The following is a 41,090-nucleotide window of genomic DNA, read 5'->3' as shown; positions in this document are numbered from 1 at the left end:
GGCCCCTGGCAGGTGCCGGTGGCGGACTGCGCGGTGACCACGGTCAGTTACGACAGCTACCGGGGCGAAGCCATGAGCATGGGCGAGCGCACGCCGGTGGCGCTGCTGGACGCGCCGGCCTCGGGTCGGCTGGCTATTGCCGAAGCCATTACCAACATTGCCGCGACCCGCATCGAGAAGCTGTCGGACATCAAGCTGTCCGCCAACTGGATGTGCGCGGCGGGCCACAAGGGCGAGGACGAAAAACTCTACCGCACCGTCGAGGCGGTGGGTATGGAGTTGTGCCCGGCTCTGGGCATCACCATTCCGGTTGGCAAGGACTCCATGTCCATGCGCACCGCCTGGCAGGACGAGGGTCAGGAAAAGGCTGTGACCGCGCCGCTGTCGCTGGTGATCTCGGCGTTCTCCCCCGTGCTGGATGTCCGCCAGACGGTCACCCCGCAATTGCATCTGGATAAAGGTGACACCGACCTGATTCTGGTGGATCTGGGTAACGGCAAAAATCGCCTGGGCGGTTCCATTCTGGCACAGGTTTATAACCAGATGGGTGAACAGTCCCCGGACCTGGACAGCGCCGACCAGTTGAAAGGCTTTTTCAACGCGGTTCAGGCCAGTCTGGCCGAGGAGCAGCTGTTGGCCTATCACGACCGCAGTGATGGCGGTCTGTTTGCGACCCTGGTGGAGATGGCCTTTGCCGGCCACTGCGGCCTGGACGCCGACCTGACCGGGCTGGGTGACGACGCTCTGGCGGCGCTGTTCAGTGAAGAGCCGGGTGCGGTATTGCAGGTCCGGCGCGAAGACCGCGATACGGTGCTCGCCCGCTTTGAGCAGGCCGGGGTACCCGCCAGCGTCATCGGCCAGCCTAATGATGAAGATTGGGTGCACCTCAAAGCCGACGGCGAGCTGATCTTTGATCAGTCCCGGGCCATTCTGCAAACCCTCTGGGCGGAAACCAGCTACCGCATGCAGGCCCTGCGGGATAACCCCGAGTGCGCCCGCCAGGAGTTTGAACAACTGCTGAGCGATGATCCGGGCCTGAGCGCCGAGCTGACCTTTGATCCCGCCGAGGACATTGCCGCGCCCTATATTCAGACCGGTGCCCGCCCGGCGATTGCCGTGCTGCGCGAGCAGGGCGTCAACGGTCAGGTGGAAATGGCGGCCGCGTTTGATCGCGCCGGTTTCCAGGCGGTGGACGTGCATATGAGCGATATTCTCTCCGGCCGTCGTTCGCTGGAGGAGTTCAAAGGGCTGGTGGCCTGTGGTGGTTTCTCCTACGGTGATGTGCTGGGTGCCGGTGAGGGCTGGGCTAAAACCATTCTGTTCAATCCCCGCGCCCGGGATCAGTTTGCCGCCTTCTTTGACCGGGCGGACACCTTCAGTCTCGGCGTGTGCAACGGCTGTCAGATGATGTCCAACCTCAAGTCCCTGATACCGGGGACTGAGCACTGGCCGCACTTTGTGCGCAACCGCTCCGAACAGTTCGAGGCCCGTGTCAGCCTGGTCCGTATCGACGAATCGCCGTCGGTGTTGCTCAAGGGCATGGCCGGTTCTCATCTGCCGGTGGCGGTGGCCCACGGCGAGGGTCGGGCGGAATTTTCCGCCGATCAGTTGTCACAGTGTGACACCAGTGGCCTGGTATCCCTGCGTTATCTCGACAATCACCTGGCGGTGACCGAGCGCTACCCGGCCAACCCGAATGGATCGCCGAAAGGCATCACCGGGGTGACCAGTCGCGATGGCCGGGTCACCATCATGATGCCGCACCCGGAGCGGGTTTACCGCTCGGTGACCAATTCCTGGCACCCGGACAGTTGGGGCGATGATGGCCCCTGGTTGCGTATGTTCCGCAATGCCCGGGTCTTTGTAGACTGATCAGAAGAGGCGGGTTATGCAGCGTCGTATTTCCGGTGGTTTTTGCTGGCTTGGCTTACTGGCCGTAAGCCTGCTGATGGCGGGCTGCGCCAGTACGCCGGAATCCGAGGAGCGTGAGCGCGCCGGGTCGACGGGTGACGACGACGCCCTGGTGGCCACCCTGGATGACCCCGCACTGGACGGTGTGTTTGTGGTGCCGGGGGTGGATTTCAGCGGCTACAACTCCCTGCGGGTGCCGGCGCTGAACCTGGATCAGTGGCGCCCGGCCGGCCGGGAGTTACCGCTCAAAGACCTGAATAGCAACGATCGCCAGTTTTTCCGTCAGACCTATACCGAGTCCCTGGTGCATACCCTGGTGATGCGCGGAGATTATGCTCTCGCCATGGATCCCGGGCCGAGTGTGCTGGAGGTGCGAGGGCAGCTGCGCCAGGCGGTTCAGGCGCCGGAGGAAGGTTCCGGGGCGCCGCGTGGCACCATTGTGATGTTGCTGACGCTCGATCTGTACGACAGTGTATCCGGCGATCTGGTGGCCACCATGACCAGCCGGCAGCCGATCGATCGCTCATTGAATGAACGCAACAGTCCCCTGACGGCCATGCAGGTTCAGAGGGCGTTTCTCGAATGGATGGTGTGGTTTCGGGAGGAGTTGGACGCGTTGCGTCGGTAGGGGGATTGTCACGGCGGATGCGCGCTTCGCGCTTATCCGCCCTACGAATAGCACGGAGTTCGCGTAGGGCGGATAAGCGCCGCCAGGCGCGCATCCGCCGTAACTATACGTGGCCTTAAACCTTACTCGTGGTTAATCACCATCACATCGTCATCCAACCCCGCAATCAGACGCTCGGCGGTGTTACCACGACGTGAAGTGGTCATACCGTTCTGCCCCAGGGTACCCATCACCACCAGGTCGGCATTGATCTCATCCGCCACCTCGGCAACCACTTCCGATGTATAGCCGTTGTTCACGTGAATACGATCCTGCTCCAGACCGGTTTCACGCACCAGGCGGCCGCGATCCGGGTAGTTCATGGAATCCAGGTAAGCATTCACAACGTGCAGCTCGGCATTGTAGAGCTGGGCGTAATGACGGGCCTGCTCCAGAATGATTTTGTTCAGCTCGCGCTGTACCTCACGCTGCGCCTGGAAGTTGACCGCTGCCAGAATGACCTTGCGGGCTTCTTTGGCGCCCGGACGGATCAGGACCACAGGGCAGGGCGCCCCTTTGAGCAGCTCCCACTTGGATTCGGTAAAGGTGAAGCGGGTGTAGTTCACCTTGGCGTGTACCGGCAGGTAAATCAGGTCGGCACTGAAGCGCTTGGCGGACTGCATGATGGAGGCCTGCCACTCGCTGGACCAGGACACTTCGATCAGGTACTCAATGCCGGCATCTTCCAGAGGCTTCTTGATCATGGCATCGAACCAGCGCTGGTCGCGGAACAGCTTGTCGTTACTGGCCCGGGTATCCACCGCGTCACCGTCAACGGCGACGAACACATAGACGTAGGGTTTTACATCAAGCAGCTTGGCGGTTACCGCCACGCGCTCCAGGGCGATGTGCTGCTCGTCGTTGGGATCGACAACGACAAAAATTTTCTGCTGAGGGGTCGTCATAGTGGCTCCTGCTGTGGTTCGAATTCGATACCTTGATTGTTTTTAGTGTTAAACGCTAAGCATAGCAATCGGAGAAACGTTTTTACAGAGATAATTTTTCCCCCGGGGTCATGGGGTTAGCGACGAATTTGGATTACCATGGGGGCAAAAGTTCCCCACTATGACAGGAGATGAACACCATGCCGAATGACAAGCAGTGGCAGAGACGGTCGGATGAATGGGTCAAGGCGAGCCATGAGTCCCGCAAGCGCAAGGAAGAGGAGCGCCGTCAGCGCAATAGTGGCCACCCGAAGCGGTCAGCACAGGAGAAATAAGCGGCCCTGGGGCCGCCTACACTGGTTCAGAATCCTCGGTCTCGCCCGGCATGGGCGGGGTCCAGCCCCCCAATTGCTTCCACTGGTTGACGATATAGCAGAACAGCTCGGCGGTCTTCTCGGCGTCGTAACCGGCGCTGTGTGCCGCGCTGTTGCTGAACTCTATACCGGCTACCCGGCAGGCCTTGGCGAGCACGGTCTGTCCGCAGGCCAGCCCGGCCAGGGTCGCGGTATCAAAGCAGGAAAAGGGGTGGAAGGGGTTGCGCTTGATGTTGCAGCGCGCCACAGCGGCATTGACAAACCCCAGGTCGAAATGGGCGTTATGCGCCACCATCACCGCCCGGGTGCAGCCATGGGCGCGTACCGCGCGGCGTATCGCCTTCATCAGGTCCGGCATCACCATGGATTCCGGTTCGGCGGGGCGGTCCGGGCTCTCCAGGTCGATGCCGGTGAAATCCAGGGCCGATTGCTCGATATTCGCGCCTTCAAAGGGGTCGACGTGGAAGTCGAAGGTCTCGTCCGGGCGCAGCGTGCCGTCCTCGTCCATAGTGAGGGTGACGGCGGCAATTTCCAGCAGAGCGTCGGTGGCGGCGTTGAAGCCCCCGGTCTCGACGTCAATGACGACCGGCAGATAGCCGCGAAAGCGGCTCGCCATGGGTGAATTCGGGTCTTTGGCGGCTTCCGGTTGATTCACGCCGCCCCCTCAGTCCCAGTGGTCGTCAGTTTCCAGCGCAGCGCGTCGCCGGCACCCAGTGGCACCACTTCGGTGTCCGCCATGGGCAGCGATGGTGGCAGTTGCCACTCGGTCCGGGTCAGGGTGACGGTGTCGGTATTCCGGGGCAGACCGTAGAAATCCGGCCCGAAATGGCTGGCAAATGCTTCGAGTTTGTCCAGCGCTCCGGCGTCTTCAAACACCTCGGCGTAGAGCTCAATCGCCGAATAGGCGGTGTAGCAACCCGCACAGCCGCAGTCGGCTTCCTTGCGGCCCTTGGCGTGAGGTGCCGAGTCGGTGCCCAGAAAGAACTTGGGGCTGCCGCTGGTGGCCGCTTCAATCAGCGCCTGCTGGTGGCGGTTGCGCTTGAGAATCGGCAGGCAATAATAGTGTGGCCGAATGCCGCCCACCAACATATGGTTGCGGTTGTAGCGCAGGTGGTGGGCGGTAATCGTGGCGGCGACGCGATCGCCGGCCTGGCGGACAAAATCGACCGAGTCGGCCGTGGTGATGTGCTCCAGCACCGTGTGCAGCGCCGGAAAGTCGGCGACCAGGCGGCTGAAGGTGCGCTCCAGAAAGATCCGCTCACGATCAAAAATATCGATGTCGGAGTCGGTCACTTCACCGTGTAACAGAAACCGCAGCCCCTCTTTCTCCATGGTCTCCAGCACCGGGTAGAGCCCGTCAATGTCGGTCACACCGGAGTCGGAGTTGGTGGTGGCGCCCGCCGGGTAGAGCTTGCACGCGACCACGCCGGCGGCCTTGGCAGCGCGAATGTCTTCCGGGGTCGTGTTGTCGGTGAGGTACAGCACCATCAGGGGCTCAAATTGGCTGCCGGCCGGTCGGGCGGCCAGGATGCGATCCCGATACGCCACGGCGGCTTCGGCCGTGGTGACCGGCGGCACCAGATTGGGCATGACAATGGCGCGCTGGAACTGCGCAGCCGCATCACCCACGGTTCGCGGCAGGGCATCGCCATCGCGCAGGTGGATGTGCCAGTCGTCGGGGCGGGTAAGGGTCAGTTGCTGAGTCATGGACACCGTCGTTGGGCTGGAATCGGGCTAAAGAGCGGGCATGCTACCAAAATTGCCGTTAAAGCGCAGCCATCCGGTGCCGATAGAGACGGTATGAGTGTGAGACAGCCGATGAGCGATAACCCATGATGACGCCTTCAGGGCCCCGTGTTGTGCCGCAGTACCGCAATAACGTCCGGTGGGTACCGCTATGGTGTCTGCTGTCGGCATGCGTGCTGGTGGTTGGGGCGCGAGCCGAGCAGTTTCGCGGTCCGGTTGCCGACGCAAGCTGGCACTTGGACGCGTCCGTGTTCGAGTGTCGTCTGGTTCAGCCTATTCCCCGGTTTGGCAGCGCGGTATTTACCCGTCGGGCGGGCGAGGCGCAGCGGTTTGTGTTGCAGCAGGCCAACCGGCATCTGGCAAACGGTGAGGCTCAGATCCGCTCCGAGCACCCCGAGTGGCGCGAGACCGCTCAGCCCGAGGCGTTGGATGCGGTATCGGTGCAGTCCGGCGCCCAGCCTCTGGTTGTGGACTGGCAGCGCTCCCAGCGGCTGGCGGCGGAGTTGCGCACCGGGCGACGCCTGATCATTTCTTATGCCCCCTGGGATGGACGCGAGCAAATGGCGGAAATTGTGCTCGAGCCGGTGGGATTCCGCGCGGGTATGGATGGATTTAACGACTGTCTGTCCGGATTGTTACCGGTCAACTTTGATCAGGTGCAGCGCAATGCCCTGTACTTTCCCGCCGGTTATGTCGACCTTCCCGAGTCCGAGCTGGAAAAGCTGGACCGCATCGCGCTGTACGCCTCGGCGGATGATCGGGTAACCCATTTCTACGTGGATGGTCATACGGATGGCCTCGGACTCAGAGCCGAAAATCTCGAGCTGTCCCGGGAACGGGCGGAAATGGTTACCCAGTATCTGGTTGAGCGAGGCGTTCCCGAGCAAAAAATCATCACCCGCTGGCACGGAGAGCGCTATCCGGTTGGTTCGAATCGCGACCCGGAAGGTCGGGCCGAAAACCGGCGGGTTACGGTCCGTCTCGAGCGCCGGGACGAGCGCCTGTCTGCCCGGACAGATTGACCCCTCTCAGTTGCCCTTGACCTTTCGATATCCGCCCTCATTGTCGATCCTGACAAATCAATTTAACGACCCATGGAATTTATGATGCCAGCTTCAGTCAAAGCTGGCGCTATCCATTGAACTTACCGTTATTGACTTGAGAGGAATGGTTCATGCCCCATACGAAGGTGTCCCGTTCGCCGCTGGCGGTTTATCTGATGAGTCTGTTCTGCCTGTTCGCGCTGGCATTGCCGGCACAGGCGCGCGACCTGCCGGATTTCACCGAGCTGGTGGAAGCGCATTCTCCCGCCGTGGTCAAAATTACGACTCAGGGCCGCGTAGAAACCGGGAACCGGATTCCCTATCAGGAAGACATTCCGGATATGTTCCGGGAATTTTTTGAACGGCGCATGCCCCAGGAGCGGGATGTGCGTTCCATGGGATCCGGGTTTGTGATCTCTGAAGATGGTTACATTCTGACCAACTATCACGTCATCGAAAACGCTGACAATATCTACGTGCGCCTGATCGACCGGCGAGAGTATACCGCCGAGGTGATCGGTACGGACGCCCGGTCTGATCTCGCCCTGTTGAAGGTGGATGCCGACGATTTGCCGTATCTGCGCTTTGCGGACTCCGATAGTGTCAAGGTCGGGGAATGGGTGCTGGCCATCGGCTCGCCCTTTGGTCTGGATTACTCGGTCAGCTCCGGGATCATCAGTGCCATTGGTCGCAGCATACCCGGCCCGAACAACGATACCTATGTACCGTTCATTCAGACGGACGTGGCGATCAATCCGGGTAACTCCGGCGGTCCGCTGTTCAACCTCGACGGCGAAGTGGTGGGTATCAACTCCCAGATTTACACCCGCTCCGGTGGCTCCATCGGCCTGTCGTTCGCCATTCCGGCGGGGCTGGCCAAAGAAGTGGTGGCTCAGTTGAAAGACAAAGGCCGGGTGGAACGCGGTTGGCTCGGCGTGGTAATCCAGGGCGTGAATCGGGACCTGGCCCAGTCCTTTGGCCTGCGCCGGGCCACCGGGGCCCTGATTTCCAATATGGATCCCGAGGGTCCGGCGGCCCGCTCCGGCCTGGAAGTGGGCGATATCATTCTCAAATTTGACGGTCGCACCATCGGTGAGTCCGGAGATCTGCCCCCGCTGGTGGGGCGTACCGAGCCCGGCTCGGAAGTGCCCGTGGTGGTGATGAGACGGGGCGATGAGCGCACCATTGATGTGGAAATCGGCCTGTTGCCGGACCGGGACGGTCAGGTGGCCGACAGCGGCCCGGATGCCGCCCCCACGGGAGACCCCCTCGGCCTGATGGTGGAGGCGTTACCCTCCGATGCCCAGGAGACCGGGGTGCTGGTGACCCGCGTAACTCGCGGTAGTGCCGCCGCCGGTGCCGGCTTGCGTCCCGGCGATATTATTACGCAGCTGGGTTATGACAGTGTGGACTCGGTGAGCCGCTATCGGGCTCTGGTCAGCGATCTGCCCAAAGACAAGCCGGTCGCCGTGCGCTTCCTGCGCGATGGGCAGCCGGCGTTTACCACCCTGCGGATTGAGTAGCCCTGTACAAACCGGCCCAGGGACGGGCTGGCTGGCCGGGCTCCCCATAGCCGGGGTCAGCCAAATACGCTAAACTGGCCGCCTTTGTCCGGCGGCTCCATCGGGCTCCGGTAGTGCCCCCAACGGGCACCCGGCCCCTCCCGCCGTTTTGCCAACCGCACCAACCTAAGAATTTGACGCCCAGTGACTGATCTCAGCCATATCCGCAACTTTTCCATCATCGCCCACATTGACCACGGTAAATCCACCATCGCCGACCGCTTCATCCAGGTCTGCGGCGGTCTGACCGATCGGGAGATGGCCGAGCAGGTGCTCGACTCCATGGACCTGGAGCGCGAGCGGGGCATCACCATCAAGGCTCAGAGCGTGACCCTGAGCTATAAAGCCCGTGATGGCAAAACCTACCAGCTCAACTTTATTGACACCCCGGGGCATGTGGACTTTTCCTACGAAGTCTCCCGCTCCCTGTTTGCCTGTGAAGGGGCGCTGCTGGTGGTGGATGCCGGTCAGGGGGTGGAAGCCCAGTCCGTGGCCAACTGCTACACCGCCATCGAGCAGGGGCTGGAAGTGATTCCGGTATTGAACAAGATGGATCTGCCCCAGGCCGAGCCCGAGCGCGTGGCCCAGGAAATTGAAGACATCATCGGGATCGAGGCCACCGAAGCGGTGCGCTGCAGCGCCAAGTCCGGCGTGGGCATCGAGGATGTTCTGGAAGAACTGGTGCGGCTGGTACCGCCGCCGGAAGGGGATGTGGACGCCCCGCTGCAGGCGCTGATCATTGACTCCTGGTTCGACAAATACATGGGCGTGGTCTCGCTGGTGCGGGTCAAGCAGGGCACCCTCAAGGTCAAAGACAAAATCATCACCAAGTCCATCGGCAAGTCCCACGTGGTGGACAGCGTCGGCGTGTTCAATCCCAAGCTGACCAAGCTCAAGGAACTCAAGGCCGGCGAAGTGGGATTTGTGATTGCCGGTATCAAGGACATTCTGGGCGCGCCGGTGGGGGACACCCTGACCCACGCCAATACGCCGGAAACGCCCGCGTTGCCGGGTTTCAAGAAGGTCAAGCCGCAAGTGTATGCGGGCATGTTCCCGGTCGATGCCGATGACTTTGAGGATTTCCGCGAGGCCCTGTCCAAACTGACGCTGAACGATGCCTCCCTGTTTTTCGAACCGGAAAGCTCCGATGCCCTGGGTTTTGGTTTCCGCTGCGGCTTCCTCGGGATGCTGCACATGGAAATCATCCAGGAGCGACTGGAACGGGAATACGACCTGGACCTGATCACCACCGCGCCGACCGTGGTGTATGAAGTGATCACCACCAAGGGCGAGACGCTGTATGTGTCCAGCCCCTCGAACCTGCCCGATCCGGGCGAGATCGAAGAAATGCGCGAGCCGATTGTCGAGGCCAACATTCTGGTGCCCCAGGAGTATCTCGGCAATGTGATCACCCTGTGCAGTGAAAAACGCGGCATGCAGAAAGACATGCAGTACACCGGCACTCAGGTCACGCTGCGCTACGACATGCCGATGAACGAAGTGGTGATGGATTTCTTCGATCGGCTGAAGTCCGCCAGTCGCGGCTTCGCCTCGCTGGACTACAGCTTCGACCGGTTTGAACCGGCCAACCTGGTGCGCCTGGATGTGCTGATCAACGGTGATAAGGTCGATGCCCTGGCGTTGATCGTGCACCGGGATCACTCCCAGAGCATTGGTCGCTCGCTGGTTGAGAAAATGAAAGAACTGATTCCCCGGCAGATGTTTGATGTCGCCATTCAGGCGGCCATCGGTGGCAATGTGATTGCCCGCTCCACGGTCAAAGCCCTGCGCAAGAACGTGACCGCGAAGTGTTACGGCGGCGACGCCTCGCGCAAGAAAAAGCTGCTGGAAAAGCAGAAAGCCGGTAAAAAGCGGATGAAGCAGGTCGGCCGGGTGGAGATTCCCCAGGACGCCTTCCTCGCCGTACTGAAGGTTGATAACTGATAACCATAATCATGGAACGCTTATGAGCAGCATTAACTTACCCCTGATTCTGACCCTGGCAGTGTTCGTTACGGGGTTGGTCTGGTTGTATGACTCCCTGGTTCTGGCCAAGCCGCGCAAGCAGAAACTTGACGCGGTGGACAAACAGTTTGAGCGCGCCAACCTGGCGGACAAACATCAGAAAGAGGCCTATCAGCAAGCGCTGGAGGCGGCGGGCAAGGAGCCGGTGTGGGTCGAATACTCCAAATCCTTCTTCCCGGTGTTGGCCCTGGTGTTTGTGTTGCGCTCATTTATTGCAGAGCCGTTTCAGATTCCCTCGGGTTCTATGGAGCCCACCCTGGAAGTGGGTGATTTTATCGTGGTGAACAAGTTCACCTACGGTATCCGGTTGCCGGTGCTGAACAACGAAGTGATTCCGGTCAATAAACCCGAGCGTGGTGAAGTGATGGTGTTTTTCCCGCCCCACCAGCCCGAGACTTATTTCATCAAGCGGGTCATCGGGTTGCCCGGGGATACGGTGACCTATATTGACCACCAGCTGACCATCAACGGAGAGCCGGTGGAAGAAGATGTCGTTGAAGTCAATCGCTCCGCCCGTCCGGCCTATCGAGTGGTCCGGGAAACTCTGGGTGATAACACCTATACTGTGCGCAAGCACCTGGAGCCCAGCCGCTACAGTCGGTACGGTTCCTGGGTCGTGCCCGAGGGGCACTACTTCATGATGGGCGATAACCGCGATGGCAGTCACGACAGTCGGGGCTGGAACGAACTCAACCCCGGGAATGGCCCGGACCTGAGTTTTGTATCGGAGGATGCCATTGTGGGTAAGGCGTTCGCCATCTGGATGCACTGGGATTCCCTGTTCAGTGTGCCGAGCTTCGAGCGCGCCGGCGCCATCCATTAACCGTTAGGCGTTCATCAAAGAGGGCGTACGCATGCAATTTCGACAATCTCAACGCGGCATTTCTACCCTTGGGTTCGTATTTGTGGTGCTGGTCGCTGTGGCCGTGCTGTTCACCGCTTTCAAGGTGGTGCCGGTTTACGCCGAGAACCGATACATTACCTCGGCCCTCAAGTCGTTGGCCAGGAATAACAATGACCTGTTCAGCATGAGCCCGTCGGACATTCGCGCCCAGCTCACCAAATTCTATACGGTCAACAATGTCCGTACCGAAGGCCGGCGCAATATTGATATTGATAAGCGCGCCAGTAAGGTGTTGATCACCATCGCCTACGAAGAGCGGATTCCCTTCATCCATAACATTGAGCTGGTATTCACCTTCAATAATCAGCTCGACAGCTCCGCCCCCGAGCGGTGCTGTAAACCCCTAGAAAGCAACAGTGGTAATTAGTGTCCGACCTTCTCAAACAACGCTTGCAGGCCCGCCTGGGTTACGAGTTTCGTGACCCCGCCCAGCTTGACCTGGCACTGACCCATCGCAGTCACGGTGCCCGCAATAACGAGCGCCTGGAATTTCTGGGCGACTCCATCCTCAACTTCATCATCGGTGAGGCGCTTTACCAGCAGTTTCCTGAGGCAAGGGAAGGGCAGTTGAGCCGTCTGCGCTCCCAGATGGTCAAAGGGGAAACCCTGGCCATGTTGGCGCGCGAGTTTGAGCTCGGCGAATGCCTGCGTTTGGGCGAGGGGGAAATGAAAAGCGGTGGTCACCGCCGCGAGTCGATTCTCGCCGATACGGTGGAAGCCTTGATCGGGGCCATCTATCTGGAGTCCGGTTTTCAGGTCTGTGCCGAGCGGGTCAATGCCTGGTACCAGTCCCGCCTTCAGGCACTTTCCCTGGCTCAGCCTGCCAAAGACGCCAAAACCCGCCTGCAGGAATTTCTCCAGGCGCACAAGCTGCCGCTGCCGGAGTATGACGTGGTCGAGGTGGAAGGCGAGGCCCATGCGCACCAGTTTACGATCGAGTGCCGGGTGACGCCCATCAAGGAAACCGTCCGGGCCCAGGCCAGCAGTCGGCGAGTGGCCGAAAAACAGGCGGCGGCGGAAATGCTGGAAAAACTGCAGAAAATCACCCTCAAACCGAAGCGCAAGGGTTAGGCCATGACAGATTCAAAACAACGTTGCGGCTATGTGGCCATTGTGGGTCGCCCCAATGTGGGCAAATCCACACTGCTCAACCATATGCTCGGCCAGAAGGTCAGCATCACCTCCCGCAAGCCCCAGACGACCCGGAACAATGTTCAGGGCATCAAGACGGAAGGCGACACCCAGATCGTCTTTGTCGACACGCCGGGGCTGCATCGGGCGGAAACCAAAGCCATCAACCGCTACATGAACCAGGCGGCAACCACCGCCATCAAGGATGTGGATGTGGTGATTTTCCTGGTGGACCGACTGGCCTGGACCGAGGAAGATGAAATGGTGGCGCAGCGGCTGGAAAACCTCTCCTGCCCGCTGATTCTGGCCATCAACAAAGTCGACAAGATTGAACAGAAAGACACGCTGTTGCCGCACCTGCAGAAGCTGAGCGAGCGGTTTCCCAAGGCGGAAATGATCCCGCTGTCCGCGTTGCGCAACACCAATCTGGATCGGCTCGAGGACTTGATTGTCGAGCGGTTGCCGGAGGGGATACATCTGTTTCCGGAAGATCAGCTGACGGACAAAAGCTCGCGCTTCATGGCAGCAGAAATGGTGCGTGAAAAAATCACCCGCCAGCTGGGTGATGAGCTTCCCTATCAGATGGCGGTGGAAATCGAAGAGTTCAAAGACGATGGCCGGATTCTGCACATCTCCGCCGTGGTGCTGGTGGAGCGGGATGGCCAGAAGCGCATTCTGATCGGCGACCGTGGCGAGCGTATCAAGCAGATTGGTCAGCAGGCCCGACTGGATATGGAAAAGCTGTTTGATCAGAAGGTGATGCTCAAGCTCTGGGTCAAAGTGAAATCGGGTTGGTCCGATGACAGCCGCGCCCTGCGCAGTCTGGGTTACGACGACCTGTAACGGCGGGGGCGCGATATGCGCATTGAGTTCCAGCCCGCCTATGTATTGCACACCCGTCCCTACCGGGATACCAGCCTGTTGCTGGATCTTTTGACGCCGGATTTTGGCCGGATTGGCGCCGTCGCCAAGGGGGTGCGCCGGGGTAAAAGCCAGCGTCGCCCCTTGCTCAACCCCTTCATTCCCATACTGGTCTCGCTCGGTGGCCGAAGCAGCCTGAAAACCCTCACGGCGGTGGAGGCGGATGGTATCGGTCATCGGCTGGCCGGCCTGTCGCTCTACAGTGGCTTTTACGTCAATGAGCTGATTGTGCGTCTGCTCGGAGAGCAGGACCCCAACCCGGATCTGTTTGACGATTACCGCTGGACGATGAATGCCCTGTCCACCAACCCGGCGGATGCCTCGCCGGAGCCGGTATTGCGTCAGTTCGAGTGGCGCCTGCTGGATGGGCTGGGCTACGGGATCAGCTTTACCGAGGAAGCGGACACCGGCGAACCGGTGCGCGCCGACGCTCTCTATCGCTTCGACCCCGAAGCCGGCTTCATTCCCACCTACAGTAGCCGTGACCCGCAGGAGACGCCCAAGCTGTTTGTGGGGTCGGACCTGCTGGCCTGCGCCCAGGCCGACTTTTCCGAGCCTCAGACTCTGATGACCGCCAAGCGCCTCAGCCGACTGATGCTGCACCCGCTGTTGGGGAGTAAGCCATTGAAAAGTCGGGACCTGTTCCGCCCGGCCTGATGGTAGCGGCATCGCTTTGGGCTGCTTTGCAACCGGTGCCAAAGCTAATTATTGTATTATAATAGGGCGTTTCGTAGAATGACCGGTACGAATAACGCTGATAACGACAACGATAGAAGGTATGGATTATGACGAGTATCTCTCCTCTGCGACAGCTGTTGGCCGGGGGCGCCCTGGTGGCTGCCGGACTGGGCCTGGTTGCCTGTTCCGAGGCGCCTGAGGAAACCTCCTCCGCCAACGCTAATGTCGACAACGGATTGCCTGAGTATCAGGTCCCCCTGGTCGAGTTCGGGGCCGATCCCTGGATTCATCGCACCGAAGACGGTCAATATTACTTTATTTCCACCGCGCCGGAGTTCGATCGGATCGAACTGGTCACTGCCGACACTCTCAATGGCCTGGCCGACGCCGAGCCCAAGGTGATCTGGCAGCGTCCGGACGAAGGACCCACGGCGGGGAACGTCTGGGCACCGGAGCTGCACCGTATTGATGGCGTCTGGTATGTGCACGTAGCGCTGGGTCACGGCGATCAACCATTCCGCATGCGGATGCATGTTCTGTCGAATCCCAACGAAGACCCGATGACCGGGGAGTGGACCGACGAGGGTGCTATCGAGACTCCCTGGGAGAGCTTCTCCCTTGATGCCACCACCTTTGAGCACAACGGCAAGCGCTATCTGATATGGGCCCAGAGTGATCAGCAGGGGCGCTACAATTCCGCGCTCTACCTGGCCGAAATGGACAGCCCTACGTCCATTACCGGACCGGTGATCGCCATTACCGAGCCCGAGCTCGATTGGGAGCAGGTGGGCTACAAGGTCAATGAAGGCGCGGCGGTGCTCAAGCGCAACGGCCGGATTTTCGTGACCTATTCCGCGGCGGCCACGGATCACAACTATGCGGTGGGTCTGGTATGGGCGGATGACGACGCCGATCTGACCGATCCCGCCTCCTGGAAGAAATCCCCCGAGCCGGTGTTCCACACCAACGAGTCTCTGGAGCGTTTCGGCCCCGGGCACAACAGCTTCACTGTGGCGGAAGACGGCGAGACGGACCTGATGGTCTATCACGCTCGCAGCTACAAGGAACTGAAGGGCAATCCGCTGACCGATCCCAACCGCCACGCCCGGGTGCGGGTGATCGGATGGGATGAGGACGGGTTTCCGGAGTTCTATCAGAACCGTCCGGACAACCACCACCTGAACTCCGAGCAGTACGAAGATTCCAGTGCGGACGCCTCTGAGTATGGCCGCGCCTACATCAGCAAGGAGTCGTTCGGCGAGCTGCCCGACGGCCGCGAAGTGATCCGTTTCACCCTGAACAATGGTGAAGGCATGGAGGTCAAGCTGATGAACTACGGAGGCATCATCACGCACCTGACCGTACCGGATCAGAACGGTGAGCTGGATAACGTGGTACTGGGTTTTGAGACGCTGAACGATTATCTGGAACAGAACCCGCCGTACTTCGGCGCGCTGATTGGTCGCTATGGCAACCGTATTGCCAACGGCCGTTTTGATCTGAACGGTGAGACCATCACGCTGGATCAGAACGACGGCGACAACCACCTGCACGGTGGGGTTGTGGGCTTTGATAAGAAGCTGTGGGACGCCAAGTTTGTCTCCGACGAGCGGGGTCTGGCGGTCGAGCTGTTCCTGCTGAGCGAAGACGGGGATCAGGGTTATCCGGGTAATCTGGAAGTGACCACCCGTTATGTCCTGACCGATGATAACGAGCTGATCACGGAATTCCGCGCGGAAACCGACAAGGCGACGCCGGTGAACCTGACCCAGCATACTTACTTCAATCTGTCGGGTGAAGGCAAGATTCTGGATCACACTCTGCAGATCAATGCCGATCGCTACACCCCCGTGGACAGCGGCCTGATTCCCACCGGCGAGCTGGCACCCGTTGCCGGTACCCCGCTGGATTTCACCGAGCCCAAGCCGATTGGCGAAGACATCAATGCGGATCATCCACAACTGATGCGCGTGGGCGGTGGTTTTGACCACAACTTTATTTTGAACCGCGAGGGTCAGGATGGGTTGATCGTAGCGGCTCGTGCCGAAGATCCGAACACTGGCCGGGTGCTGGAAGTGTTGACCGAGGAGCCGGCGATTCAGTTCTATTCCGGTAATTTCCTGGACGGCTCGCTGTCCGATGGCGAGCGCGAGTTTGTCCTCCACGGCGGCTTCTGCCTGGAGCCCCAGCACTATCCGGATTCACCCAACCAGCCGGAATTCCCGAGCACCATTCTGGAGCCGGGTGAGGTGTATGAAACCAGCATGAGCTTCCGGTTTGATGTGAAGTAAAACGTTCGAAAGAACGGAGCGCATGAACCGCCCTTGGCTGTAGGCCTTGGGCGGTTTTTTTATTAGGAGGTTTTTTTACAGGTGCTTCGTCGCGGAGTGCTGCGGAAGGGTACACCGCTTTGGGACACGCTGTGAATACATCCCTGTACGCTCGATCACCCGCCGTCCAGGCGGGTGACGGTCCCAAAGCGGTGTACCCTTCCTCCGCCAGTGCCGAATTAGGCCGTGTTAGAAATAGATCATTTGGAATGCTTGGCTCCCACCTCCTCATGCTGCGTAGGGCGGGTAAGCGAAGCGCACCCGCCGTTACCCTTGCGTTACGCCACATCAATGTTCTGTATGGGTGTCCAAGTGCGGGAACGGCGGGTGCGCGCTTTGCGCTTACCACGCCCTACGCAGCCTGAGGAGTTTAAAATCGACGACCTCGACCCTCTCTATTTCTAACACGGTCTAATCCGGCACTGGCGGAGGGAGGGTGTCCCCCTTTGAGACCGTCGCCTGCCTGGATGACAGGCGATCGAGCCCCCATGGATGGGTTTACGGCGTGTCTCAAAGGGGGACACCCTCCCGCAGCACTCCACGACGAAGTAACCAAACAAAAAAACGGCCCACCCCAAAAGGTGAGCCGTTTTCGGAATGTTCATCGGCATCCTTGCCGAACGTTCAATGCCTTACCAGAACCGCATGTAAATGAAGGCGGTGATGCCGAGAATGATAACGGTGTGGATGATATCCCACTTATCAATGCCGGCCTTGATTTCGGCACGCTGTTCCTTACTGATCGACCCATAGGTCAGGCCGGCCACCTGCTCATCGCTGGCCTGACGGGTGAAGAAGCTCACCCCGATGACCAGCAGCACAATGGCAATAAACAGGACCGAGCAGAAGTACAGCCAGTTCAGGTCAACCATGCCCAGCCAGATACTGCCCTCGGGCAGGCTGTCTTCGAAGATGGTCAGCACCAGGCGCGTCATGCCGATCACGAAACCGGCGACCAGACCGGTGATACCGGCGGCGGGGGTGATTTTGCGAGAGAACACACCCAGCAGGAATACTGCGGCAATACCCGGGGCAATCAGCGACTGAACCAGCTGCAGATACTCATACAGTACATCGGCGATGGACTGCATGATCGGAATCCACAGAATACCCAGTGCGACCACGGCTACGGTGGCATAACGGCCCACTTTCACCAGGTGCTGTTCGCTCGACTGGGGCTTGTACTTCTTGTAGAAATCGATGGTGAACAGGGTCGCCGAGGAGTTGAACAGCGAGGCCAGGGAGCTCATTAGCGCTGCGATCAGACCACCGATCACAATGCCCTTGATACCCGAGGGCAGCAACTCGGTTACCAGCGTGGCAAAGGCCTGGTCCGCACTGGCCAGGTTGATCTGGCCCTGCTCGTGCAGTGCGTAGGCGATCATGCCCGGGAACAGGAAGATGAATACCGGCAGCAGCTTCAGGTAACCGGCGAAGATGGTACCGCGACGGGCGGCCTGAATGCCTTTGGCGGTCAGCACACGCTGAACAATGTACTGGTCAGTACACCAGTACCACAGACCGATGATGATGGAACCGCCGATCACGCCCAGCCAGGGGAATTCCGGATCGTCCAGTGGCCGCATCAGGCTCATGCGCTCAGCGTTGATGCGCTCCAGCTCTTCCATGCCGCCGACTTTATCCATGCCCACAAACAGGATGACCAGAGAACCCAGGATCAGGATCGGCGTCTGAATGACCGAGGTGACCAGAATGGCCTTCATGCCCCCGGCGACGGTGTACAGACCGGTAATCAATACCAGGCCCATGGCCGCGATCCAGAAGAAGTCGATGCCCCAGAGGGAATCGATACCCAGTACGGTTTTCAGTACCACGCCACCGGCGTAGACCGTGACCGACACTTTGGTCAGAACGTAACTGACCAGTGAGATGAACGAGAGGAAGGTGCGTGAGCTACTGGAGTAACGGCGCTCCAGGTACTCGGGCATGGTGTAGACCTTGGCGCTCCAGTAGAAGGGCGCAAACACCCAGCCGAGAAGGATGATAATCCACGACTGCAGTTCCCAGTGGGCCATGGCCATGCCTGTCTGGGCACCGGCGCCGGAGAGGCCGACCAGATGCTCGGAGCCGATATTGGAGGCGAAAATGGAGGCCCCGATTACCAGCCAGCCCGCATTGCGGCCCGCCAGGAAGTAATCGGTGGTGTCTTTTTCCTTCTCCATGAAGGACCAGACCACTACCCCAAGAAGAATCAGGAAGAACAGGCCGAGAACGGCCCAGTCCAGACCACTGAATGGAATCATCGTTATCTACCACCCTGGTTTTTTTAGGCTAAGAAATAGCGTTATTGGATGGCTCCCAAGGAAGGAACCTACTTATTAAAGTATTATCATATCATTTAAAGCAGCGGTCTGAGAATCACCGATTGCGCCGGAATCGGTAAATTTACGGGTCGACGTCGAATAAAGCGCTGATATCCCGCTCGTAAGCCCAGCGTAAAATCTCGTCCACCTCATTGTCGAGCGCCCTGATCGGGCTGGCGACTTGATCATACTGACGGGCCTGCAGTATTTTGTCGAGAAGGCCGCTGATCCGTTTCAGGCGGGGCACGCCGCAGTAGCAGCAGCTACCGTACAGTCGGTGCACCAACTCTTCCAGCTGCTCGAAATCCTGGTTGTCGAAGGCCTGGTTGATGGCGTCCCGCTCACCACCCAGGTTCTTGACCAGCATTTCCAGCATGTCCCGGGCCAGGGTCGGCTTGTGGTTGGCGAGCTTGAGGCACAGGGGAATGTCCACCGGGCTGGGCTGTTCATCCTCGGCCAGTTCAATGGCGGGCAGCCTGGGTTGGGTCGGCGTGCCGTGAACCGGGCCCTCCACGGCCTGACGCCCATTGAGCGGTACCCAGCGATTGACGATATGGGCCAACTGGTTTTCGCTGACCGGCTTGCTGACGCAGTCGTCCATACCGGCGATCAACAGTTCCGCTTTTTGTTCGGTCATAGAGTGGGCGGTGAGGGCAATGATCGGGGTGCGCCGCCGGGGGTGATCGATGCGCAGCCGTTTGGTGGTCTCGATGCCGTCCATGCCGGGCATCTGGATGTCCATGAAAATCAGGTCGAATTCCTGTTTCCGACACCATTCCAGTGCTTCCTTGCCGCTGGTGGCCAGTACCACTTCGGTGTTCAGACCGCGCAGCAGCTCTCCGGCCAGTTGCAGGTTGGCGGGATTGTCATCGACCACCAGAATGCGGGCGGCGGGTTTGCCGCCGGCGTTCGGGCCTTTGCTCTGGGCGTCGCCCGGGCGCTTCAGGGGAATGTCCATCTGCCGCGCCAGGGTCTCCAGCAATGCCTCGTAGCTGATCGGTTTATTGATGAAGGTGGTGCTGCAGGTGTCCACGCCCTGGCGGAACAGGCGCTGGTGTGCCGGGGTGCAGCAGGCGATCAGAATGCAGTCGAATTCGCGCCGCAGCTGTTGGGTCAGGCTTTCCAGCAGGGGCGCCTGGAGCTTGCGCTCGCTCGGTGCGATATCCATGAACACCAGGCGAAACGCATCGTCCCGCTCCTGGGCTTTGCGCAGGGCCGGGAAGATATCGTGAATGGAGGAGATGGTGTCCGTGTCGGCCTGCCACAGGTGCAGCAGTTGCTCCAGTTGGTGGCAGGACGGGGGGTTGTCGCTGCAGATCAGGGCCCGTTCTCCCAACAGCAGACGTTCGGCCGGGGTCTCCGGCAGACTCTTGTCGATACCCAGACGGGCGGTGAACCAGAACCGGGCCCCCTGCTCGGGCTGGCTCTCAACGCCGATTTCGCCGCCCATGCGTTCCACCAGTCCCTTACAGATCACCAGGCCGAGACCGGTGCCACCGTATTCCCGGGTGCTGGAGGTGTCCGCCTGGTTGAACGCGCTGAACAGCCGCTCTTTCTGTTCGGCGGTGAGGCCAATGCCGTTGTCACTGACGCTGACCTTGAGGGTGAGCTGGGTTTCCTGGCGGTTGATCAGGGCGGTGTGCACGACAATGTTGCCCTGCTGGCTGAACTTGATCGCGTTGCTCACCAGGTTGGTCAGCACCTGTTTGAAGCGCAGCGGATCACCGAGCAGGTGCAGCGGCAGGTTGTCGTCGAGCAGGGTCACCAGTTGCAGGTTTTTCTCGTGGGCATCCGGCGCCAGAATGTGTACGGCTTCCTCCACAACTTTGCGCAAGGGCAGGGGGACATAGTCCAGCGTCAGTTTGCCGGACTCGATTTTGGAGAAGTCCAGAATGTCGTTGATCACGGTCAGCAGGTTCTGGGAGGAGTCCCGGATGGTCTCCAGGTACTCTTTCTGCTGTTCGTCCAGGTCGGTTTTCAGGGCCAGATTGGTGAACCCGAGAATGCCGTTGAGCGGGGTGCGGATTTCGTGACTGGTGTTGGCCAGAAACTCTGATTTGATCCGGCTGGCTTCCAGGGCCTCCTTGCGGGCCATGTTCAGCTCGATATTCTGGATCTCAATGGTTTCCAGGGTCTCGCGCAGGTCCTCGGTGGACTGGTCGATGTTCACCTGCATATCCCGGTGAGCCTGTTCCAGGGATTCGGCGGTGTCGTTCACCGCTCGGGCCAGCTCGTCCAGCTCACGGCTTCCCATACTCGGTAGGCGGCGGTCCATCTGGCCGCGGGCCATGCCCTGGATTGTTTCCCGGATCTGGTTCAGTGGGCGCGTTAAGTGCTTGTAAAGACGGGTGGAGAACCACGCACACAGCGCCAGGCACACCAGCGTCAGTACCAGGGTAATCAGGATGGTCTGGTAACGCAGCACCAGAAACGGTGAGGCCAGCAGCTCCACCTCGATCCAGCCGGGCGATGGCGCGCCGTCCCGGCCCGGGACCGGATGGGCAAAGCGGATCGATTTGGGGGTTTCCCGCTGTTGGGGCTGGCTCAGGTCCGCCGGTGCGGGATTGACCAGCGGCAGCATGCGAGGCCCGCTGTGAATGGTGGTGCCGCTGTCTTTGAGATACAGCTCGACGGCCCGGATGTAGGGCTCTTCCAGAGAGGCCTGAATGACCGAGCGCATTAGGTCCGGGTCATTCCGGCTCAGGGTTTCGGCGCTGATTTCGGCCAGTTTCTCACTCAACGCGCCTCCGCGCTGGCTGACAAACTTGTTCAATTGCGCCAGATACAGGTAGGTCAGAGTGAAGGCGAGGATCAGGGTGACACCCAGGGCGGGGAAGAGTACCAGGCGCCATATCTGGGTTTTGATGTCGGTCAGTCTCATGGGGCTTGTTATCGTTTCCGTTCCGTGTGCGGCCAAGTCCGCTGGTTTGGTTTCACCTTAGCATATTCAGCGGTAGAATAGCGGGCTTTTGCGGGGTCTGTGAAGCGGTTCCCAGCCCCGTCCCATCGATGGTTATGGCGTTCAGATTATGGCGGTATCCCCTTTTCCGACGATTGTGTCCTGTGTTGGCAATACACCGCTGGTGCGCCTGCAGCGGCTGCCCGGCGACACCAGCAACGAGATTCTGGTCAAGCTCGAAGGCAATAACCCGGCGGGTTCGGTCAAGGACCGGCCGGCCCTGTGGATGATCCAGCAGGCTGAGGCCCAGGGATTGATCCAGCCGGGCGATACCCTGATCGAGGCCACCAGTGGCAACACCGGCATCGCCCTGGCGATGGTGGCGGCGATCAAAGGGTATCGGATGATCCTGATCATGCCCGATAACAGCACTCAGGAGCGCAAGGATGCCATGACGGCCTACGGCGCCGAGCTGATTCAGGTGACCGAGGAGGAGGGCATGGAAGGCGCCCGCGATCTGGCGCTGAGGATGCAGGCCGAGGGGCGTGGTCGGGTACTCGATCAGTTTGGCAACGCCTCCAACCCCCAGGCCCACTACGAGACCACCGGCCCGGAAATCTGGCATCAGACCGACGGGCGGATCACCCACTTCATCAGCTCCATGGGTACCACGGGGACCATCATGGGGTGCTCCCGCTATTTCAAGGAGCAGAATCCGAACATCGAAATCATCGGCCTGCAGCCGGATGAAAACGCCAAAATCCCGGGGATTCGCCGCTGGCCGGAAGCCTATCTGCCGAAAATTTACGACGCGTCCCGGGTCGACCATATCGTCAATATGCCCCAGCAACTGGCGGAGGAGACCATGCGGGCCCTGGCCCGTCAGGAGGGCATTTTTGCCGGGGTCTCTTCCGGCGGTTCGGTGGCGGCGGCGCTGGAGTTGAGCCGACACGTCAGCAACGCAGTGATTGTGGCCATCGTCTGTGATCGGGGCGATCGCTACCTGTCGTCCGGCGTATACCGGGCATGAGCCGCCGGCCACCCGCGCGTCCCGGTCGGCGACCCCGCTCGGGGCGCAAACCCCGGTTCCAACCCCGACACCTGCCCGATGCCCTGACCGTGGAACGCCTGAGCCACGACGGCCGGGGCATTGTCCGCTGGCAGGGCAAGACCCTGTTTGTCGCCGGCGCTCTGCCGGGGGAGTCGGTCCGCGTGCTCCTGGAAGGGGAGCAGAGCCGGTACGCCGAGGGCTCCGCCGCCGAAGTGCTCGCGCCAGCACCGGAGCGGCAAACCCCGCCCTGTCCACATTTTCGGGAGTGTGGCGGCTGTCAGTTGCAGCACGTGCGGCCCGATACGCAGCTCACTTTCAAGCAGAAGGCCCTGCTGGACCAGTTGTCCCGGTGGGGCGGCGTCGTACCGCGCCAGGTCGCCCCCGCCATTGAATCCCCCAGCGAGGGCTATCGCCATCGGGCCCGCCTGGGCGTCTGGACGGACAAGCGCGGCCAGGTCACCCTCGGGTTTCGTCGACGGGGCCAGCGGGAACTGGTGAGTATCGGGCACTGCGATGTGCTGGCACCGGCGCTCAACGCCCTGATTGAACCGCTGAACCGGTGGCTGTCTGGCCTTCAGGCGCGCGGCGCCATCAGTCATATCGAGCTGATTCTGGCGAGTGAAGGGCCAGCGCTGGTTCTCCGGGAAATCAAAACGCTGAAAGACGCTGATTGCGAAGCGCTGGCCACCGCTTTGCCCGCCGTCCCGCCGGAGCGGATCTGGCGCCAAATCAACGACCAGAGCACGCTACTCACGTTGGGCGGAGAGCCCTGTGATCCCCGGCTGAGCTACGAGCTACCTGAGTTCGATCTCAGCCTGGCGTTTCATCCCCAGGACTTCACCCAGGTGAATGCCGAGGTCAACCGCCGCATGGTCCACCAGGCGATGGACTGGTTGGCCCCTCGGCCCGGAGAGCAGGTGCTGGACCTGTTTTGTGGCATCGGCAACTTTACGCTACCCTTGGCCCGCTCCGGCGCCCGGGTACTGGGGCTGGAGGGGGCCGCCAGCATGGTGAGCCGGGGCGAAGAGAACGCCCAGCGCAATCACCTGGAGGCAAGCTTCGCCCAGGCCAACCTGGCCGACCCCAGCCCCGCCATGCGCCGCCGTTGGGGCACGCCGGATGCGGTGCTGATCGACCCGCCGAGAGAAGGCGCGCGCGAGGTTCTGGACACAGTGATAAAACTCCGGCCGGGCCGCCTGGTCTATGTGTCCTGCAATCCCGCCACCCTGGCGAGGGATGCCGCCGAATTGGCCAAGTCGGGTTATGACTTGCAATCCGTCGGCGTGCTGGATATGTTCCCGCACACCGAACATGTGGAATCCATGGCGCTGTTCGAGCGCCGCTAACACCGACAGGACGATCTCCGGGCTTTTTGACGGCCGGGGGTCGAGGGTGAACAAGACCGATGGTAAAAGTTCGAGAAGACCATCCCGTTGCCGACGACGGCACCATTGACATTGACGCCTGGCTTGAGCGATTGCCCGGGGCGGCGGAGCGCTCAGAAGAAAGCCAGGCGCAGCTGCTCCGGGCCTGTGCCCTCAGCGCCGAAGCCGACCGGGTCAACACTCAGGTTGAGTATGACTGGGGCAGCAGTTGTCTGAGTATCGGGCTGGATATGGCCGAGTTGCTGGCGGATCTGCAACTGGATCAGGACACCCTGGTGGCGGCCATTCTCTACCGGGCGGTGCGCGAAGAGCGCCTCACCCTTGAGGCCGTCCAGAAAGCCTTTGGCGAGACGGTGGCCAAGCTGATCAAGGGCGTATTGCGCATGGCCGCGATCAGCTATCAGCGCGGCGATGGCGACGAGCGGGTGTTCGGTCGGCAATCCGAAGAGCAGGCGGAAAATATCCGCAAGATGCTGGTGGCCATGGTCGATGATGTGCGCGTGGCGCTGATCAAGCTGGCCGAGCGCACCTGCGCCATACGCGCGGTCAAGGACTCAGGCCCCCAGCGGCGGCGGCAGGTCGCCCGGGAAGTGGCGGACGTCTACGCCCCCCTGGCGCACCGCCTGGGCATTGGCCACATCAAGTGGGAACTGGAAGACCTGGCCTTCCGCTATCTGGAGCCGGCGGATTACAAGCGCATCGCCACACTGCTGGATGAGCGGCGGCTGGCGCGCCAGGAATACATCGACAACGTCCTGAAGGTGTTGCGCGATGAGTTGAAAGACGCCCATATTGACGGTGAGGTCACCGGCCGGGCCAAGCACATTTACAGCATCTGGCGGAAGATGCAGCGCAAGGGCATCAGCTTCTCCCAGGTGTACGACATTCGGGCCGTGCGCATACTGGTGCCCACCGTGCGCGACTGCTACACCGTGCTGGGTATCGTGCACAGTCAGTGGCGCAACATCCCCCACGAGTTCGATGACTACATCGCCTCGCCCAAGGAAAATGGCTACCGGTCACTGCATACCGCGGTCATTGGTCCGGACAACAAAGTACTGGAAATTCAGATCCGCACCTTCGCCATGCACGATGAGGCGGAGCTGGGGGTGTGTGCCCACTGGCGCTATAAAGGTACCGATACCGATGCCAGTGAAAAAAGCTACGAACAGAAAATTGCCTGGTTGCGTCAGGTGCTCGAGTGGCACGACGAGTTGGGCGGCGACGGCCAGCCGCTCAAGGAAGGCCTGCGCGCGGTAGATCAGGACCGCATCTACGTGTTTACCCCGGAAGGCCACGTGGTGGATTTGCCCAAAACCGCCACCCCGCTGGATTTTGCCTACCGCATTCACACGGATGTGGGTCATCGCTGTCGCGGTGCCAAGGTCAACAACCGTATCGTGCCCCTGAACTATCACCTGAATACCGCCGATCAAGTGGAAATTCTCACCGGCAAGCGGGAGGCGCCCAGCCGGGATTGGCTGTCGCCGGCACTGGGCTATATCAACACCGCCCGGGCCCGGGCCAAGGTGCAGCACTGGTTCAAGGTGCAGGCACGGGACCAGAACATTGCCGAAGGTCAGGCGCTGTTGGATCGGGAATTCAAACGGTTGGCGCTGCTGGATCTGGATTTCGAAGCCCTGGCCCACAAACTGAATATGCAGAGTCTGGACGACCTCTACGCCGCGGTAGGCGCCAGCGATATCGGTGTCGGTCAGGTACTGAGTGCCGCTCAGCGACTGCTCAAGGCCTCGCGCCCGGAAGAGCTGGTCATCCCGTTCAAGGCCAAATCCGGCAAACGCAAGAAAGATTCGGATGTCTACATCGAAGGTGTGGGCAACCTGCTCACCCAGATTGCCAGTTGCTGTAACCCGGTCCCCGGGGATGCCATTACCGGCTATATCACCCTGGGTAAAGGCGTGTCCATTCACCGACAGGATTGCAGCAACATCTTGCAGCTTCAGGCCGATGAACCCCAGCGGATCATCAAAGTGTCCTGGGGTGAGACGCCTCAGAGCAGCTACTCGGTGGATATCATCATCGAAGCCTACGACCGTCAGGGGCTGCTGCGGGACATCACCACACTGCTGGACAGCGAACGTATCAACATCAGCGCCATGCAGACGCTGTCCGACAAGCGCAAGAACACCGTGGATATGCTGGTCAGCGCCGAGATTCGAAGCATCGATGAACTGAGCCGAATCCTCACGCGCCTCAACCAGCTACCCAACATTGCCTCGGCCCGCCGCAAACACTAAGCGCTGGCACCAAAACAACCCGTAGGGCGGATAAGGCCAACGGCCGCATCCGCCGCAACCCAAACACTCGGGACCATCACAATCATGCCTCACACTGTAGACGACTTACTCTACCTCATGTCCCGCCTGCGCGAGCCCAACACCGGCTGCCCCTGGGACCTGAAGCAGTCCTACCGCACCATCGCCCCCTCCACCCTGGAAGAGGCCTACGAAGTGGTGGACACCATCGAGCGGGGCGACTATGACCATCTGCGCGAAGAGCTCGGAGATCTGCTGTTTCAGGTGATTTTCTACAGCCAACTGGGCAAGGAAGAGGAGCGCTTTGATTTCGGCCAGATCGTTGATGGCTTGGTGAGCAAACTGATTCGCCGTCACCCGCATGTCTTCCCCGATGGCACCCTGGACAGTCGCGTGGACGACCAGGCCTCATTGCCGGCGGATGTCAAACAGCGCTGGGAGGCCATCAAACAGCAGGAGCGGGAAGAGAAGGGCGTGCGGGGTGTACTCGACGACGTGCCCCTGAATCTCCCGGCCCTCAGCCGCGCGGCCAAATTGCAAAAACGCGCCGCCAACGTCGGCTTCGATTGGCCGGACGTCCGCGGTCCCCTGGGTAAAATCCGGGAGGAGACCGACGAGTTGACCGAGGCGCTGGAGGCCGGCGACCAGGCTCACCTGACCGAAGAGCTGGGCGACCTGCTGTTCGCCGTCACCAATACCGCCCGCCACCTGAAGATCGACCCCGAAGCGGCTCTGCGTCAGGCCAACCGCAAGTTTGAGCAGCGCTTCCGCTACGTCGAGCAGAATGCCGAGGGAAATCTGAACGATCACTCTCTCGAAGCCCTCGATACCCTCTGGAACCAAGCCAAAACCCAACCCCGTAGGTCGGATTAGCGCAAAGCGCGTAATCCGACAATCCCACCCGATCCCCACAACGTGGGCTTACGGCCTTCGGCCTAAACCAACCTACGAATCGGTAAGCCACTCCACCAATCGATTGCAACGCCATCTTATGACTCTGGCGCCGAAATCAGCCTTCTCCTTATAAACAAAAACTCTGTGACCACCCCAATGAAATCGGTTAACCTCCAATCCGTGAACTACAATAAAAGTGATGGAATCTCGGCCAGGAGAAGTAACGGTGAATTGGCAAGACGTCCAGCCGGATTCGATGGACCGGAGCACAAGCTCCATCAAAATCCACGTCTCCGAGCTCAGAGTCGGCATGTTCGTTTCCAAACTCGATCGGGATTGGCTCGATACGCCGTTCCTGGTGCAGGGCTTTATGATCGAAGGCCCGGAAGATGTCGACACCGTGGCCGAATACGCCGAGTATGTCTGGATCGACGCCGTGCCGACGAATTGGCGGCCCCCGGAACAGCGCACTGGCCTGAAAGCCGCCATCCGCCCCAAAACCACCTACATCAATAAAGTTTCGGCCCGGGAAGAGCACGGTCAGGCGATCAAGGTGTTTCGCCAGGCCCGCCAGCTCACCAAAACCCTGGTCGATGACATTCGCCTTGGGGGTGCCATCAATACCGAACAGGCCAAAGCCACGGTTCGGACCTGCGTCGACAGCATCCTGCGCAACCCCGATGCGCTCCTGTGGATGACCAAAATCCGCAATGAAGACGAATACACCGCCGAGCACTGCCTGAACGTCTGCATACTGGCCATCGCTTTCGGGCGGCACCTGGGCATGGAAGAGGCGGACCTGGAAAAGCTGGGTCTGTGCGGTCTGCTCCACGATGTGGGCAAGATGCGGGTACCGCCGGACATCTTGAATAAACCGGGCGCGCTCACCCCGAAAGAGTTCAACATGATCCGGGCCCATACCGTGCACGGCCGCAACCTGTTGCTGTCCACGCCGGGCATTTTCAACGTGGTGGTGGACGTGGCCTACACCCACCACGAACGCATCGACGGAACCGGTTATCCGCGCAAACTGCCAGCGGAAAAAATATCCCGCTTCGCCCGCATCATCGCGCTGGTCGACGCCTACGATGCCATGACCGCCAACCGCTGTTACGCGGAGGCCATTCCCACCACCTCCGCTCTGAAAAATATCTACAAGGATCGCGGCACCCATTTCGATGAGAAGCTCGCCCTGGAATTCATCAAAAGCATCGGCCTTTATCCCCCGGGCACTATCGTACAGCTGCGCAACGAGCTGGTGGGCATAGTGCTGGAAACCAGTAAGAAGTACCGCCACCTGCCCAAGGTGATTCTGATCAAGCGAGGCGAGCGACCACTCAAAAAAGAACAGGTCATTAACCTGGCGGATGTGGAGCGGGGTCAACTGAAAGACGATTTCCTGATTCAACGGGCCCTCAAAGATGGGACCTACGGCATCAGTGTGGCCGAATACCGGGAAAAGGGGCTGGTGTTTCGGGCGGCGACGCCATAGCGACAAGCTTCCCGGGTTTGCAAAAAATGTGAGATAGTGCACACTTTAGCCGGTGAATGGGCGGGCTTTGACGCAAAAATCCGCGTAAAGCAATAAACGTTTAAGGTAAAGATTTTTCTGGGCAGACCGGGGATATATGTCAATCTGACGTACTTAAACACGTCATTCTGACGCGATTAAGTACGTCAGATTGATGTTGAATATACTGTTATGGCAATGCTCAATCAAGAATAGGAAGCAACATCAATCAATTGGAGGCAAGATGAAGTTAGCGAAAGCACATATCAAAGAGTTCCGTAGTATTAACGACTCTACGGAGTTCGAAATTAATGATATCACTTGCCTTGTGGGGAAGAATGAGTCAGGGAAAACGGCAATTTTGCGAGCCCTGTACAAGCTCAATCCAATAATTGAAGAGGATGGTTATTTCGATGTTACGGATGACTATCCAAGAAGAGATGTTTCCGACTATGAAGAGGCTGTAGAAGAGGGCGAGCGTGAGCCTGCAGTAGTTGTCACTGCTACTTATGAGTTGGAAAACGAAGACATTTTGGCAGTCGAAGCTATCTATGGTGAGGAGTGCTTCGCCTCTAGCAACCCGATAGTATCACTTTCAAAAGACTACGATAATAAGCGAACATTCGGAGAGCTTAAGCTAAACCAAGAAAAGGCACTGCAATACCTGATAAAATCAACAGATTTATCCGCTACAGTAAATGAGCAAGCGCTGGCAGCTGGCTCTGTTACTGAGGTCTGCTCTATTATCGAAGTTGCTGAGCAAACAGATGCTGCACAGTCGTTGTTACGCAAGATTAAACCTATAAAGGAAAACGGACTTAGATACGTCGTTTACAACGACATATTAAGAAGCAGAATTCCCAAGTTCTTGTACTTCGACGACTATTACCAGATGAAAGGCCAAGATAATGTAGAGGCGCTCCAAAAAAGGCGTGCAGAGAATACGTTAATTGAATCGGATCACCCCTTGCTTGGCTTGCTCTCTCTTGCAAAGTTAAAACTAGACGAGCTTTCAGATCCAAAGCGCACCGAAGCGTTACTATCAAAATTAGAAGCAGCTGAAAACCAGCTTACCTCACGAGTGCTCAAGTATTGGTCGCAAAATAAGCACATACGGCTGAAATTTGATATTAGACCTGCTCAACCAGAAGACCCAGAAGGAATGAGATCCGGAACCAATATCTGGGGCCGTGTTGTAGACACCAAGCACATGGTTAGTACCCCTTTGCGGACTCGTTCGAGAGGTTTTGTATGGTTTTTCTCTTTTCTAGCCTGGTATTCTGATCTGAAAAGGAATAAGGAAAATCTAATTCTTCTTCTGGATGAGCCAGGATTATCCTTGCATGCAAAGGCGCAAGCAGATCTTCTGGAGTATTTTGAGAAAGAGTTGCGGCCACACCATCAGGTTATTTACTCGACGCATTCTCCGTTTCTTGTGGATTCCACGAGGTTTGATCGAGTTCGCATTGTGCAAGACATTAGTGTCGAAAAATCTGACGAATTAGTGCCTAAAGAGAAAGAGGGAACCAAGGTCACTACAGAAATTTTAGAGGCCACTGAGGATAGCCTATTTCCGCTACAAGGTGCTCTAGGCTATGAAATTCATCAAACATTATTTGTAGGACCAAATAATCTTGTAGTGGAGGGTGTTTCTGATCTTCTGTATTTGCAAACAATTTCGTCGTTGTTGCAGGAGAGCGGTGAGGACGGGCTTAGTGACCAGTGGACAATTACTCCAGTGGGCGGATCTGACAAGGTATCGACCTTTGTTTCGTTGATTGGCTCCCAGAGAAGTCTAAATGTTGCAGTTCTGATCGACTACCAAAAAAAGGATAAGCAAAGCATCGAAAATATATTCAAGAAAAAGCTTCTTCATAAGAAGTCCGTGCTTACTTATGCGGATTTTACTGATGGAGACGAGGCTGATGTGGAGGATATGTTTAACGAGGGGTTTTACCTAAAACTAGTAAATAAGGAATATGGAATAAATATATCTGTATCTGACCTAAGAAAAGGCAAAGGGCGAGTAGTAAAGAAAGTAGAGGAATATCTAGAAAAACACCCTCTACCAAATGGGATTAAATTCAACCACTATCGTCCTGCCAAGTATTTTGCGTCAAAGATTAGCGAACTAAAAAAGGATCTAAGCGATTCGCAGCTTGACAGGTTCAGACAGGCATTCGGCTCTCTCAATGACCTCATCTAGCCTTGGGAGGCCATAACAAGCGGCTGCTTTCCGACTGCCAATAATGTCACTCCTTTTGCTGTCGCAAAAACAGCGCCACTTTTGGCAGCCGCAGAGCCGAGCGTTAGGCGCCAGCCCAAAATCGGTGTATATCAATGAATGATGTAATAAAAACTGAGCAGGAATTGTTTGATGAGCTGGAGTCGCTATGCAGATCTCCGGGCTACCTACATGCTATAGCTTACTTTTGCTTTAGAGATAACACTATTCGGTATAAAGATGGCGAGATGGTTGTTGATGATGTGATTCAGCAATTTTCATTTGAAAGGCTTGTTCGTACTGAAATTTCGACATTAATAGGTTTGGCGTGTAAAGGCCAACTTAATATTACTCATCCAGGACCGAAAAGCATTCAGGAATATATTGATAAAACCGAATCTCTATTAAAAAGTTTGCATAAGGCTATGATGCCTCCACTAGAAGAAATATTTGATAAAAGCAAAATTGGAGACCCTAGCTTTAATCCTTTCAGGACAGGAAAAGCGTTGAGAGAATCGATATTCTATGGAGGAGAGGCCGCCTATAACTTTCAATATCGAGATCTCGCATTAATAAAGTATAAAAATGATAGCGATTGGTTCCAGAAGAATAAGGGGTATTCAATTCAAGAAGCAGAACAGATAGTATCTTCTTTGCTTCTTTTGCAAAACACTAAAATTAGCGATGTGATTCCCTCTCAACTAAAGACGCTATCGCCGGAAGATTGGACAATGCTTCCTGGATTCGTCTTTACCGATAAGGAATTGTCAGAAAAATCCGGTGTAGATCTAGAGGTCACGAAATTCTTTCTTGAGTCGTTTACTTGTCCGCCGGACATTGATAAAAATCAGTTCTCCGCTTTAGATGACTTCAACCCTATGAATGCTTACCCAATTATAAGGGTGAGCGAAAGTGAGTTCATTTTGTTTCAAAATTACGGACTGCTAGAGGCCTTGTATGAAACGCCTTTCTTTTGGTTCAATGCGGACAATAATTACAAAGTTAAAGCTAGAGAAAACAGAGGGTTATTCACTGAAAGTTTCTCAGAAGAAAGGCTTAATCTCGTATTTGGTAAAAATAGGGTTTTTACCAATATTGATATTTATAAAGATAAGAAAACTAGAGTTGGAGAAATAGATGTACTTGTTATTTTTGCCAATAGGGCAATTGTTCTTCAAGCAAAATCAAAAAAATTAACAATTGCCGCAAGAAAAGGGAACGACAATAGTCTTAAGGAAGACTTTAAAAAAGCGGTTCAAGATGCTTATGATCAAGCATACCAATGCGCCGAGTTCTTAAATGATGAAAGCTACCGGCTGCAGGACTCTTCTGGAAGCGAGCTAAAGATATATAGAGAATTTGAAAGCATATATCCTTTCTGCGTAGTCTCTGATCATTATCCCGCTCTTAGTTTTCAAGCACGTCAGTTTTTAACATATCAAACGACGAAAGAGATTAAGCCTCCATTTGTCATGGATGTTTTCCTTCTGGATGTTATGACTGAGATGCTACAGTCTCCACTACATTTTCTGAGCTATGTAAATAGAAGGGTCGAATACGCGGAAAGGATTTTATCTAATCATGAGTTAACAATCCTTTCCTATCATTTAAAGCAGAACTTATGGATTGATAGTGATATTTCTATGATCCAGTTAGGCGATGATATTTGTGCCGATCTAGACTTGGCTATGCTCACAAGGAGGAATGGTGCCCCAGGAATTCAAACCCCAGAAGGTATATTGACAAAGTACAAAGATACCACTTATGGCCGGCTAATAGCTGAAATTGATGGTCTAGACGATCCCGCGACCATTGATCTTGGCTTTCTGCTCCTTTCATTGAGTGGAGACACCATAGAACAAATTAATGACGGGATTGATCAGCTATGTAAATTACATAGTGTGGATGGAAAGCATCATGATTTAACCTTGGGTATAGATCAAGGTAAAACCGGACTAACTATCCATTGCAATGGTGACAAGGTAAATATTGCTGGTCCTAGGTTAAAAAATCACTGTGAAAAAAGAAAATACGCTTTAAAAGCCGATACTTGGTTTGGACTTTGCCTAGATCCTACAAGTAGAAAAATTAAATTCGGTCTTGAGATGAAATTTGACTGGGTGCAATCTGATGAGATGGATCAAGCAATTAAAGATCTTCCAAAGCCCCAGAATCTTAAGAATGGTGGCCGAGTGAACTTTTCGACAAAAAGGCGAAATGAAAAGAAGATAGGTCGTAATGATCCATGTCCCTGTGGTAGTCAAAGAAAGTACAAAAAATGTTGTCTGGTATAGGTATGGTCGGTGTATCGCCTAACAAGCGCATGTTGTCGGACTGGTTTTCCGCTGCGTGAACTTGCACCACTTTGACGGACATTAGCTTACTGCGCCCTAAGCGTAGCCCCGTCTCTGGCTAATCCCTCACCATGATAATGGCCGTGAAATCTACTCTGAGCCCCTTAATGGAATAAAACTCCCGCTAAGACGTTAACTGGTTGAAACCCAATCAGTAGGAGGTCTTAGTCATGAAAAAATCAACACTCGTTCTCGCAATCGCTTCTGTTTTGGCTCTGCCAAGCTCCGCTCAAACCTTCAATTCTGAGGCCGAGGCTGACGCTCGGGTTAGCGCCGATGCGCAGATGCAAACCTCAGGAACTCGTGACGCCGGTGAGCCGGCAGGTGAACAGGATCAGCAGAACGCGGCGTCTACAGAAGCCCGCGGCGATGCGGGCGGCTCGTCCACTGTGAGCCTGCGGTCCGAAGAGCCGTCTTCCCAGGATGAGCCCGCCGAAACGGGCAATGAGGTTTCCGATAACGGGGATGCTATCAACGACGATGCTGATGAAACATCCGGTAGCGCTTCCAACCTGACTGCTGAGTCCCGCACTCTGCTGGAAGGCACTGGCGAGGTTGCTACCTCGGCTGCACAGAATGTCGAGGGCGAAGCCAATGCCGGCGCCGAGGCGGGGCTGACCACGGCGGCGTCCGTCGGTGAGCAAGCCGGTGAGCGTATGGAACAGGGGCAGGGCACGGCCGAAGCCGCTGTTCAGGGTGGCGTTGATACCGCTGCAGAGGCTGGCGCCCAGGCAGAGGAGCAGGCCGCTGCGGCTGTGGAGTCGGCCAGCGTTACGGCGGCGGCTGGTGCCGATGTGGCCGCGGAAGTCAGCCAGGCGGTTGGCAATGAAGTGTCCAACTCGGTAAGCGCGGCAACGGCGACGGCGGTTGATGCGGAGGTTGCCCAGCAGGTGAGCGCAACGGTGGCCGACCAGGTGGCCGGCGAAGCGGCCGGGGCCGCTGAAGCCTCCGTCAAACAGGTACTCGATGCCAGTATCACCCGCTAACACCCACTTCCAGTCAGCACCGGCGGGCCTCAGTCCGACCGGTGCTTTTTTTCGGAGTCATTCCCATGAATATGAATACATTACCCCGAATGGTACTGACCGTTGCCGCCGTTTTTTCCAGTGTTCCCGCCCTTGCTCAGAATGATGGCACGTCGGATAAAAAGGCGGACTTCAACGTGAAACTCCAGGCCGGCGGTGCCTATGATTCGACGCTGTCGGTTGCGTCGCTGGACCAGACATCCAACCAGGGCGACTCGGCAAATGTGTTTTACGGCCGGGTCGGTGGTGAGCTTTATCCGACCGAGCGGATCACCCTGAAAGGCAGTTACAGTCTGTCCTCACGCCGGTATCACGAGGTCAGCGAATTCGACCAGGATCTGGGCATCGCTTCGCTTGATGCTGCCATTGATCTGGCGGGCATTACCTGGGGCCTGAGTCGGCATGTCGCGGACGCCGAGCTCGCGTCCGAGCCCTTGCTGGATCTGACCAGAGACAGCCTCTACGCCGCCAAACTGTTCAGCGAGGGCCTGTATGTTCGCGGTGCCTATACCGACAGCGAAAAACGGTTTGAGAACAACCGCGAACGCAACGCCGATGGCGAAGAACTGGCCGCCGATGTCTATTACTTTTTCAACGGTGCCCGTAGCTTCTGGTCACTGGGCGTGGGCCGCGAGGTGGAGGAGGCCCGTTCGCTGGCGTTCGACAATGCCGCTCTTAAACTGCGGGCTCGCTATTCCTACACAGGCTCGATAGCGGGTAAGGAAAGCCGGATACAGCTGGGTTGGCGGTATCAGGATCGGGACTACGACAACGTAAGCGACGGAGGCTTGCCCGGAACGGGTAGCGCCATGTCGCCGACCGGAACGGGCACTCGGCATGACCGCAGTCATGTGGTCGAAGCGATCTGGTCGCTGAGTTTTACGCAGTGGTTGGCGCTGGAAACCAAGGTCGAGCACGGTAATTACCAATCGAACTTCGACGCGGCGGATTACCGGGAAACCGGGGTGTCGGCGTTGCTGAGTGTGGAGTTCTGAGGTTAGCCCGCTACTCCAACAGGCCGTGGCCAAAAATCGGGTCGCGGCCTTTCTCTCCCAGATCTTTTGCCTGCCCGGCCAGATAGTGCACCACTTCTTCACTGGAGGCCCGTTGCTTGGCCAGGGCACAGGCCACATGAGCGGTCACCGTCGGCGCGGCCATGGAGGTGCCACTCTCGTGGCCAAATTCCCCATTGCCCCGGGTGGTGCGTACCGACACGCCGGGGCCGGCAAAATCGATGTGCTCTCCTCGATTGGCCCAGCGATACACCTGCCTGTCCGCATCCACGGCGGTAATGGCGATTACGCCGGGGTAGGCCGCCGGGTAAAGCGGTGAGGCTGCGGGCCCCTCATTGCCTGCCGCCGCGACCACGGCGGTTCCCCCAGCGGTGATCCGTTCCATGGCGGTGGCGAGTATGCGGTTGTCAGGCCCCGTCAGGCTCATATTGATCACGCTCACCTCCCGCTCGGCCAGCCATTCCAGGCCCGACAGCAGATGCATCATGGTGGCGCCCTGGGCGTATTGATTGCGGCTGTAGAACACGGAGGCGTTATAGAGCCTCGCCTCCGGCAAGCGTGCGGGAACGTCGTCAAAGCTCCCTACCATGAGCCCGGCGACCGCCGTGCCATGGCCGGTGGGCGGACCTTGCTCTCCGGTGCCCTCGGGGTCCGGTAAAAAGGCTTGTTCCACGATGCGGCTGTTGATCAGCCCCGGATGTTCCGTGGCGATGGCGGTATCGATCATGCCCACCTTCACCGGTTGTTCGCACAGCGGTTTGCGCGGGCGCTCGACAGGTGTCGACGATGGGTTGTCGGACTGGGGGTTGTAGATATGGTTGCGGTCCAGCCGTTCGGCCAAGTCGGCCGGCAAGGCTGTCTGCAGAGCGGCGTAGGAATCCAGTCGTGCCGGTACCCGAAAGCGCACCATCTCCAACCCCAGTTTTGGCAGACGCTTCTGCTCCAGGATTTCGACATTCAGCGGTTCCAACAGCGCCCGTTCTTCGGGCGCGAGCATCAGCAGCCACTCGCTCTGTACGGCGCGCCAGCCGTTTTCCACTTCCACCTCCATAAACAGGGTGGCGCCCCGGGAATCCAGTATCGGCAAGCGGCTCGGTAGGGCGCTCAGGGGTTCTTCCGGAGGGCGCAGGTTGTCTGGCAGTTGCTCCGGCAACGGGGCAGTGAACCGGCGCTCCAGGGCACTGGTGACATCGGGTAGGGAGTCCCGGCGCAGGCGCTCTACCGAATCAACGGAGCGCTCCACCCGGTCGGTCACCGCCGATGGCAAACCGATTTGAGCCTGGGCGACGCTGCCCAAGCCCAGCAGGCACAGCACCAGTGGGCGCAATCGGGTCAATCTGGCGGGTCGGCGTTTGGCTTTCATAATCGCATATCCGGTGAAGAAGCTAGTGGGGTACCTGTTACTATAACGGCCTCACCCGATAAAAAATTCCTGGGGCCGGGAATAAAAAAACCGCTGGCCCGTTAACAGGGTACAACAGAAAGGTGCTGTCTATGAAAAGCGAATTGACCGAGGTATTGCCTCAACTGAGGCGGTTTGCCTACTCGCTCACCGGGTCGATGGACGATGCCGACGACCTGCTGCAGAGCACGGTAGAGCGAGCGCTGAACCGCACGGTACCCGAAGGAGTGGAATTGACGAAATGGCTGTTCCGGGTTTGCCGGAATTTGTGGATCGACGGTTACCGCTCCCGGAAGGTCCGTCAGGAAGCGACCTTTGATCCGCAACTGCAGGAGCGCGAAATCGTCGATGGAGAGCGGGCCATGTCGAGCGAAGTCGAACTCGACCAGGTCAGCCGCGCAATGGATCAACTGCCGGACGACCAGCGCCTGGTGTTGTCGCTGGTGGCGGTTCAGGGCCTGTCCTACAAGGAGGCGGCCGCCACGCTGGAAATACCCCCGGGCACGGTGATGAGCCGCCTGGCTCGCGCCCGAACCGCTCTCATACAAAGCCTGAATTCACCTGTTGCGAGGACCAGCGCATGAACATCAACGATGAAACCCTGTCGGCCTTTCTGGACGGCGAACTGCCCCCGGCCGAAATGGAGCAGGTTCGCGCCCGGCTGGCCGAAGACCCGGCACTGGCAGACCGCCTCGCGGAGCTGAGTGCCGTGGACAAACGCGTACGCGAGCGCGCCCACGCCATTGATGAACGGCCGCTGCCGAGCGGTGTACAAAAGCTGTTGGCGGAGGACGACACCAAGGCCGAGTCCGCCCAGGTGATTGCCTTTCCCCTGTGGCGCCGGGCCCGTCAGGCCCTGAATGCGCAAACCGGTATTGCCGCTGCTATTGCGCTGGCGTTCGGGTTCGGACTGGCCGAGATCACCGACAACGCCGGGAATCCGCAGGCCGATGCGTTCCAGTCTGTCGCCGAGCGTCTGGAAACGCTGCCCAGCGGCACCAGTGAAACTCTGCCCGACGGTCGGGAAATCACTCCCCGCCTCACCTTCGTCAACCGCGATGGGCAGCATTGCCGGCAGTACTCGGTGACCGGTGCGGGAGAGCGTTCGGAACACATTGCCTGCCGAGCCCAACAGGCGGATGCCGGCTGGGAAGAGTTGGCCAGTGTTCGGCAGCCGGCCGCAGCGCCCGGCAGTTATCAGACCGCCAGCGGTGGTTCATTGCTGGACAGTGCGCTGGACCAGATGATGGACGACGGCATTATTGAACCGGAGCAGGAAAAACAATTGATTGAAGGCGATTGGCAGCCGTAGCCAGAGGCCATCGGGACAATCGTTAAAGCCCTTGACCAGATAACCGGGAGGTAGTGTATGGAAAAGCCAATACTCGCTTTGATGATGGCTCTGTTGATCAGTGCCTGCGCGGCACCTGAGGTCTACCAACCTGCCTCAGACGGCGGCTACGGCTACCGGGAAAGCCAGATTGCCGATAACCGCTACCGTGTGTCGTTTAAAATGCGCGGTGATACCCAATTCGAAGCCATGGATTACGCTCTGCTGCGGGCCGCCGAACTGACCCTGATGGCGGACCACGATTGGTTCGTCGTTGTTGATCGGCAGATGGATGGCGAGAAGCGGGAGTCAGGAAGCAAATTGGGCGCAAGCCGCACCCGGGAGTGGGAGCGCAGCTGCGGTCTGCTCGGCTGTTCCACTCGCTCCCGCCCCTCCACCACCTACAGTGCCGAGATTCGTTCGGGTGATCGAGCGGAGTCGGAGGTGATCCTGGAAATCCGCCTGGGTAAGGGAGTGCGTCCCACCGAAGGCGACAGCTACGATGCCCTGGAAGTGCGGGAGACTTTGCGCAAGCGGGAGAGTTAGGGAAGCGGCACAGGGAAGTGCACCAATAGGGCTCCGGGCTCGCGGGGCCCTACGGAAGCGCATCCTCATACGCCCGATATTCAATGGCCGCCACCCAGTACACCAGCTCTCCATGCTCCGGGGTGCGCACCACCACTTCATCGTCCACCCGCTTGCCGAGTAGCTGCCGGGCCAGCGGCGAGTCGACACTGAGCTGGCCCTTGCTGAGATCAAACTCGTCCGGCCCGACGATCTGGTAGGTGCGCTCTTCACCGTCTTCATCTTCCAGGGTCACCCAGGCGCCGAAGAAAATTTTGCTCCGGTCCTCCGGCAGGCGATCGACAATGGTCACGTTTTCCAGGCGCTTGCTCAGGTAGCGCACCCGGCGGTCGATTTCCCGCAGGCGTTTTTTGCCGTAGATGTAATCGCCGTTCTCCGAGCGGTCGCCGTTTTTTGCAGCCTCGTGCACGGTCTGGGTCACTTGCGGACGCTCAACCTTCCACAGCTGGGTCAGCTCTTCCTTGAGCCGACGGGCGCCCGTCGGCGTGATGTAGGGCGAGCTTCGGGGGGCGGGGGGACGCCAGCGGCCCATACTCAGTGAATCTCCTTCAGGTGAGCGATGGGCACCGGCTCGATTTTGTCGGCCGGCGTGAAACCGAAAACCTGGCCGTAAAAATACAGCTCGGCCTCCAGGGCTCGCTCAATGTTCGGGCCCTGGCGGAAGCCGTGGCCCTCTTCGGGAAACAGGACCAGCGCGTTGGCGATGCCCTTGTCGGTCAGTGCCTTGACCATGGCTTCGGCCTGGTTGGGGGGAACGATTTTGTCCTCTTCACCCTGCAGGAAAATCACCGGGCACTGGAGTTGTTCGATGTGTCTGATCGGGGAGCGCTCCTGATACACGGCTTGCTGTGCGGGGTAGGGGCCCACCAGGGTGTCGAGGTAGCGGGATTCAAACTTGTGGGTATCCCGAGCCAGGGCTTCCAGATCGCCAATGCCATAAAGGCTGGCGCCGGCCTGGAAAGTGTCGCGGAAGGTGAGGGCGGCCAATACCGTGTATCCGCCGGCACTGCTGCCGCGAATGGCGCAGCGCTCCGGATCCGCCAGCCCCTGTTGCGCCAGGGCCTCGGCGCCGCTGCTCACATCGATCACATCGGTCACACCCCAGTTGCCCTTGAGCCGCTCGCGGTAGCGTCGGCCGTAACCGGTGCTGCCCCGGTAATTGACATCCAGCACGGCAAAACCGCGGCTGGTCCAGAACTGGATTTTAAGGTTCAGGGCGGTCTGGGTCGCTCCGGTGGGGCCGCCGTGGCACATCACCAGCAGCGGCGGGCGTTCGCTCTCCGGTGCCACAAAGTCGGGATTGTGGGGCGGGTAATAGAAACCGTGCGCCTCTTCGCCATCGGCGGTTTCAAAGGTCATGGGTTCCGGGTTGGACAGGTAATGATGGTCCGGGTCCGTAGATGCTGAACGGGCCAGCGGCACCAGCGCCTCGGTGCCCTCGGGCCGGAAGGCCCAGAGGCAGGTGTTGTGCTGCGCGTTGGCCCCCAGAAAGAGCCCCTTGCCGCCGCCACAGCGCACGGAGCTGATGTCGGTCATACCGGTCTCGATCCGGGTCAGACTACCGTGGGTCAGGTCCAGCCGCGCCAACAGCCAGTAGCCTTCCTGGGTGTAGGTGCACAGTACGGTATTGGGGCCGAGGAAATCGTAAGTGGACATGCCAAACACCCACTGGGGCGTGGCAAACTCCGCGTCCAGGTGACACAGGGTTTCCGCATCCTCCCCGGTCCAGCGGTACAGGTTCCACCAGTTGTTGCGGTCCGAGACAAAATACAGCTCACCATCCGGGGCCCACTGCGGCTGAAACACTGACTCGTCCTCGCCCCCGGCGATCATCCGGACATTCTTCAGTGCCCCATCCTCGGATACCTCCGCCAGATGGCACTCGGTGCTGTCCCAGGGCATATTGGGGTGATTCCAGCACAGATAGCAGAACTGGGTTCCATCGGGGCTCAGGCGCGGGTTGCTGTAAAAATCCGCACCGGAGGCAAGCACCCGGGTTTCGCCACTGCCGTCCAGTGCGATGGCGACAATCTCCGCTTTCTCCTCGGTACCGCTGTCGGTGTGATCTTCACGCACACAGATCAGACGCTGACGCTCGCTATCCAGTGTGAGGTCGGCGTAGCGATAATCGCCTTCGGGGGAGATAGCGGTGAGCTCTTTGCCGATCAGCCGGTAGATGCGCTGATCGCTGTCGAGCACGCAGTAGACGACGCCGTCCTGCACGCAGTAGCTGCCGCCGCCATACTCGTTGGCGCGGGTGCGTACGCTGTGGGGATGGGGGGTAACATCCTGGCGCAGGCCTTGGGCGTTGAGCTGCACGAGTACGCTGCGGCCTTTTTCGCTGGGACGGGATTCGAGCCAGTAGATGTCGTCGCCGTCGATGGCGGGTTCGCTGAGGCGGACGGTGCCCTGGGTGAGGGTCTGGGCTTTGATGGGCGAGGCCCAACTTCCGTAGGGGGCGGTGGTAGCCATAGGAGTCCTGTCGCGGTTGGTTGAGTCGTTCGGTGGGTGGTCGTGGACAACCCCTAACCAAACGGTGACAATGCCTTCATTGTCAGTGATCGTTGGCGGTTTATCAATGTGGTTCGGTTTTGTGACTTCGAGGTTCTTGGAGCGTCCGGCCTCGGCAAGGTGAACCCTTT

General features: G+C 58.5%; 32 protein-coding genes. 24 read left to right on the top strand and 8 right to left on the bottom strand.

The genetic code is table 11. The features are described from left to right. On the top strand, window positions 1-1,872 hold a 1,872-nt coding region (gene purL / locus B3520_RS13250; protein WP_286876217.1), incomplete at its 5' end, for a phosphoribosylformylglycinamidine synthase. A 16-nt stretch (window positions 1,873-1,888) separates the two neighbouring features. Continuing rightward, window positions 1,889-2,539, top strand: coding sequence for a DUF3313 family protein (locus B3520_RS13245; RefSeq protein WP_286805708.1), 651 nt, complete (start codon window positions 1,889-1,891; stop codon window positions 2,537-2,539). A gap of 122 nt (window positions 2,540-2,661) precedes the next feature. Here B3520_RS13245 and B3520_RS13240 read toward each other — a convergent pair whose 3' ends face one another. After that, window positions 2,662-3,483, bottom strand: a complete 822-nt coding sequence (locus B3520_RS13240) for a universal stress protein (protein WP_286805709.1) — start codon at window positions 3,481-3,483, stop codon at window positions 2,662-2,664. Between the two features lie 179 nt (window positions 3,484-3,662). On the opposite strand from B3520_RS13240, the gene B3520_RS13235 reads away from it, so the two are divergent. Beyond that, window positions 3,663-3,797 carry a hypothetical protein gene (locus B3520_RS13235; protein WP_255327662.1) on the top strand — a complete coding sequence of 45 codons (135 nt, stop codon included), beginning with the start codon at window positions 3,663-3,665 and terminating at the stop codon, window positions 3,795-3,797. A gap of 16 nt (window positions 3,798-3,813) precedes the next feature. Here B3520_RS13235 and rnt read toward each other — a convergent pair whose 3' ends face one another. Together rnt and pyrC are read right to left on the bottom strand one after the other, a co-directional pair. Then, complete coding sequence (gene rnt / locus B3520_RS13230) at window positions 3,814-4,452, bottom strand: ribonuclease T (protein WP_286805724.1); 639 nt, start codon at window positions 4,450-4,452, stop codon at window positions 3,814-3,816. 35 nt (window positions 4,453-4,487) lie between these two features. After that, on the bottom strand, window positions 4,488-5,543 hold the full coding sequence (pyrC, locus tag B3520_RS13225; RefSeq protein WP_286805711.1) for a dihydroorotase: 1,056 nt from the start codon (window positions 5,541-5,543) through the stop codon (window positions 4,488-4,490). Between the two features lie 125 nt (window positions 5,544-5,668). On the opposite strand from pyrC, the gene B3520_RS13220 reads away from it, so the two are divergent. The 9 genes from B3520_RS13220 to B3520_RS13180 all read left to right on the top strand — a co-directional run bounded on the left by B3520_RS13220 (window position 5,669) and on the right by B3520_RS13180 (window position 16,137). Continuing rightward, the gene (locus tag B3520_RS13220) at window positions 5,669-6,604 is read left to right on the top strand and encodes an OmpA family protein (protein ID WP_286805713.1); all 936 of its coding nucleotides are present in this window, start codon (window positions 5,669-5,671) and stop codon (window positions 6,602-6,604) included. Window positions 6,605-6,756: 152 nt separating this feature from the next. After that, window positions 6,757-8,148: a DegQ family serine endoprotease gene (locus B3520_RS13215; protein ID WP_286805715.1), complete on the top strand. Its 1,392-nt coding sequence runs from the start codon at window positions 6,757-6,759 to the stop codon at window positions 8,146-8,148. A 183-nt stretch (window positions 8,149-8,331) separates the two neighbouring features. Next, window positions 8,332-10,131: a translation elongation factor 4 gene (gene lepA, locus B3520_RS13210; RefSeq protein WP_024460538.1), complete on the top strand. Its 1,800-nt coding sequence runs from the start codon at window positions 8,332-8,334 to the stop codon at window positions 10,129-10,131. A 22-nt stretch (window positions 10,132-10,153) separates the two neighbouring features. After that, the gene (gene lepB / locus B3520_RS13205; RefSeq protein ID WP_286876214.1) at window positions 10,154-11,035 is read left to right on the top strand and encodes a signal peptidase I; all 882 of its coding nucleotides are present in this window, start codon (window positions 10,154-10,156) and stop codon (window positions 11,033-11,035) included. Between the two features lie 31 nt (window positions 11,036-11,066). Then, window positions 11,067-11,483 carry a DUF4845 domain-containing protein gene (locus B3520_RS13200; RefSeq protein WP_123637653.1) on the top strand — a complete coding sequence of 139 codons (417 nt, stop codon included), beginning with the start codon at window positions 11,067-11,069 and terminating at the stop codon, window positions 11,481-11,483. After that, window positions 11,483-12,187, top strand: a complete 705-nt coding sequence (gene rnc / locus B3520_RS13195) for a ribonuclease III (RefSeq protein ID WP_286876212.1) — start codon at window positions 11,483-11,485, stop codon at window positions 12,185-12,187. Before B3520_RS13200 ends, rnc begins: the two co-directional genes overlap by 1 nt. Before the next feature lie 3 nt (window positions 12,188-12,190). Next, window positions 12,191-13,090 carry a GTPase Era gene (gene era / locus B3520_RS13190; RefSeq protein WP_024460534.1) on the top strand — a complete coding sequence of 300 codons (900 nt, stop codon included), beginning with the start codon at window positions 12,191-12,193 and terminating at the stop codon, window positions 13,088-13,090. A gap of 15 nt (window positions 13,091-13,105) precedes the next feature. Next, the gene (gene recO, locus B3520_RS13185; RefSeq protein ID WP_286807468.1) at window positions 13,106-13,825 is read left to right on the top strand and encodes a DNA repair protein RecO; all 720 of its coding nucleotides are present in this window, start codon (window positions 13,106-13,108) and stop codon (window positions 13,823-13,825) included. Window positions 13,826-13,953: 128 nt separating this feature from the next. Further along, window positions 13,954-16,137, top strand: coding sequence for a galactose-1-epimerase (locus B3520_RS13180; RefSeq protein WP_286807467.1), 2,184 nt, complete (start codon window positions 13,954-13,956; stop codon window positions 16,135-16,137). A 671-nt stretch (window positions 16,138-16,808) separates the two neighbouring features. On the opposite strand, the gene B3520_RS13175 is transcribed toward B3520_RS13180, so the two are convergent. After that, a complete protein-coding gene (locus B3520_RS13175) occupies window positions 16,809-18,440 on the bottom strand; it encodes a sodium:solute symporter (RefSeq protein WP_286807466.1) in 1,632 nt (543 codons plus the stop codon). A gap of 142 nt (window positions 18,441-18,582) precedes the next feature. After that, window positions 18,583-21,381 carry a response regulator gene (locus B3520_RS13170; protein ID WP_286807465.1) on the bottom strand — a complete coding sequence of 933 codons (2,799 nt, stop codon included), beginning with the start codon at window positions 21,379-21,381 and terminating at the stop codon, window positions 18,583-18,585. 148 nt (window positions 21,382-21,529) lie between these two features. Here B3520_RS13170 and cysM point away from each other — a divergent pair, with 148 nt between their 5' ends. From cysM to B3520_RS13125, 9 genes are all read left to right on the top strand, one after another. Continuing rightward, window positions 21,530-22,429 carry a cysteine synthase CysM gene (gene cysM / locus B3520_RS13165; RefSeq protein WP_286807464.1) on the top strand — a complete coding sequence of 300 codons (900 nt, stop codon included), beginning with the start codon at window positions 21,530-21,532 and terminating at the stop codon, window positions 22,427-22,429. Further along, complete coding sequence (rlmD, locus tag B3520_RS13160; protein ID WP_286807462.1) at window positions 22,426-23,796, top strand: 23S rRNA (uracil(1939)-C(5))-methyltransferase RlmD; 1,371 nt, start codon at window positions 22,426-22,428, stop codon at window positions 23,794-23,796. The genes cysM and rlmD overlap by 4 nt, the downstream gene beginning before the upstream one ends. Window positions 23,797-23,855: 59 nt before the next feature. Then, the gene (gene relA, locus B3520_RS13155; protein WP_286807460.1) at window positions 23,856-26,093 is read left to right on the top strand and encodes a GTP diphosphokinase; all 2,238 of its coding nucleotides are present in this window, start codon (window positions 23,856-23,858) and stop codon (window positions 26,091-26,093) included. A gap of 84 nt (window positions 26,094-26,177) precedes the next feature. Next, window positions 26,178-26,984 carry a nucleoside triphosphate pyrophosphohydrolase gene (gene mazG / locus B3520_RS13150; RefSeq protein ID WP_286807458.1) on the top strand — a complete coding sequence of 269 codons (807 nt, stop codon included), beginning with the start codon at window positions 26,178-26,180 and terminating at the stop codon, window positions 26,982-26,984. Window positions 26,985-27,204: 220 nt separating this feature from the next. Beyond that, window positions 27,205-28,497, top strand: coding sequence for an HD-GYP domain-containing protein (locus B3520_RS13145; RefSeq protein ID WP_349678484.1), 1,293 nt, complete (start codon window positions 27,205-27,207; stop codon window positions 28,495-28,497). Window positions 28,498-28,759: 262 nt separating this feature from the next. After that, a complete protein-coding gene (locus B3520_RS13140) occupies window positions 28,760-30,721 on the top strand; it encodes an AAA family ATPase (protein ID WP_286807456.1) in 1,962 nt (653 codons plus the stop codon). A 134-nt stretch (window positions 30,722-30,855) separates the two neighbouring features. Further along, complete coding sequence (locus B3520_RS13135) at window positions 30,856-33,033, top strand: SEC-C metal-binding domain-containing protein (protein WP_286807454.1); 2,178 nt, start codon at window positions 30,856-30,858, stop codon at window positions 33,031-33,033. 344 nt (window positions 33,034-33,377) lie between these two features. Further along, window positions 33,378-34,079 (top strand): hypothetical protein, encoded by a 702-nt coding sequence (locus tag B3520_RS13130; protein WP_286807453.1) that lies wholly within the window; start codon window positions 33,378-33,380, stop codon window positions 34,077-34,079. 65 nt (window positions 34,080-34,144) lie between these two features. Further along, window positions 34,145-35,113 carry a hypothetical protein gene (locus B3520_RS13125; protein ID WP_286807452.1) on the top strand — a complete coding sequence of 323 codons (969 nt, stop codon included), beginning with the start codon at window positions 34,145-34,147 and terminating at the stop codon, window positions 35,111-35,113. 10 nt (window positions 35,114-35,123) lie between these two features. On the opposite strand, the gene B3520_RS13120 is transcribed toward B3520_RS13125, so the two are convergent. Beyond that, a complete protein-coding gene (locus B3520_RS13120; RefSeq protein ID WP_286807451.1) occupies window positions 35,124-36,494 on the bottom strand; it encodes a S8 family serine peptidase in 1,371 nt (456 codons plus the stop codon). A gap of 131 nt (window positions 36,495-36,625) precedes the next feature. Here B3520_RS13120 and B3520_RS13115 point away from each other — a divergent pair, with 131 nt between their 5' ends. From B3520_RS13115 to B3520_RS13105, 3 genes are read left to right on the top strand one after another with little or no spacing between them, the layout of a single operon-like run. Beyond that, window positions 36,626-37,117 (top strand): RNA polymerase sigma factor, encoded by a 492-nt coding sequence (locus tag B3520_RS13115; protein ID WP_024460518.1) that lies wholly within the window; start codon window positions 36,626-36,628, stop codon window positions 37,115-37,117. Beyond that, window positions 37,114-37,845: a hypothetical protein gene (locus B3520_RS13110; protein ID WP_286807450.1), complete on the top strand. Its 732-nt coding sequence runs from the start codon at window positions 37,114-37,116 to the stop codon at window positions 37,843-37,845. The genes B3520_RS13115 and B3520_RS13110 overlap by 4 nt, the downstream gene beginning before the upstream one ends. Window positions 37,846-37,902: 57 nt before the next feature. Then, window positions 37,903-38,409 carry a CC0125/CC1285 family lipoprotein gene (locus B3520_RS13105; protein WP_286807449.1) on the top strand — a complete coding sequence of 169 codons (507 nt, stop codon included), beginning with the start codon at window positions 37,903-37,905 and terminating at the stop codon, window positions 38,407-38,409. A 49-nt stretch (window positions 38,410-38,458) separates the two neighbouring features. On the opposite strand, the gene greB is transcribed toward B3520_RS13105, so the two are convergent. Beyond that, window positions 38,459-38,980: a transcription elongation factor GreB gene (greB, locus tag B3520_RS13100; protein ID WP_024460515.1), complete on the bottom strand. Its 522-nt coding sequence runs from the start codon at window positions 38,978-38,980 to the stop codon at window positions 38,459-38,461. A gap of 2 nt (window positions 38,981-38,982) precedes the next feature. Beyond that, window positions 38,983-40,920 (bottom strand): S9 family peptidase, encoded by a 1,938-nt coding sequence (locus B3520_RS13095; protein ID WP_286807448.1) that lies wholly within the window; start codon window positions 40,918-40,920, stop codon window positions 38,983-38,985. Window positions 40,921-41,090: the final 170 nt, after the last annotated feature.

Origin of the sequence: Marinimicrobium sp. UBA4509 (assembly GCF_002388575.1) — a bacterium.
Taxonomy (GTDB): Bacteria; Pseudomonadota; Gammaproteobacteria; order Pseudomonadales; family Cellvibrionaceae; genus Marinimicrobium; species Marinimicrobium koreense.
The sequence above is the reverse complement of the archived record's forward strand: the minus strand, read 5'-3'. Positions and strand labels throughout refer to the sequence as shown.

Coding starts and splice junctions, on each gene's coding strand:
- recO (WP_286807468.1), top strand. CDS start 13,106: ATGCGCATTGAGTTCCAGCCCGCCTATGTATTGCACACCCGTCCCTAC.
- B3520_RS13105 (WP_286807449.1), top strand. CDS start 37,903: ATGGAAAAGCCAATACTCGCTTTGATGATGGCTCTGTTGATCAGTGCC.
- rlmD (WP_286807462.1), top strand. CDS start 22,426: ATGAGCCGCCGGCCACCCGCGCGTCCCGGTCGGCGACCCCGCTCGGGG.
- B3520_RS13095 (WP_286807448.1), bottom strand. CDS start 40,920: ATGGCTACCACCGCCCCCTACGGAAGTTGGGCCTCGCCCATCAAAGCC.
- lepB (WP_286876214.1), top strand. CDS start 10,154: ATGAGCAGCATTAACTTACCCCTGATTCTGACCCTGGCAGTGTTCGTT.
- relA (WP_286807460.1), top strand. CDS start 23,856: ATGGTAAAAGTTCGAGAAGACCATCCCGTTGCCGACGACGGCACCATT.
- B3520_RS13140 (WP_286807456.1), top strand. CDS start 28,760: ATGAAGTTAGCGAAAGCACATATCAAAGAGTTCCGTAGTATTAACGAC.
- B3520_RS13170 (WP_286807465.1), bottom strand. CDS start 21,381: ATGAGACTGACCGACATCAAAACCCAGATATGGCGCCTGGTACTCTTC.
- B3520_RS13245 (WP_286805708.1), top strand. CDS start 1,889: ATGCAGCGTCGTATTTCCGGTGGTTTTTGCTGGCTTGGCTTACTGGCC.
- rnt (WP_286805724.1), bottom strand. CDS start 4,452: ATGGCGAGCCGCTTTCGCGGCTATCTGCCGGTCGTCATTGACGTCGAG.
- B3520_RS13175 (WP_286807466.1), bottom strand. CDS start 18,440: ATGATTCCATTCAGTGGTCTGGACTGGGCCGTTCTCGGCCTGTTCTTC.
- B3520_RS13120 (WP_286807451.1), bottom strand. CDS start 36,494: ATGAAAGCCAAACGCCGACCCGCCAGATTGACCCGATTGCGCCCACTG.
- B3520_RS13145 (WP_349678484.1), top strand. CDS start 27,205: ATGGAATCTCGGCCAGGAGAAGTAACGGTGAATTGGCAAGACGTCCAG.
- pyrC (WP_286805711.1), bottom strand. CDS start 5,543: ATGACTCAGCAACTGACCCTTACCCGCCCCGACGACTGGCACATCCAC.
- mazG (WP_286807458.1), top strand. CDS start 26,178: ATGCCTCACACTGTAGACGACTTACTCTACCTCATGTCCCGCCTGCGC.
- era (WP_024460534.1), top strand. CDS start 12,191: ATGACAGATTCAAAACAACGTTGCGGCTATGTGGCCATTGTGGGTCGC.
- B3520_RS13220 (WP_286805713.1), top strand. CDS start 5,669: ATGATGACGCCTTCAGGGCCCCGTGTTGTGCCGCAGTACCGCAATAAC.
- B3520_RS13110 (WP_286807450.1), top strand. CDS start 37,114: ATGAACATCAACGATGAAACCCTGTCGGCCTTTCTGGACGGCGAACTG.
- B3520_RS13235 (WP_255327662.1), top strand. CDS start 3,663: ATGCCGAATGACAAGCAGTGGCAGAGACGGTCGGATGAATGGGTCAAG.
- B3520_RS13215 (WP_286805715.1), top strand. CDS start 6,757: ATGCCCCATACGAAGGTGTCCCGTTCGCCGCTGGCGGTTTATCTGATG.
- B3520_RS13125 (WP_286807452.1), top strand. CDS start 34,145: ATGAATATGAATACATTACCCCGAATGGTACTGACCGTTGCCGCCGTT.
- B3520_RS13130 (WP_286807453.1), top strand. CDS start 33,378: ATGCAAACCTCAGGAACTCGTGACGCCGGTGAGCCGGCAGGTGAACAG.
- greB (WP_024460515.1), bottom strand. CDS start 38,980: ATGGGCCGCTGGCGTCCCCCCGCCCCCCGAAGCTCGCCCTACATCACG.
- B3520_RS13180 (WP_286807467.1), top strand. CDS start 13,954: ATGACGAGTATCTCTCCTCTGCGACAGCTGTTGGCCGGGGGCGCCCTG.
- cysM (WP_286807464.1), top strand. CDS start 21,530: ATGGCGGTATCCCCTTTTCCGACGATTGTGTCCTGTGTTGGCAATACA.
- B3520_RS13240 (WP_286805709.1), bottom strand. CDS start 3,483: ATGACGACCCCTCAGCAGAAAATTTTTGTCGTTGTCGATCCCAACGAC.
- B3520_RS13115 (WP_024460518.1), top strand. CDS start 36,626: ATGAAAAGCGAATTGACCGAGGTATTGCCTCAACTGAGGCGGTTTGCC.
- B3520_RS13135 (WP_286807454.1), top strand. CDS start 30,856: ATGAATGATGTAATAAAAACTGAGCAGGAATTGTTTGATGAGCTGGAG.
- B3520_RS13200 (WP_123637653.1), top strand. CDS start 11,067: ATGCAATTTCGACAATCTCAACGCGGCATTTCTACCCTTGGGTTCGTA.